The organism is Dactylosporangium sp. NPDC051485 (genome assembly GCF_040682015.1).
GTDB lineage: Bacteria > Actinomycetota > Actinomycetes > Mycobacteriales > Micromonosporaceae > Dactylosporangium.
In genome coordinates, this window is the sequence record NZ_JBFAZW010000056.1 from 1 (window position 1) to 57,671 (window position 57,671).

A 57,671-nucleotide genomic window follows, 5' to 3' on the forward strand; every position below is an offset into this window, starting at 1 on the left:
CCCTGCCTAACGCCATCCCAGCAAACTACCCGAAATAGATCCAAAACGATGGCCGCCACGCCAGTGGCGGCCATCGTTTAACACCAGTCACCTAGCCCGCTGCGCGACCCGAAGTACCTGTGGGACAGCGATGTGAACCACTTCGGCGCCTCGTTCAAGGCCGTGTTCACGCATGGGCTCACCGGCGACCTCACCGCGGTCAACCTGGCCGACTTTGGCACCTGGGGCGGCGACCTGCTCGGCGTGCTCGGCGACCTCGCCCGCGACGGCGTGTCCGACGGGAACTCCTATGCCGCGGCGGCACAGGCGATTGCGAACCGGCAGGACAACGCCACCAAGTTCTCCCTGTCTGACTGGATCGCCGACACGACCGCCATGACCATCGGCCAGGAAGCCCGGTCGGACTCGACCGTCCCCCTGTCGCAGCGGCTCGCGGCGATGTACGCGTCACCGACCACGGCGGTCGCCGGGTACGCGTCGTTCTTCGCGCGGCGCTTCGGCAGCAGCACCGCCACGGCATCGTCGGCAACGTGGTCACTGTTCGACTTCACCCATGGCGACGTGACCACCACGGCCGTCCGCATCGCGTTCTGGGCAAAGAACTACTACGACATCGACATCCTGACGGTATCCGAAAACAAGAAGCACGCCGTCGGACAAGCATTCGCCGACGCCGTCGCCCGGTTCGCGCGCGGCGCCTGACCTCAATCGCTCCGAAAGGAACTCCGATGAATACCCCACTGCTCAGTCGCCGCCAACTGCTCACCGTCACCGGCCTTACCATCGGCGTCGGGACCATCGGTCTGGCGGACGCCTCACCCGCTGCGGCCGACCCGGCCGCCGTACCGTACATACGGCTGCTCGGTGGGCACCCCCTGCAGGTGCTCTCGCCCGGTAGTGCGCAGCCCACCTGGTGCCCGCGGCAACTCGCCGTCGAGGTCGTCCGCACCGTCGCACTGCCCGCCAGCACGGTGGTGACAGTCAGCTTTGACGACCGCCTGTACGCCGCGGCCGATCCACCCACCGTTACCCTCGACGGCCACTCGGTGGCTGCGACCGCCCGGTTCACCGGAGCACTGACGTGCACGGTGACCATCGAGCCGGCCATCCCGGCTGGTGGGCAGCTCCTGGTGCGCATTGCCAACGCGCGAGCCGCGCTCTACCCGCATGATCTCGTACCGCAGCCGGGCGTTGCCGCGGCGACACTGGCGGCCCGCGGCGCGGCCCCGGCCGGCACCGATCTGCGTCCGGCGACGCCGGACCGCCGAGCGCAGGGGACACAGCCGTGGGGTGTGGAGCTGTTCACCGGTTGGGAGCGCCACACCTGGGGCGACGCCGACGAGTTCAGCTACCACCACCCCGTGCGGATCTCGTTGCGCGGCACCGGTCCCGGCCGGGCCGCGTATCCCACAGCGTTCGCGATCGGCGTCGACCCGCGGCTCGTCGACCACGTCGCCGTTGCCGGCGCCACCCTCAACCGACGGCCACTGCCGGGCAGTGTGCGCGCCGCTGGCGAAATCCGCACAGCCGGTGGCTACACCACCCGCTGGCGCACGTCGGTCATGGTCGGCATCGGCGACGTGCTCGACGTCGCGCTGCGCGTACGGCCGCTCAAACCGGCGGGCGCGCTGCCAACCATCACCCATCCTGTGGTCACCATCTGGGACATGGGCAACGACGTGTTGCAGCGCCAGACTGGTCGGACCAGTAGCAGTCGCCTGGACTCGGTCTGGCGCTGAATATCGAAGGGATGACTTGCGCTGAGGGGCAAGGCCGTACGTTCGGATACACGCCCACCAGCCACCGTGGGTGCAGCCGGCGGAATCCGACCGGATCAGGATCGGGGTGCCGTGCCGGTGCGCGTCGGAGATCTGGGCGAGGGCGTCGTCCAGGACGGTGATGTGATCGGCGGTGGTGTTCGACCTGGCCCGCCCCTCTCGCAGCATCCCGGACAGGGCTTCGCGGGTGTTGTCCAGGAAGCACAGCAACGGGTGATATCCAAATGTGAAGATTTCCACGTCGGGGTCGCGGACTCCTTGTCGGAGTGGCAGAGCACGATCGTGGCGTCCAGGTCGAGGACCAGGCCCGGCACAGTCGAACCCGCCGCCATCGACTGGGGCAGGCTGCCGCAGGTCTCGATCCGTTGCGCCCATGCGATGTCCGCGCTTGAGCCCGTGCCTGCGCGAGCCGTTCGAGAAGCTGACTGTCCAGTTTGGACAACAGCCGCCACGCGGTCGGGTCGGACGCGACCGGCCCGAACAACTGGCCCTGGTCCCGCAGCATCGCCAGATCCGCGATCGCCTCGCCACCGTCGGCGAGCATCACCGCCAAGTCCACCGCAATCCGGCCCGGGTCATGTCCGCCTTGGCGCTGCCGCAGCACGGCAAGCACGTCACCGAACCGGGTGGTCAGCCCGGTCGCCTCGGCCATATCGGCCAGGAGCCGGGCGCCGGCGTGACCGACCACGCCCCGCCCATCGGCACTCACGATGATCGTCGGACGTGTTCCGGTAGCCCGCACTCTGCGGGTGCCTTCCGTGGCGGACGATCAAGCCTTCGACAAGCCAGTTCCTCCCAGACAGAGGGCACCCTCCCAATTTCTTGATCATGAATCCAGCCACCTTCATGAAGGGCCCGGGGCTAGTAGTAGGAACCCTCGACGTGGATTCGCCACTCACTGAGATTCACCCACCTGATCACTCAATCCATTAAGGTAGTCTACGAGCTGATCTAGAAGCTCACCTTCCAACTTAGGAAACACCGACTCGACGGCTTCACCCGTGCGCCACTCGGGCACGACCCAGAAGTATTCGCCTTTTTCCCAAGTCAGATGGAGGTTCGGGTCACTGAAGTTCTCAAGAAACTCGGCAGTCATCCTGTCAAGCTCATTGCCTACAGCTTCAGGAATCGCAACCCAGCCCGTCTCCGTGCCATCGTGTCGTACGTTCGGGGCTTCGATGGAGATTTGCTCCATTTTCTGACTGATGCCATCAGGGGTGAGAGTGAAGGCTAGGTCAGAAGGCGTAAATCGCAGTCCACCAACCACCCGCCATTCCCTTTCCCATTCGAATTCATATTTTCCGGGCGCAACACGATCGACGAACGGGGTCAGCGTCCAGATTTCATCGGCCGGGTTGATGCTGCCCCTCATCGCCTGAGTACCCAGTTCACGGAAGGCTAGCTGCGTCGGCATGTCTTGGTCGAGATACCAGACTCTCGCGCCACCGGCGGCACGGATGAAATTGCGGGTGAACGCCAGCCCCCACCTACCATGGCGTTTCATGAGTCGGTCAAGTTGGTCCACGGGAATCTCGCTTAGGCAGATTGCCTTCTGATTGTGCAGATTATCTTCGAGATTCATGGCTGAGCCGAATGGCCTCACGGCACGAATCTCCCCGTCTCGTAGGATCGAGAGGAAGGTTTCTTCTCTGTCTGTGAAGTGAACCAACCAATTCGACATGTCTCGCCACTTTGGATCGCTTCGATACCCGAGCAGATGCTCCGGGATCCCCTCGCCGTCCTGGGCCATCTCATCTCCGTCCTTGCCAAGCGGGACACGCCCGAGTGCGTCGACCAAGCTACACAGTTCGCACGTCCCACACGACGCAAGGGCACTTCCTGTGGCGTACGTGCCACAGGAAGCGCCCTTGCGCTCAGCAATTACCCCTACCGGGGCTGGGGCGAAGCGGCCATTCGAAGGAGGATCGGCGAGTCCTTCGTCAACATGCCAGCTTGCGGATGCCTCCACTGCGTGAACGGCAGGCCGAGCCGGGCCGGCCGGGTCGTCGCCGCGGCGACGACTACCTCGATGTCGGCGTCGGTGATCCGCCGGGGCCGTCCCGGACTCAGCGCGGTGCCAGCACGGCGAGGCCTTGATCGTTGAACGCGTGGATGACATCGCGGACGGTGTCCTCGTCCGCAGCAACCAGCCGTGCGATCGCCGGTACGCGGGTTCCGGAGGCTGACGCCATGATGATCAGCGACCGCCGGTAGCGGACGCTGTCGTGCACGCTCCGGCAGACCAGCCGGAGCAGATATTGGCTCTCATCATCGATCAACCGGCGGGTCCGTACGGGGTGTGGACAGGATGCACCTTGATCCACCCCCGCCAACTCCAGCGTGGACCGAAACACACCAAACCTCACGCACCAACACGGCGTGTCACAAACCGGCAGACCTTCAAGGTCAACGCACTAGTGGGACGCAAGTTCGCCGACGAACGCTCCCGAGCCGCCTCGAAGCCAAAGGATGACGCCCCGGCCCGGCGACAGCTGGCTGAATTGGCTGGAACTGGGCATATCTTCGTGGGATACGGCCTACATCTGGCGAAAGAGTTTCTCGTTAAGTAGCTCATGCCAGTTCGGCAGCTGCGTCTTCCAGGTAAAGCGCGACGCGGGACCAAATCACTCTTTGGTACCTGGAATCGATGGCATCGGCGGCTGCTGTTGCGTATAGGTCGGCGAGACGTTCGACGAGTTCGGTCGTCGCTCGGCGTAGTTCGAGGCTGTCAGGCCCAGCTTCGCGACCCTCATGCGTACGAGCGCCGTTGCTAACGAGGTCGGCATGCAGCGTTTGGGCAGCATGCTGGATGACGAATCCGTACGATTTCCAATCCTCTACAGCTGGACCGTCGGCAGCGGCGGTCGCTGCGCAGGCAGCGAACGCCAACGCCTGCAGAACAGATGGGTCGTCGGGATTAAGCGTTGAGGAAAGGTCGTTCGCCAAACCGTTCAGCAGGTCGCAGAACGTACCGGTTGTGCTGAGCACTATTGGAGACCTTTCAGAAGACGTTTACGTCCACGGGCTTCCGCGATTCGGGGGCGAGCGGCCGTGTCGCGAGGTGTTAGTCCCACCAGTCCGTCGGTGCCGGCGAGACGTCCGGAACGGCGGATGGCTCGTGCTTGCCGGACCGGCTGCCTTCGGGTTGGCGGCAGTTGCGAAACGGGCCGTCTGCGGCGAGCAGGATTTGCAGGTGGTGGTCGAAGTCGAGCCACCAGCCGGCCTTGGCTTCGGGTTGCCAGCGGGCGGCCTCCCAGCCGGTCCACAGGAGGGTGAGCCGGGCGATGGCTTCGGCGTGGTCCCACCACTCGGCGCACCAGCGCAGTCGCGGGTTGCCGGGGATGCGGTGCAGGAACATAGGGGTGAAGTAGCCGATCACCCAGGCTTCGAGGCTGGGGTACAGCGGCGGGTGCTGCTCCTGCTCGCTCGCGTCGACACTGGCCACAGCGGTCATCGGCCCAATCCCGTCGTGCGGCCCGCACTGCTCGCGGGGACAGCGGTCGCCGGCGTGCGGCGGGCGACGTCGCTTGGCATGCCATGGGGATGGTTCAACCCGTCGGGGTACCACTCGCCGGCCAGCTGTGCGGCGCTGCGCTGCGCGGCGGCGCTGTCGCGGTTGGCGGCGCCGATGTGGGCCGCGTTGTCCGGCATCCCGTCGACGGCGTGCTCGTCGACGCCCGGCGTGGCCGGGTCATCAGGTGTTCCTGCGTCGGCGAGTGCCTGCGTAGCCTCTCGGCCAGCGCGCTCGAGGAGCGCGGCCCGGAGGGCTTCGGCGGCGGCGTCGCCGCCTGGCCCGAGCCGGCGCAGCTCGGCGAGGTAGTCGGCCGGATCGATGCCGGTGGCGAGGCGGATCTGCTCGTCGGCGACCGCCGTATCAAACGTGGCCACGCCGACGACGGGTCCGTCCGCGGCGCCGAGGGCTCCAGCTCGTTTTCCCGGACCGTACGGCCGCATGACCGGGGTATGGGCCATCTCCTCGGCGGCGGCGCGCATCGCGTCGGCGCGCGGCGTGCCGTTGCGGACGGCCTCGTCGTACAGGTGCATCGGCCGCGGGTACATGTCCCGGAGCCGGTCCTCGACCGTTTCCGCGGCGGCGCGCGCTTCGGGGAACTGGTTTTCGCGGAGACGGGCGGTCCGCCACACGGTGGCAAGGTCGTACAGGTCTGCGCTAGCGACCCAGTTCGGGTCGAGCGTCTGATTGATGAGGCGCCGGTCGTGCGTCGCGCGTTGCCGTGAGGCGTACTCGGCGAGCCGGTCACTATGCTCGCGGAGCTTCCCAGCCTGTTCCTGCCGACGCTGATGCGCTTGCTCCTGCGCTTCCTCCCGCCCTTGCTTGCGGCGGCGCTGTTCGGCGGCGAGCCGGGCCGTGGCCTCACCGAGTGTTCCGAGAACCGCGAGAGCCTGGCCGGCGCGTTGGGTGACCTCCGCGGCGATGTCTGGGTGCTGCTCCTGTCCGAAGTCCATCAGCCTTTCCCCTATCTGCCGTGGCCGACGCCCGGCCCGGATTGACGCCGAGCGTCGTTGGGGCGCGTTGGCGGCATGGTTGATGGCCGCGTTGACGGCGGCGCTGCGGTCACGTCCGGGATGCGACCGCCGGGCATGCTGTTGCCGGTCGAGGCCGAACGCAGGAGACGCGCGGCGGTACGAGCGGCGCGCGCCTGGTGAAGACGACGTTGGACGTCACGCAGCTCGGCTAGGGAGTCGGCGAGCATCGACATGTTGCGAATCAGCCGGAGCATCGCGGACACCGCGTTGCCGTGACTGAGTTCCCCGGCCAGCCGTATGCGCCGTGACATCGACCGCAGCGCTCCCCGACGGCTGGTCGATGGCAGCGGTCGCCGATACGGCTCCCGGGTGGCCCGGTCGAGGGCCTCGGCCGCGCGGTGCAGCGGGCCGCGCCGGTCGCCCTCCAGCAGACGGGCGGCAGCGGTGAGGGTGTCGGCTGCGGCGTACGCGGCGGCGCTCGCAGCGGCCGGATCCCCGCCTGGCTGTCCGATCAGCTCGGCAGCGGCGCGAACCGCGCCAGCGGCCTCGTCATACAACTCGGCTTGGGCCAGCCGCGGGGGCGGCTGGACTGAGGCGGCGGGTTGACCCCAGCGACCATGTAGCTGCGGCAGCGTGAGGTCGGGTGCGAGCCGGCCGCCGCCGTACCAGACGGGTTCGCCCGCCGCTGTGGTGTGGCTCGCCAACGCAACGGCGTAGCCGGTGACCTGCCCGGGGTTCGTCGTACTTGTTCGCGTCCGAACGCGTAGCCCGCCGTCTCGCAGCAGCGCGAAGAACTGGTCCTGGCTGTCGGCGACGGCGGCGGCGTGGCGAACGTGGCGGCGCAACTGGTCGCGGGGACGTTCGCGCCGCCCGGTGCGGGCGGCCTTGTGCAATTCGCGGGTGGTGGGGCGGGTGTGCGCGGTGCGGTCGGTAGGGCCGACCCGGTGCAGCCCGCAGCGTTCTTCGAGGTCCCTGCATGCTGCCTGGGCAAGCCATCGGTCGTTGCGCGCCCACGCCGTGCGCCGGTCTTGCCGCACGAGGGTCGCGACGATGTGGATGTGGTCCGGGGCATGCCGCACCGCGACCCACCGAACCGCGCGGGGGTCATCGTGCGGTGCGAGGCCGACTTTCGCCATGACCTCGGCGCCGATCCGGGCCCACTGTTCGTCGGTGAGCCACCGGTCTTCCGGGTGGGTGCGGATCGAGCAGTGCCAGACCGGCTGGCGGGGCGGGTTGACCCCGCGTCGCACCGGCTGCTCCAGCAGGTCGGCGAGCTTACGGAGGTCGGGTTTGCCGTCCGCGCCGATCGGCGGCTCCAGACCCGACAAGGGCCCGGCGCCGTCCCACGCGGCGACCAGGTGCGGATCGACGTGCTCCTCGCGTCGCCCCGGCCCGTACAGGTAGCGCAGCAGACCGTACGCCCGACGGCCGCGGCCGATCTTGGGGATCATCGCAGCGCCCGGTCGATCCGGGCGATGACGTCATCGACGCGTCGCATCCGCTGCTCGCACAGCGCCGCAGCCCGGACCAGCCACGCAGGCACATCGCCGGTGGTATGCAACGCCGTAATGCCCTGGTTGAGGTTCGTGCCGATCCGCCCGACCGCGACCCGGGCATCGAACAGCTCGACCTGCAGCTGCGCGAGGGTCTCTCGGCTCAACGTCGTCGGCTGCTCGCCGCGGGCGGCGGCCAGGCCGGCTTCGCCGACGAACCCGGTCGGGGTCAGCCCCGCGGCGGCGGCTGCCGCCGCGATGTCGGCGATCTCCTGCTCGGTGTACCGCGGAGCGATCCGGGCGGGACGCCCGGGGTAGAGGTGGCGGCGGTCGCGGCCACGGCTGGAACGCGGTGACGCCTCGGCATCCTTCGGCGAGTGCTGCTCGATCACCGGGCCACGGTCGCCGACCGCCATTGCCGACACCGTTAGCGCCCACGACGGGCCTCATCCAGCGACGACGCATCGTCGCTGCTCAAAGGCTGACCGCGCCCGGTCGGCCGTCGCTCCGGTTACCGGAGCCTATAACTTGCTCCCGCAACACAGCGGGAGTCCATCCACTCTGGTTCCAGGGCGCTACGGGTCGGCTGCGCCGGCACCAATGGACAACGGCGAAGGCGCGCCTGGCGGTGGCTGCCGGCCGTGAGCCATCCATCCCGATGCGGCGGTTTGTGGATGCGTCGGCCGGCGCTGCGTTCGCTCGGCTACGCCTCCTCGGCGCGCTCCTGGTCGTAGCGGGTCAGCACGTACTGGACGCTGCTCTTCGTCCACTGCCCGCGCCCGGACGGCGTCGCGACCTGTTCGGCGTTGAGGGCGGCGGCGATCTGTGCCAGCGAGTTGCCGGCGGCGCGGAGTTCAGCCGCTCGCGGTGCGCCCTCGGGAAGCGCTGCGGGCGGTCGCCCGAGCCGTACGCCGCGGTCGCGGGCGGCAGCCATCCCTTCAGCGACCTCGGGTCGGGACGCGCGGGGCTCGTTCTGCGGCATCCCCGCAGCGTACAGAAAAAGGTCTGAGAAAAGACAGCCTACCTCTAGCTTTTTCTATACCATTTACTATACGCTTGTGGTGAAGGCGCCCGGCAAGTGCTGGAACACCGGCCGGGCTGCGGAAACAACCTCAGCGAAAGGCGTTTCCAATGACCAACCCTACGTCCTCCGACACCGGTCAGAGCCGTCAGACGACGCCGCCCATCGAAGACCTGATCCGCCTGGTGGCGTGCTACTCCAACCGCGAACAGGCGGAGGCCGCCGGATTCACCTTCGGCACCGACCTCAAGCTCGGCGATGTCGCGGCGATCGACTCGCGGGGACGGTGGCGTGTCGGTGTCATCGTGCGGATCGGTCGACTCAACGCCGCCGTGGAGTACACGACCGAAGGTGCCATCCGCGACGCGGCTGACCCGCGCAGCTCCTGGACGGAGCCGTTCCGGTCGATGAAGACCGCCCGCTTCGCGGACATCGCGGTCCGTCCCGCGGCAGAGCCCGCCCTGTCCGGCGACGGCGCCGCGGAGCCCGCCCGGCTGGACGGCTGACTGCTCGCGCTCCGGCTGGCTGCGTACGCGATGAGGTCCTGCGCGGCCAGCCGGTCACCCGATCCCGCGTTCTGTCTGGAGGAACCCATGTCGAACGAATCAGACCCGGCGGCTGGCGACGCACGTAGCGCTCACCGGGCCAGCAGCCACGACGGTCAGCGCGACACCGCCGACGTCCTCCTCGATGGGGTGATCACCCGCATCCGCCGCCGCTATCCCGACGCCGTCATGGCGTACCTCAACCATCCCGGCGACGGGGACAACGACCGCATCATCCTGTGGGATCTCGCCAGCGCCGAGGGCGTGCTGTGGCCCGACGAGGACGGCGAAGTGTTCCAGGGCGCCGACGAGCCGGGGGAACGCCTGTGGCTCGGCGACCGCGACGGCGACCCGTACGCGGAACTCGCTGAGATCAACCGGCTGCTCACCGCGGTCTATCGCGAGCGCGGAGCGGCCCTGTTCGAGCCCGGCGAGCTGGGTGGCGGCTGGTACCTGCCCTTGGACCGCACCTAGGCACCAGCCTGCGAGAAGTGCTGCTGCGCGGCACTTCCACAACCAGTCAAACGCGGTCCTCAGCGTGAAAGGTGTCCGGCAATGCCCGAAACCAGAACCCATGGACCCGAGCGCTCCAACGGGCGGGCCACCACGCCCCTTGCCGAGTACGACCACAACGGCAACTGCGTCGGCTGCGGCACGCACCGCAACGCCCCGTGCCGCCCGGCGTGCCCGTTCCAGACCGGTGTCTTCGACGAGTCGACCATCCTGCGGGCGACGGTACGACGCCTGGCAGAACACCGAGTCACCGACGGCCAGGCCCGACGTCGCGTCCTGCGCGAGCTGGGCTGCGTCGAGTGGACCGTCCGCCGCGGCCAGCGTCACGGTGGTTACCATCTTCGATCCGCCATGGTCGCCGCCGCGGTCGAGCTCGTCGGCGAAACACACGCCACGTCGCTGGTCGAGCGGGCACGCGAGTTCCTCACCGACTTCCTCGTCGTGGAACGGGGCGCCGCACCACAGCCGATGCGGGCCTTGGTCGTCTACCTACACGGGATGACCACCGACCTACAGGACATCAGCCGCTCGCTATACGCCGCAGCCGCACGCCTCGACGGTCACGACTTCAACGCCGAGGACTTCGGCGAAGTCGACAGCTGAGCTCCGCCGAATCCACCAACTCTGCGTCACCCGAGCCGAACCCGCCAACCCACTGACGCATGGGTCCTCCCATGACGCGTTAGCTGCCGGCATCGCGACGGATTCGTGCGGCTCGGCCAACCCTGCGACCACAGTGAAGGAGCCCAGAATGACCGGCACTGACGTGTATGGGCTGCGGCCCGGGGACCGCATCACGGTATCCCCTGGCGCGGCCAAGAGCGGCCACACGTACCGCACCCTCGCTGTCGGCTTCGCCCTCGACGTCACCGCGGTCCGGCCCGATCACCAGGGTGACTTCGAGGTGAGCGGCATCGAGTTGACGACCCGCGGTGCGTGGCGCAGCGGCGTCCCGAGCCGCTCGGTGATCCTCCCGCGGGGCGCGTACAGCATCCCCGTCCGCGTCGGCGACAGCGTGGCCGCTGCGGGCATCAGCGCCACTGCGACGGTGACCGCGCTCCACGTGCGCGCTGACGGAACCGCGGTCGCGGACCTGCTGCTCCCCGAAGGCGAAACGAGGTGCGGGTACAACCTCGTCGACCTGCAGCACCGCGCTCGGGCCGCGCACGAGCCCGCGCGTCAACCGTGCCTGCGCGCACACGCTCCCGAGGCACGGTGCCAGCGATGCCTGGACGCGAACGAACCAGCCACGATGCCCTGCGACGCGGCGGAGTGCTCGGTCACGGCCGTCAACGTCGTGCTCGCCCGCCGCGGGCACACGCTCGCGGCCTGCGGACCGCACACCGAGCAGGTCCACCGCATCCTGCAAGACAGCGCTGCCACCACGATCGCGCTGCGGACGGGCACGCGCGAGTGCTACGCCGACGGAACCCAGGTGGCCACCTGCCGGCACTGCGGGCACCCGATCTACGCCTACCCGGCCCTGGTCGGCGCCCGGCGCCCGTGGCGTGGCAACCAGTGGGACGAAACCGGACGCTGCGACGCGGCGGAGGACCGGACCCGAATCCGCACCCTGCACGAGCCGGCAGAGACCTGCGCCGAGCTCGACTGGGCGATCGCCGGTGCCGTCTGCGGCCCGACTGCCGAGCGGCACAACGAGCTGGACTGCCCCGCCCGGAGCCTCCGGTAACCATCCCGCTGTCGGCCGGCCCCGCTGCCGGGGCCGGCCCCGAGCTCTGGAGCGCCAACCGTGACCAGCAGCCACCCTGAGCCCGCCCAGCCCGCCGTCCTGGCCGAGGAGCGGCTCGCGCACCCGAACCCGTACGCGTGCGCGGCGTGCTCGAACCGGGCGACGCTGAAGCTCAGCCTGGCCGGCGGTGGGCAGGTCACCGTGTGCCGGCCGCACGCTGCCGCCTACCGCAACGGCGCCGTCAACCGTCACGCCTCCGTCACGCGCGGCTGGCAGCCCAGGACGCCGCTCGCGACGCCGACCGAGACCTGCATGGGGGTTCCGCTGCCGACCAGGCCGGGCACGGTTGCGCCCGGCCAGCGGGTCCGCTGCATGCCCGGCTCGCTCCCGGCGCGGGACGGTGGTCAAGGCGGCGGCATCCTCCGCTCGATCGGGCCCAAGACCTCCCTGGTCGACGTCGATGGCGGCGGATCCCGGCGGATCCGCAACGACCTGCTGCACCCTTCGGCCGGACCGGCGGTCGCGGCCTGGCGACACGGCCGGGGATACCGCACCACCTTCCCCGACGGCCGCACCTGGCTGCCGAGCTGGGCGTGGCTGGGCTGGACCGTCGCCGAACACCAGCAGTACGCCGCCGGCCAGCGCTGCCTCCCGGAACCGGCCCCGGCGCCGCAACGCTTGATCATCGTCGTCTGCGGGGCCCGGAAAGCGGACCGTATCGAAGCGCCGGCCGGTGAGCTGTACGTCGGCAGCTACCACTGGGCGGCCCGCCGCGCCGCCGACGCGATCCGCACGCCGGACACCAGGGTGATGATCCTGTCCGCCTGGTACGGCCTGGTCGAGCTGTCCGACATGCTGCTGCGGTACGACGCGCGGCTCGGCCAGCGGCACACCATGACCGCCGACGGGCTGCGCGAGCAGGCCGAACAGCTCGGCCTGCTGGACGTCACCGTCGTCGTCCTCGCCCCGGCGCCGTACGCACGCCTCGCCCGGTTCGTCTGGCCGCACGCGACCTGCCCGCTGGACGGCACCCGCGGCATCGGCGACCAGCTGCGCCGTCTCGCGACCCTCGCCTCCGCAGCGACCACCATCGCACCCGCTCCCAACGTGCGGCCGGCCCAGCAGCACCACAGCGTGACTGGCGAGCGACACGTCACCGGCGCCCACGACGGCCGCATCCACCTCGACCTCGCCCGGCTCACGCCACCGTGCACGCCGATCCCGGCCTGCCGGGCGCGGCGGTGCCAGACCGACTGGGTGACGACCCAGGAGCCGCTGAGCTGCCCGCGGTGCGCGGTGATCCAGGCTCGTCGCCAGGAACTGCGCCGTTGGTGCGCGATGGTTGAACGGCTCGCCCGCAGCCGCACACCAGGCCCCGCCAGCCGCCCCACCGCCGATCGGCCCCGCCCAACCCGGGGCCCAGCGACCGGACCACGCACACGACGGAGGGCAGGACAGCCGCCCCAACCCGGCCGCCCGGGCCGTCCGGGCCGCTCGCGCAGCCCTGTCGTTCAGGTTCGACGTGCTGATCCGGCCGCGACCAGTCGGTTCGGGCCGGCGCGCCCGCGGCCACCCGTCGGACGAGCTCCACCTGCCAGCACGGCCGAAGACGCCCACCACCGTCGGCGGCAACTGCACCGGGGCAGTACCTGGCCGGATGCGACCACCTGGGTCCCCACCAGGGCAAATGCCCCGGCCCGTAGCGGGTCCGCTAACGGTTCGCCGACACCATCACGGTGCACCACCAGGTCCGTAGCACAGCCAGCGTTGACGGAAGCGCTACGGCCAGCCGAACCAGAGCCACCGCACCAGCGCACCACCCCAGAGCACCGCAACCCGGACACAGCGCCGAACCGGAAGGACCACGCCGTGACCACCCTGACCAGCAACCCGGCCGACGCCGAGTCGAGCGACACGCTCCAGGCCGCGAAGACGGTGCGAGCGGAGGTCACCGACGCGCGGACACTGCGCCAGATCAGCCGGGCCGAACAGGACCGGCTCAACGCCGACGCCGACGTCGAGCGGCGCGCTCGCGCGGCCAAGCTGGACCTGGAACTGCAGGACGCCCGCCGGGCAGCGGCTCGCCGCGAACGCGACGCCGCCGAACGCGAACAGCGCGAGCGCCGCAAACGGCGGCAGGCCCGCCGAGCCGCCCGCTGGGCGCGGCTGACCACCGCGATCCCGCAGGTGGCGGAGTGGGCGTTGTTCACCCTGCCGATCATGTTTCCGATGGCCGTCGCCTGGGTCGGGCAGATCCGCTTCGCGATGGACGTCATGCACTGGCCGCTCCCGGCTGCGATTGTCTTCGCCGCCGGGTTCGAGCTGTCCACCGCCTACGTAGCCCGACTGGACTGGCGCGCCCGCGCGGCCGGCGACTCGTCGCTGCTGTTCCGCGCTGCCACCTGGGGCTTCGCCGCCGGGGCCGCGGTCATGAACTACTGGCACGCAGCCGGCCCGAACTTCGCCCCCACCGGCGAGGCCGTCTCCTACGGACTGATGTCGCTGACCGGCGTCATCCTGTGGGAGCTCCTGTCGACCTACCGGCACCGCACGCGGCTGCGCGCCGAAGGCAAGCTCCCGGCCGCCCGGCCCCGCTTCGGGTTGGCCCGATGGCTGTACATGCGCCCGATCACCCGCATCGCCTGGCTCTTGACAGTCCGCGACGGCTACACCACCACCGACCTTGCCTGGCACGCCGCCGTCGACGCGATCGAGCAGTACGGCTCGGCCAAGCTGGCCCGCCGAGCGATCCGCCGCGGACGTCCGGCGTCGCGCCCAGCTGCGGCCGGCCCCGACAGGCCGGAGCAGGCATCACGCGAGGAAGCCTCCCGAACCGTCGTCCCGCCGCGCGACAGCGCGGACGAGACGGACGAGACGACTGCGAGCCGCGAGAAGAACACGCGAGACGAGACGACCGGCGGCAGCGAGACGGGCCAGGGAGACGAGACGGAGCTGGAAGACGAGACGGCCATCGGCGACGAGACGCAGCCGAGAGACAAGACGACCGGCGGCAGCGAGACGGCTCACGCAGACGAGACAGCGATCGGCGACGAGACAGAGCGGAGAGACGAGGCGCCCGTCGGCCGTGAGACGAAGGTGGGAGACGGAACACCTGCCGGCCGCAAGACGAACGCCCGAGACGGCAGCGGCAAGCCCAGCGCGACCGCCCGCCGCGGGACTCGTAGCCGCAGCACCAGTCAGCGGGGCAGCGCTGCTGCTACCGGCGGCGCCGCTGGTCCAAAGGCTCGGCGGGGTGGGTCAGGTGCGTCCCTGCGGGCGCAGATGCTCGCCTACGCCCAGGACCGGATCGCGCAGGGCGCGCCCGTTACCGGCAAGGAGCTCGACGTCGCGTTCAACACCAACAACTACGGCTCCCGAGTCCTGCGAGAACTCGCCCGTACGCGAGTCGACGGCACCTGAACCCGCCGCCCGTCGCGACGAGACCACGCAGCAGGGCCAAGGGGGTCTCTCCGAGACGTCACCGCACGAGAGCGAGACACCCATGGGCATGATCTTCTATCCGGACGGCTTCGAGCTGTACGTCGACAACCCGGGCCACGGCGAGCTGTTCGTCGTCGCGGCGACCGAACCGTGGAACGGCGATCCCCTGGTCCACCAGGAGTGGCGGCTCGACCTCTATGGGTCGGAACTGGGCGAGTTCCTGGCCCGAGTCACCGACCGGGCCCTGGACACCGACCAAGCCTGGCCAGGCCGGGTTCGGTTGCCGGCGTTCATCACCAGCGCGGTAGCCGCCACGCTGCTGCCCGCCCTGCAACGGGCGACCATGTTGGCGATCGGCGGCTCCGACCGATACGAGCGGACCTTCCCCGAAACCGACGAGGCGCCCGCCGGGCCGCTGTGCGTGCGGTGCAACCTTGGCACCCCCTACCCGCCGGGTGCGCTGCCCTCGACTTGGTGCGAGCAGCACGGCCATCGCGCCTACGGCGTCCGGCCCGGCCGGTGGGACCTTGCCCAGGAGCTCCACGGTCACGACCTCGCGATGTGGCAACGGGAACAGGCCCGCGAGCGTGACCGAGCAGCCTGGCAGTCGCGGGGTTGACGGAGACGCTACCCGTCACCGCCCCAGCGTTACGGGGCACTCGTGCGTCCATGCTCGCCGAGCACGCTCGGAACGACATCGAGCGGTGCCGGCCAACAGCCGGCGGCAGGAGGAGCGACCACCATGACCGTCACGACGCAGAACCCCGGCGAGGTATGGACGATCGACGCCGTTCGCAAGCTGCCCGCCACGGTGGACATCGAGACTGCCGGCGCTGTGCTTGGCATCGGCCGTTCCAAGTCCTACGAACTGGCCAAGGCCGGAGAGTTCCCGGTCAAGGTGCTCCACGTCGGCCGGCGCTACCTCGTGCCCACGAACCTAATCCTCAAGCTGCTCGGCATCGACGACACCGAGAGCGGCCGACAGCCAGCGGCGGCATGACGGCGGCAGCAGAACCCGCGCGAGAGTGAACGGCCCCAATTATCGCTGCGCCCGGATGGCGAACCATCCGGGCGCAGTGCGTTGCGAGGTCGCCGCCGGTGACACCTTGACCGCATCGCCGCGCGTCGACCGCCGCGCACAGTGCCGATCGGTGCGACATCAGATCAGCGACGCACGGACGTGCTCGCCGGTCCCGGCGGCAGTGCCAGCCGCGCACCGGCTTGACGAGCTCCGGTCGGCTGGTGATGCGACACGTTTGCACCCGCCTGGTCCTGACGGGCCAGCCGGGCGGCGGTCATCACATCGCGCTGCCGCGCAGCATCGGGGCGCACGACGATAGCGATGGTCTGCGGGCCGGCGAGCTGACGAAGGTTGGCCAGGGTCACGTCCGGCCGGCGCGGTTCGACGGCGGCGCGGAGGAGCTCGGTGCCGACAGCGGCGGTGCGGCGGCCGGCGAGCACGATGCTCGTGGGCGGCAGATCGAGACGGTTGACACCGATCGCGCCACCACGCACCGACGCGGTCAGCAGCTGCCCGCCAGATGGAGAGCGTTGACCGCGCGGTTGCGACGCTCGTTCCGCAGCAGCGCTCGATACCGGCCGCGGCGCAGTTGAGGCGTTGGGGTGCTGAGCGCTGACGGTGTGGTCGACGGTCACAGCAGCGAACCACCTGCGTATCTGGGCGGCGTCGGTGACCGCCCTGGCGTGTGGCGGGCTGGCAGTGGCATAGGCGCGGGCGTCGCCGGCCCAGGCCACGGTGAACTGCCCGGAGCCCGGCTGCGGCCGGTCGCCGTCGAACGAGCAGAGCACGACGATGCTGGCGTTGCCCTGCCGGGTACCAGGTTCGGCGAAGGCAGCGTTGACGGCGACCCGGGCGATCTCGACGGCCTTGTGGGCGCCGACGAGGATCGCTGCGCGCCCGGCGACTTCCGCGGCAAGACGGGCAGCGTCACGGTCGGCGGGATCTGCGCCAACACCTTCGCTGAGGACCCAGGCGGTGTGACCGGTCTTCGGGTCGTGCTGGACCCAGGTTGCAGCCGGAGCATCGGCAGGGCACGTTCGTGCGTATCCATGCCCGACGATGCTGGGGTCGGGGAACCCGCGAGTGCCCAACGCGACGGCATCCCGCCCCCGAGGGTCCGGCACGCCGACCAGGATGGCGTCGTCCTGCGGCGGGTAGATGGTCTCCAGCACCGTCAACGGTTCGACCCGCAATCGCAGGGCCAGCTCAACCGATAGCCGAGCCGCGAGGTCGGGATTGTTCTGGGCAACCTCGCCAATGAACGGCGCTACTGCCCGCACGGCGTTGAGGCGGATCAGCAGCGACTCCGACGCCGGGTCGCGACCGATCCGCGCGAGCTCGTCCAGCCGGGTGCCGAGCCGGGCCAGGTGCGGCCTCAGACGGTGATCGAGGACGACGTCGACCAGCGGCCGGCGCAGGTGGGCGAAGGTTCCGACGGCGCTGGCCGGGCTGGCGGCGACGAGCGACGCAGGGTCGGCGCGGCCCTCCAGCACGATCGCGTCGACGGGTCCCGGCCAGTCCCGCAACAGCTGGTAGGACTTGTCAATGGCGGCTTGTCCAGCGTCGTCGGCGTCGAACGCAGCCACGATCGGTGTTCCCGGCGGCACGGCCGCGGCCAGGAGCGCGACCTGTTCGGCGGTCAGGGCAGTGCCGCAGGGAGCGACGCCGAAGTACGGGTCCGGATAGAGAGTGTCCGGCAGGCTGCGGCGCAGCCGGTCCACGGCCACGACATCGGCCGGGCCTTCCACGAGCATCACCGCCGCGGGCTGAGCGGTGCCGTCGAGCTGCTCGGCGAGCCCATAGAGCAGCTCGCTCTTGTGGTAGATGGCGGTGGTGGTGGTGTTGCGGTACTTGGGCGTGCCGTCGCGGCCGGACAGGTCCCGGCCGGTGAACGCCACGACGTCCCCGTCAGCATTGCGGATCGGGAACATCACCCGGTCGCGGAATACGTCGATGCGGTTGCCGTTGCGCGCGGTGGTGATCAGCCCGGCCTTGAGCAGTTCGTCGTCGGTGAAGCCGTTGCCGCGGAGGTGGTCGCGGAGGATGGTCCAGCCGTGGGGCGCGTAGCCGATGGTCCACGGCGGGTTTGTTGCGCCTGCCGCGATGATGCCGCGGCTGCGCAGGTACGCCAGGGCGCGCGGCTCGTCGAGGAGATGGCTGCGGTAAAACTCGTTGGCGACCTGGTGCGCGGCGATCAGCCGGCCCGCGTCAGCCGGGTGGCCGGCGGTCACGGCTGCCTCGTCGGAGCGTGGAACTGCGGCACGGACGGCTTCACCGTGCGCTGGGCCGCGCCTGGGCCGCCCTCATCGTCGTCGGACGTCTGCACATCCGGGAACCGTGACGCGGTCCCGTCGGATCGGGACGCGGCCGGCGGTGTGGAGGTCGGTGCCCGCAGCACCGGCGGGGCCGGCGCGGCCGGCAGCTGCACCCCGTCCTCGGCAAGGTCGGCGATCAACCGTTCGCGTTCTGCGGCGTCGCTGATCTGCGTGATCGCCTTCGCGGTTGCCAACTGCAGGGCTGGCGCGCCCGGCTGGCGGAACCACGGGTTGAGGCGCAGCAGCGCGGGCCGGGCCCCGGAGGCGAGCAGGATGGCGGTGCCGCGCTTGATGGCGCGGACGTCCTCAGGTCCCATGATCCGCTGCCGGCGGACGCTGACCTGCCGGGACACGCTGCCGGTGCCGTCGCGGGTGAGCGACATGGTGGCCACGTCGTTTTCGCCGATGAGCGAGGACACGTCGGCAGCGAACCGCGGGTCGTCGCCACCGGCGCCGATGAGTTTCACGGTGGCGGCGCCCCACAGGGTGCCCATGCCCTTGTCGCCCCAGACGGTGCTGCCCTGCTGGTAGGTCTGCAGGATGGTGACGAGCACGATGGAGCGGCTGCCGTAGTGGCTGTAGAGCAGCGGCAGATCCGCCAGGGGGCAGATGTTGGCGGCCTCGTCGAGCATGGCCAGCATCGGTGGGTCGAGCCGGCCGCCGCGGGCCTCGGCCCGGCGTACGCCGTGGCGCATGACCTGGTCGGTCAACGCCGCGACCAGCGGCCCGGACGAACCGGCGCCGTCCTTGGACAGCAGGAACAGCGTGTCGGCGCTGACCGGGAAGGCGTCCGGGTCGAATCGCTCGAGTTCGGTGTCGGTGGGTTCGTTGACCCAGGCCATGATCCGCGGGTCCTGCAGACACCTCGCCGCGGTGCGGGCGGTCTCGTAGATGCCGTCACGGGTTTCGGGCGCCCCGTGCTGCCGGCCACGCAGGGCCCGCGCAACCTCGGGATAACCGTGGGCGAACAAGATCCCGACCGGCTGGTCCTCGTTCGCGTCGGCGAGCCATGCCTGTACGTCGCTCATCGAGCCGTGGCTGACCCCGGCGGCGAGGAAGAACGAGGTGAGCAGATCCTCGGCGGCGAGCAGCCAGAAGTCCTCGCCGCGGTCGCGGCGCAACGGCTGCACGAAGTGGCTGGCCACCCGAGCGGCATCCTCCACGGAGGTCACCGCCGTCAGCGGGTCCCACCACCAGCGCTGCCCGATCCGAGTGATGCCCTGCGGATCGAACACCCACACCCGCCCGACCCGAGCTCGGGCGGCGCTGGTGGTGGCCCACAGGTCCGCCTTGTTCGAGGTGGCGAGGACGGCGCCGGGCGCATCGAGGATGAGCGGGACCGCGAGGGCGGTCGTCTTCTGGGCCCGTGGGCCCATGATGGCCAGGATGCCCTCTTCCCATGACGCACGCAGCTGCGGACCGAACCGGCCGCGCGGTCGCTGCATGGTGCCCAGCGCCAGCCCGGTCTGCGCGGCGGGCAGGTCTTTGGCCGGCGTGCCAGCCAGGCTCGGCCGCAGCTGCAGGGCCCGTGCGGCGACACCGGCAGGGGTGAGGTCGGCGACCTCGTGCGGGCGCGCCAGCGAGGGCAGCGGGTCGTCGGCCTCGGTGCGGTGCCGTTCCCACCACACCCACCCGGCGATCACCGGTACCAGCGCCGTGGCCAGGAACAGCCCGAACACCACGGCGACCGCCAGGTGGTTGACGTCCGGGTACAGGACGCTCCACCGGCCGTACAGCACCCCCGTGACGAACTGCGAGCCGTAGCCAGGTCCGGGGTGTCCGCCAGTCACCGCGGCGGTCAAGGCGCCGGCGGCCCAGGCAAGCCACGTCACCGCGATGGCGCCCCACGCGGCGCCGAGCACCACGAACGGCGTCAACGGCATGGTGCCCGCGCTGGCGCGGGGCTGCACCGGCTGTTGAGACAGACTCATCGCAGACCACCCCGAGCGGACAGTCGGTGTTGGCGACGGTGCCGGCCGCCCGGGCGTAGCGGCCGGCGGTGCGCGACGGCGAGGACTACCAGCAGCGCTACGGCAGCGCCGCCGTCAACCTGTGACGGCGGTGTCGAGACGAGGCCGCATCCGACGGTCACCGCCAGCGTGCTGGCGGCAGCGCGCGCCGGAAGCCGCAGCACCATCTGCCGGGCCGGCCGCGCGGCCCGAGCAACGCGTCCACGAACTGGGAGCCGCGTCATGTGAAACACGCCCCGTTGTCGCAGCCGCCGTCGTTGCCGTCGGGCTCAAAGCCGGGCAGCGGGTCCTGCGCCGCGTCGAGGGTCCGCAGGGGCCGATTCCGGGCGGTCAACCAGACCGGATCTCTCCCGAGCCGGGCGCGCCGCTCATTGAGCAGCTCCTCCAGCTGGCAGGACCGCTCGAACAGGTCGGGGCGATCCCGGCGCAGCTCAGACCAGTACATCCGCCGATGCAGCGGACAGAACCAGCAGGCGCTCTTACCCGGCACCGGCAGTCCGGCTGCGGCGATGATCCGCTCGCAGTCGACGCGCCGCAGCGGCGGCTCATGATCCAGCAGCGGATACACCGGCTGCTCGTAGGGCATAGCGCGGCGGTTGTTGACCCGATGGATCTCATCGAGACTGATCCCGATACCGACCCGAGCGGGTGCCGACGGTGCAGCGCCGTGCGCCTTGAGCCACCGACCCATGATTTTGATCTTGAAGTCGGCGGTGCACGAGCGCGTTCCCGGAGCTCCGCTGGACATCCGGACCGGGATCGGCAGGGACCGTGACTGGGGCCGGGTCAGCCGGCCGTACAGGGTTTCGGTGGACCCGTCCCGCCGGATGCGGTGCAGCTCGTGCAGGGCGATGCCGTGCGCGGCGGCGTAGGGCTTGGCGTAGCGCTCCAGGTACGTCAACGTCGCCGGGTCCTCGGAGTCGGCGCCGACGTTGGCGAACAGGAACACCGGATAGTCGATGCGGCCGGCCGCGGCCAGCACCAACAGGGCGGTGGACTGGACACCCCCGCCGTACGCGACGGCCCTCAGTTGACTTTTCGGCGTGTTCATGCGACCCCACCCCGGACGGCTCGGTCGGTGTCGTACAGCCGCGCCTCGTCACCGACCAGGCGCATCGCGACCGGCAGGCCGGGCCGCTCACCGGTCTTGATCAAATATTTCCCGCGCCCGGGGTGGACGCTGCCTGGGAACAGCGCTTCCGGCGCCGCCCACGAGCTGACCATGTCCCGTTCCGGCCCGGAGAGCCGGGTGATGCGGCTGATGCGGTCCAGTTCGCGGCCCGGCAGCGCGCCGAGGATCTTGATGGCGGCTCGCTCGAAGAAGCCCCTCGCCTTCGCGCGGTCCTCTTCGGTGGGCAGGGCCTCCAGGTCGTCGAGACTGTGGGTGATCATGAGGCTGGCCATGCCGCGCTGCCGGTTGAGTCGGGTCAGCGCGTCGGCGTGGTCGACGAGGCCGGGCGCACCCCGCAGCGCCCGCCACAGCTCGTCCATCACGCCGATGAACTGCCGTGGCGGCGCCAACCCCTGTTCGGCGAGGACGGCGGCGGCGTCGACTGTGCCGAAGGCGTAGCTCCAGGTGCACAGCATCGCCGCGGCCACGAGTTGGTCACCGGCCGCCGACACGTGCGAGATGTCCACCGACACGGCCGGCGCGTCGAGGTCGATCGGGGTGGTGGTCGCCTGGTCGAACACGCCGCGCAGCGACCCTTCGCACAGCAGGGCCAGGGTGGGGACCAGTTCGTCGACGCGGCGGCGGTAGTCGGCGTCGGTGCCGGCGCGCGCAGCGGTGCGAACCTCGTCCGGGCCTTCTTCCAGCAGGGCAAGGACGTCGGGGACGGTGGGTTCGCGGTCGAGCCGGTCGGTGAGGATGTCGACGGCCCGGCCGAGGATGATTTCCTCGGGGTTGGTGACCCGCCCGGCGCGGACGAGTGTGCACAGGGCCAGCAGCAGCGACAGGCGGCGCCCGCGGATTTCGAGGCGGAGCCGCAGCGCGTCCGGGCCGCTCATCCGGGTCAGTGCGGCGCCGAGCGGTCCGGCGTCCAGGGGGTTGATCCGGTCCATGCCGCGGCCGACGGTGATGACCTGCCCGCCGAGCTCGCGGATCAGCGGCGTGTAGTCCGGTTTGGTGTCGCCGAGGACCAGGCCGTGCACGCCGTAGCCGACCAGCCCGGTGAGCAGCCGTTTGGCCAGGCTGGACTTGCCGATGCCGGGCTGACCGAGCTGGAACATGCCCGGGTTGGTGACCAGGCCGCTGGTCAGCCACTGCAGGGGGTCGAGGCAGACGACCTCGCCCCACAGCATGTGCCGGCCGATCGGCACCCCGAGCATCGGGGAGCCGGACCCGGCGACGAACGGGTACAGGCCGCAGAACTGCACGGTCGTGGCCTGGTATTCCATGCCCGGCGCGAGGTGGCTGACCCGGCCTGCACCAGGGTCACGCCATCCCCACGACGGCGCGATCGGCTCGGTGCTCAGGCGTGGATCACGGTCCTGTGTGGACTGTCGTTGCACGATGGACTCCTGTCCGCGCATCGTTAGCGGGGCCATTGAGTGGCCAGTTGGGGAGGGCAGATGCCGCACGGCAGCGTGACGGCGAACCCGGCGGCCTGGCTGGCCCGCAGCCGCCGGAGCCGGATCTTCGCCACCTCGGCACGGCTTTCCGCGTCGGCGACGGCGCGGCCGAGGTAGTCCTCGTCGGTCACGGTCACCGTGACGAACATCGACATCAGCCCGACGCCCGCGCCCGCGGCTTCTTCCCGGGCGGCGCGCAGCGCACGTTCCTTGTCGGCCCGATCCCGGGCGTTCTCGTCGCGTTTCTGCGCCGCCCGCAACGCGTCGCGGAAGCTGGCCGCGTTGACCTCACGCTCCACGATGCGCGACGCGTCGGCGGCCGAGGCCGGGCGGTAGAGCAGCGTGACGCGCTTGGGATGCCCGCCCGGTGCCAGGAGCCGGCTCAGCACGTCGGCGTGGACGTTCGCCCGGGGTGCCTCGTGCCAGGCCCAGGACACCGACCAGCCGGAGTCGTGCTGGTACCGGTCGTAGAACTCGGTCGCGGCGATCGGCCCAGCGGTGTCCCAGTCCAGGAACCGCTGCAACCCACCGCTGTCGCCGAGCGCGTTGGCGACGTCGCCGCGAGCGGCCGGATCGTAAGCGGCCCGGACCACGCCGAGCAGGTCCGAGGCGGTGGCGCGGCCCAGGACGGTCAGCCCGCAGGAACCCAACGCGTCGGTCAGTCCGGGCAGCGCCCGGCTGACCTCGGACAGCGACTCGTCAAGGTTCCGCGGCCGGGTCGGGGACAGCGCCGGGTCGAAGGTGATGCTGACCCGGGTCTCCACGTCCGCGGCGGCGGCCGGGGACACCTCGACGAGCTGCGCGAGGACCCGTCTGGCCGCGGCTGGGGCGTGCGGCGCGACCCGCCCAGCCACGTAGTGGGCGAGCCGCGATCCGGATGCCGGGGCGGTGTCGACGGTGACCGCGATCCACCGCACCGTCGGCAGGTAGCCGAGCCCAGCCAACCAGGAGCCCCAGTTCGCCACCCACCGCTCGGCCTGGCCCGGGTCGACCAGCCAGGTGGAGGTTGCGGCGACGCGCAGGGTGACGGTCATGGTGCCGAGCCGGCGGTGCCACACGACGCCGTAGTCGCCGGCCGGGTCCTCCACCGACAGCAGGGTGGTCGGGGCCAGCACACCTGGCAGCTGCCAGCCGTGCGGGTGCGCTGCGGCTACCCCGGATCGGTAGGCGGTGTAGCCTCGGGCGGAACCCCAGCCCCACCGGATGCGTTGCAGCAGCCCGTGCAGCAACGGCACACCATCCCAGCGCAGCACGGTCCCGCCGATGAGCATCAGCGCCGGCCCGGCGACGATCACGCCGACGGTCCGGTCCACGGAGATCGCGATGATGAGGACGGTGAGCGCGATGACGACCGCGAGCGTCTGCGCCGATCCCAGGCCCATCAACCCGATGCCGCGACTTCGGCGCCAGCCGCCATAGGTTCGTGCCGGGCTTTCCGATGCGGTCATGACGCTCACGTCTCCTTCGTCGGGTCGTCGAGGGCGTTGGCGGCAGCGTTAGCGGCAGCCGTGGCGGTCTCAGTGACCGTGCTGACCACTTCGGTGGCGCCGACGACCGCCAGCCCGGCCGGTCCGGCTGCGGCAGCGGCACCCGTCGCCGCGCCGCTGGCGGCACCCGCCGTTGCAGCACTGCCCGTGGCACCAGACGCTGCTGCCGTCGGAGCGGCAGCCGTGGTGGATGCAGCGGCGCCTGGTGCTTCCCCGGCTGAGGTGATGTTGGCGACCTTCCCGCCGCCGGCTTCACCGACGAACGCCGGCGGTTTGAGTCCCCCGCCGGGACCGGGTGCGCCGCCCGAGCCGGGACCAGGACCGGACGTTGGGCCGGGACCTGGACTGGGCGGGTCGCGATCGTCCGGACCGCCGCCGGGACCGGATGGACCAGGGCCGGGGTCGGCACCACCGGGACCGCTGGCCGGGCCGGGCCGGTCGAACGCGTCGGCGAGGTAGCGGGCGTGCATGCCGGCGTCGAATCCGCCCAGCACCGACGATGCGGCGTGCATACCGGCGGCTCCGGCGGTGGCGAACATGCCGAGCCCGCCGTTACTGCTCTGCAGTGAGCCGATGGTCCAGTTGAAGAACTTCATCAGCGCGGGCAGCGCGACCAGGGCGATGACCATCATGGCCAGGCCCACGAACAGGATCCGCGGATCCGTCGACGTGTTCTCGCCGGTGACGTAGATCGCGGTGGCGTACACCATCGCCGCCATCGGCTTGTAGAAGATCAGCGCGAGTTGCCAGGCCAGCAGCTTGTTCTTCCAGCCGTTGGTGACGTTGGTGAAACTGCCTGCTGCGGCCAGGGGCGTGAGCGCGGCAAGGATGACGACGGAGCCGTCGCGGAACAGCATCAGGAACGCCTGGGTGAGCGAGGCGAGCAACGCGAGCGTGGCGGCCAGAATCACCACGACCTCGGGGAAGCCGCCACCAGAGGCCGGTACGGCGATGGCGCCGAGCCGTTTACCAAGGCTGGGATTCCCGACCGACTGCAGCGCGGCGGCCAGCACGGCGTTGCTGAACTGGTCGCATCCGGTCAGCAACAGTTGGGTGCCGAAGATCCCGACGGCCGCCCACAGTGCCGTGTTCCACAGTCCCCGCAGCACGTTCACCAGCGGGGCCGGCTTGCGGCTCAGCACCATCATGATGGCCTGCCACAGGATGCCGCCGACGGCGACAGCCGCGGTGATCGGCATGATGAGCGCGCGCAGATGCGTGACGGCGTCGATCGGCGTCGACGATGCGGTGATGTTCTGCGGGTCGGCGTAGAGGCCGAGCGACGGCACGGCCACCCACCAGGTTGCGCAGAGGTCGATGCCCCACAACGCTGCGGTGATCATCATCTGTTCGAGGCGACCGAAGAAGGTGTCGGCGACCGCCGTCGCGATGGCGTTGCCCATGCAGTTGGTGTCCCACGGGGCGCACATGGTGATCAGCCCCCCGCCGGGAAGCCGGCGTAGCCGGCGGTGCTCTGCACGAGGACTGCTGCGGTGTTCCAGTCGCCGCGACTCGGCGCCTGCAGCGCCCAGTCGTTGCTGACCCACCGCATCTGGACCGTCAGCGCTATCCGGGTCGGGCCGGACTGGCTCGGTCCTTCGATGAGCAGCCCGACCTCGACGGCGTCGGGGGATGCGGCCCCGATCCGGTAGCTGGTAACGGTCGAATACAGCTGTCCGGCCGGCTCGCCAGGCGCGACGCCGAACTGTGCCCGCAGCTGCTGGTACTCCTCGTCCACGGCCGCGAGCAGCCGGTTGGTGTCAGGGCCGACGACCTGCTCTCGGAAGGTGGGCTCGTACACACCCGGGCCGGCCTGCGGCGACAGCCGCACAGTGATGTGGGCGGCGGCGAAGACCGCTCCCATCGCAGTGTGGGCGAATCCGCGGGCACGGCCGGCGCTCGTGTCACGTGGCCCGTCCGCGCCTGCGGGCAGGTGCGCTCCGGCAACGGTGACCCACTGCAGGGCCGCCGGTGACGTCGGCCCGGCTTGCGGTCCCGCGGGAGCGGCGGTCTCGGCGGTAGCCGTTGGTGGCGCGGGCGCCGGGTTGCCCCAGCGCCCCACCGTCGCGACGAGCACGCCGACGACGGCGACCACGATCAGCACAACGGCCGCCACCGCGGCAACCACGGCGCGGGTGCGCCGTCTGGCTGCCAGGGTGATGTCGTCCGTCATGGCCTACAGCACCGCCCCGACGACCGTGGCGGCGACCGCGCCGAGCGTCAGGCCGCCCAGCACCCAGGGAATGCCGGTGGCGCCGTCGACCGCGGTGGAGCTGCGGTTGCGGCGGCCCATGATCATCATGCCGGCGCAGATGAACATGCCGAGGATGCCGGACACGATCAGCGCCCACTTTGCCCAGCCCAGCAGCTGGGTGACGAGCGCCCCGAGTCCGGGGATCGGCTGCGAGGGAGGGTCCAGGTTCACCGGACCCCCGGTGGGGTCAGGGGCGGCCAGCACGTTGAACGCGACGTCTGCCAGATGTGTGAGCACGCGTGCTCCTTCGTCCAGGTGACCCACCGCGGTGGTGGGTCGTGACCTGGACGATCAGCCGGCGGTGTGGACGAAAGCGTTGATGCACAAGGTGATGCGGGCGCTACGGGCGCTACGGGGTAGCGCCACCACCCACCGTTGACGGGTTCGGTGGAGCAGTCACCGACGCCGAGGAGTTGCCATGCCCGTCACATCGCGATCGCATATCCGAACGCCGCACGGCGTTGCAGCGGACCGGGGCAGAGCTGGCAAGGAACCTTGCCCGGCCACGGTGGACAGTCAGGCCGGCGCCAGGGCCGGCCGGAGCGGCGAGCGCCGTGACCGGGCACTTGGCGGCGTCTGGGGTGCTCGGCAGTGAGCGCGCAGGAGCAATCGGGAGGTGCCGGCACGCGGTGGGTCGTCATCGCCGGCCTGATCGTGCTGCTCGTTCTCGGCGGTTGCTGCTGCGGCGGGTTCGTGCTGGCGGCCTCGGCAGGCTCAACCTTGGCCGCCGCCCAGGCGGGCGGCGGCGGTAACCAGCTGCGGCCCGACGCGCCGGTGCCCGAGCAGTACCTCGGGTACGTGCGGGCGGCCGGAGCGCTGTGCCCGTCGATCGGACCCGCGGACATCGCCGCCCAGCTCGACCTGGAGTCGAGCTGGAACCCCAACGCCTACACCGACATCGGCGAGGTGCCAGCGAGGGGCATCGCACAGTTCACCGACGCCACCTGGCGGACGTGGGGCTTCGACTACAACCACAACGGCACCAGCTCGCCGTACGACCCGGGCGACGCGATCCTCGCCCAGGGGCGCCTCATGTGCGACCTGGTCGCCTGGGCCGAAACCAACGTCGCCAACGGTCGCCTCGTCGGTGACCCACTCGACCTGGCATGGGCCGCGTACTTCGCCGGTCGCGGCGGCATCCTCGCCGCGGGCGGTGTTCCGGCCTCCGGCCTGGCGCACGACTATCCGCAGCAGATCCGCAGCCGACTGCCGAAGTACGCCGTCGACACCGGCGGCGACGGACTTCCCAACGGCGGCGGCGGCATCCCGCCCGGCTACACCCTGCCGTCCGACGCGCAGCAAGCCGCTGCCGTGTCCTTCGCGCTTGCTCAGCTCGGCAAACCCTATGTGTTCGGCGCGGAAGGGCCGGACAGTTACGACTGCTCGGGTCTGATGATGCAGGCGTGGGCGCACGCGGGCGTGCGCATCCCGCGCGTTACCAGCGACCAGGTGCACACCGGGGTCGCCGTGGCCGGGATCGACGTCATGCAGCCGGGCGACCTGATCCTCATCCCCGGATCCAACGGCTCGATGCAGCGACCGGGACACGTGGGCATGTACATCGGCCGCGGTGGCGACGGCCGGCAGTACCTGGTCCAAGCACCGCACACCGGTGACGTCGTCAAGATCACGCCGGTAGCGAACTTCAAGCCGGTTGCGGCCATCCGCCGCCCGGTTACCCGCTGACGCCGCCGCCGCGCCGACAACGCCAGCTGCCCTCGGGGCCGCAGTCTCGTGTCCGTTGTCCAGGAAGGACTCGCAGCCATGGTTTCACCGGATCACCTCCAGCAGCCGTCCGCGGCCGACGTTGACCTGCCTGCGGACCTTGTCCGCGTTGCCCGTGATCGCTGGTTCAGCGCCCGCGCGAGCGAATCCGACATCGCGGTGGCGGAAACGATATGGGACCGCGCCTACTCCTCCTGCTACCGCGCGGCGTACGTCGACACTGCCCAACGGATCGGTGAAGCCGCGAAGCAGTGCAGGGCCGACGGTAGGGGCTGGGTGCTCACCTCCCCGATCGAGAGGGCGGCCAGTGAGGTGATCGGTCGTGCCCACCGGGTGCCCGTCCCCGTGCCTGAGTTCGATGAAGACGCGCTGCACTACGCCGGCGAGGTCTCTCCCGCCTCGCTTGAGCCTTGGCGTGCGCTGGCCGAGACCGTGTGGAACACGGCACGGGTCGAGGCGACCATCGCCGGGGCGTACGCAGCGGGCCTGTACATCACGACGCACCAGTCGGTACGCACAGGTCGCAGCGTCGCGCAGACACACGGCATCCAGCTCGACAGCCAACCAGCCGAACCATGGTTCCACGCGGTGCTGCTGACTGCGAACCGGGCCGTGATCGCGCCCGGCGGCGTCCCGGTCACCGCCGCACAGCTGGCCCGGCAGAGCCAGGCCCCCGGGGCAGTGACCAATGCCCCGGACGCCCCGGTCGATCGCACGAACCGAGCTCAGCATGGCCCAGGCGATCCGGCCGCCGCGAAGCCCGTGACGCGCCGTTGAACCGCGGCCACCGCCACCGCCCGGCGATCCCCGTCGCCCGCGCATTGCCGACCGGCCACCGCATTGCCAAGGCATACCCCACCCCGCGGCCCCCCGATCGGCGCTCATCCGTAGCAGAATAGGAGGACAGCAGATGGCTCGGCGCCGCCGTGAACCAAGCCCTGACCAGCTTGCGTTTGATTTCACCTTTGGTCTGCCTGGCACACACGCGCCGCAGCCGGAGCTGGAACCCGCACGCGAGGCACCAGAACCCGAAGCGACGGCAGATGAGCCATCTGCCGTCGAACCGCGAGCAGACGAGGGAGCAGAGCGTGAACCGGTACGGTCAGCAGGCGCAGCGTCACTGGCAGCAGACGATGCCGGCCCGCGTCCGGGATCTGGACGACCCGGAGCAGTTCTTCATGGCGATGGGCGAGGAACTGGAGGCGGCGATCGAGGAACTGGCCCGGACGCTGGCCGGACCGACGCCGACCGACGAGCCGTACATGACCCGGGTGCAGCGGCTGACCACGGCCCGGTTCGAGGCCGAGAGCCAGGTGCTGCGCGGGATGCTGCTGACCGTCGGGTAGCTCCGCCAGCCCACAGGGCCGCCGACAGTGCAGCCGAAGCAGCGACCGACGGCCCGACGCGCGATCCGCGGTTCGAGGAGCTGCTCCAACCCCCGCTGCAGCGCACCGACGCAGCAGGCCCTGAGCTGGGGACTGTCCCGGCCGCCGACATCGCCCATGGCACGTACGGCATCGTGGCCGGCCTGCTGCCCGACGGCCGTGACGCCCGGCTAGCCGGCTACGTCGTCGCGACCCATGAGGCGGTCGCCGGGTACGAGGGTTGGACGCCGGAGCCTTGCCTGGTCGTGACCGTTGCGATCAGTCCAGAAGCGCTGGACGGCATCGCCGTCGCCGTCTCCTCGGGTGCGAACATCACGGTGGTGGCGCCACCGCCTGATGCGCCGGCTGGAACCGCGGCACCGTGGCGGCAGATGCCGGTCATCGACCAGGTCAGCGCCGCCCTTGCCGAGGCCGGCCATAGCCTGCATGAAGACCTCGATACGCGGGGCCGAACCCGGTGGACGATCCCCGGCGTCAGCCGCGAGTTCTACGAGGTCGAGTCGGTCGCCACCTACCTGTTCGGCGACGGCGTATGGCGTGGCCGGGTCGACCCGCTGCTCCGGCAGCCCCTGGTTGATCAGGCGGTCACGGAAGACCGCTGGAGCGGCGCCACCGCCGACGGGCCGACGCCGTTGCGGGCGGTACGCCGAGGCGCCTACGGCACGATCACCGGCCTGGTCGACGGTGCCGAGGCCACCGTGACCGGCACGTATGACCGGTGGTGGACGCCGAGCCACGGCACGCAGCGCAGCGCCGTCGCGCACGTGGCGGTGAAGGTCAGCGATCCGGACGGCCGGGCCTACCGAGACCGGGTGGTGACGGTGGCCGTACCGGTGGCCGGCGCCCACTTCACGGTCATCGACCGGCCGCCGCAGCCCGGATCGGCACCTGCCGAACCCGCGGCAAAGGCTCCGCTCGCGGCGTCCGACGACATGCTGCCCCTCGAGATGCTGTCCCGGCCATCGGCTGCGCCGACCGGGCTCGCTCCTGCAGCACCGGGTGCCGCTGCCGCACCCGCTGCGGCGATGGCACCAGCCGTCGGCGTTGATGGCGATGCCGACGTCGGCACGGTCATCCCCGAAACGAGCAGCGTGAGCGGCGGTGCCGATGCCGACGTGGTGTTGCCGCCGTCAGGTGAAGCGGCGCGGGTGCGGGCCAATCTCGATGCCCTGCGGGTCCTGGTGCACGGCATCGAGGCCGAACAGCGCCCAGCAACGGACGAGGAGCAGGCAGCGCTGGCCCGGTGGTCCGGGTGGGGCGCCACGCCGGGCCTGTTCGACGAACGACCCCGGGAAGCTGGACGGTTCGCCGCCGAACGCGCGGAGTTGCAGCAGCTGCTCGGTGACGACGCGTACCGGGCTGCTCGGGCCACGACCCTCAACGCCCACTACACCGACCCGCGCCTCGCGGCGGTGGTGTGGGCCGCGCTCGGCACCCTCGGCTTCGACGGCGGCTCGGTACTGGAGCCCGGCTGCGGCAGCGGCAACTTCCTGGCCGGCGCCCCGGCCGGAACCCGGCTGCTGGGCGTGGAGGTCGACCCGCTCACCGCCCGGATCGCCCAGGCCCGGTTCCCGCACGCCGACATCCGCTCCGAGTCGTTCGCCGACACGCAGCTGCCTGACGCCGGGCTCGATCTGGTGATCGGCAATGTGCCGTTCGGCAGCCACAAACTGCACGACCCAGCGCACAATCCACGCCGCCGCCACAGCATCCACAACCACTTCATCCTCAAAGCCCTGGCCGCCACCCGGCCCGGCGGGCTCGTCGCGCTGATCACCTCCCGATACACCATGGACGGCCGCGACGATGCGCATCAGGAGGCCCGCCACCAGATGGCGGCGCTGGCCGACCTGGTCGGTGCGGTCCGGCTGCCCAGCGGCGCGCACCAGGCCGCGGCCGGCACCGACGTCGTCACCGACCTGCTGGTGTTCCGGCGTCGCGAGGCCGGCCAGCCGCCGTCCGGGCCAGGCTGGACGGCCGTGCGGTCCGTCGAGCTGCCCGCCGCGACCGACGGCGTGCAGGCCGAGACGTTCGACATCAACGGCTACTTCCTCGACCGGCCGGAGCTCGTGCTCGGACGGCAGCTCACCGGCACCGGACGTGCCCGGCCGACGGTCGTCGTCGAGCCGGAAACCACCGACGTCGCCGCCGCGCTGGAGGGTGCCTTCCAGCAGATCGCCGCGGCTGAGCCAGTGGCTCCGGCGGTGGTGCTCCGCGGTCCCACCCCCGACCAGGAGGGCCTGTTCGTCGACGCCGGCGACGGGCGGTTCTGGCAAGTCCGCGACGGCCGGCGGGCCCGCCACGAACCGCCGCGGACCCAGGTCGCCGAACTGCGCGCCCTGATCGGCCTGCGGGAAACGATCCTCGGCCTGCTCGACGAGGAAGCCGCCCACCGCGCCGACACCCCGCTCACCCAGCGGCTGCGAGCCGACCTGAACCAGCAGTACAACGCCTACGCTGCCACGTTCGGTGCCATCAACCGGTTCCAGTCCTCCACCAGCACCAAGGTCGACAAGGAGTCCGGCGAGCTCGTCGAGACCGAACGGCGGACGTACCCGCGGATGGGTGGGTTCCGCGACGACCCGTTCTTCCCGTACGTCGCGGCGTTGGAGAAGTTCGACGACGACACCGGCACCGCGGAGAAGGCCGAGGTGTTCCGGCAGCGGGTCATCACGGTGCCGACCCCGGTCGAGCGGGTCCAGTCCGCCGACGACGCCGTCGTGTTGTGCTGGGACCGGCACAACGAAGTCCGGCTCGACGTCGTTGCCTCCCTGCTCGGCCTGGACTCCGAAGCGGCGGCCCGCGCTGCCCTGGATGGGCTGGTGTTCGAGGACCCACAGTCCGGTGCGCTGATCCGCAGAGCCGAGTACCTGTCGGGCAACGTCCGCGCCAAGTTCACCGCGGCGCAGCAGGCGGCCGAGACCGATGCTCGGTTCGCCGGCAATGTCGAGGCACTGCGGCAGGTGCTCCCGCGTGACCTCACGCCGGCCGAGATCAGCGCCCGGCTCGGCTCGCCGTGGATCGCCGCCAGCTACGTCCAGCAGTTCCTGCGCGAGATCCTGGACGACCCCGGGGTGACCGTCGCCAACGTCGGCGCCGCATGGTCGGTCAGCGGCGCCGCCAAGACCGGGGTGCTGGCGACCACCGTGTGGGGTACCCGCAACCGGACCGCGACCGACCTCGCCGCGAACCTGCTCAACAGCCAGAGCATCGAGATCACCAAGACGATCGGCACCGGCACGGACAAGCGCACCGTCCGTGACCTGGAAGCGACCGCGATGGCGCAGGCGAAAGCCGAGCAGCTCGACGGCAGGTTCCGGGCCTGGCTGTGGGAGGACCCCGACCGCTCCGCCGAGCTGGCGCGGACCTACAACGACCGGTTCAACGCGCGGGTCGTTCGGACGTATGACGGCGAGCACATCACCGCTCCGGGCATGTCCGCGGCGTTCACGCTGCGCCCGCACCAGATGGCCGCCGTCGCGCGGATCCGCAACTCGCGGGGTGTCGGGCTGTTCCACGGGACCGGTGCCGGCAAGACCCTGGAGATGATCGTCGGTGGCATGGAGCTGGTCCGGCTCGGGCTCGTCAGCAAGCCGGCGTATGTGGTGCCGAAAGGTGTGCTCGGGCAGTTCCGCCGCGAGTTCCTTCAGGCGTATCCGCGGGCCAAGGTCCTTGCCGCGGACACTGAAGACCTCGAAGGTGACAAGCGCCGCCAGTTCGTCGCGCGCTGCTCCACCGGCGCCTGGGATGCGATCATCATCAGCCACGGCGCGTTCAAGAAGATCCCGGTCTCCCGCGCCAACAAGGTCGCCTACCTGAACAAGCAGCTCGACCGGCTTAAAAGCCACCTGGAGAACGCGGTCGACGCAGACCGGTTCTCCGTCAAGGACGTCGAGAAGCAGATCCAAACGCTGCAGGAACAGATCAAAGAGCAGCTCGCCACACCCAGCGACCCGGGCGTGGAGTTCGAACGCACCGGGATCGGCTACCTGTTCGTCGACGAAGCACACACCTACAAGAACCTGCGGGTGATCTCGGCGATCAACGAGCTGGCACACCGCGGCAACCAGATCACCGCAGACCTGGACATGAAGCTGGAGTACCTGCGCACCATCAGCCCGCGGGTCGTCACCCTGGCGACCGCGACCCCGATCGACAACAGTCCGTCGGAGATCCTGACGATGACCAAGTACGCCGCGCCGGAGCTGCTGGCCGAGATGGGCATCGTCGACGACGACCAGTACCACGCCGCGTTCATCCAACCGCGCCGCCGGGTCGAGATGCGCCCGGACGGCTCCGGGTTCACCTCACGCACCCGGCACACCCGCTTCGTCAACCTGCCGGAGCAGAAGCAGCTGATGTACTCGTGGGCCGACGTCAAACTCAAGGAACACCTCGACCTCGGCGAGCCAGTGATCATCGGCGGCAAGCCGGAGATCCTGTCCGTGCCGGCTTCGCCCGAACTGCACGGGCACCTCGTGTCGCTGGCGGCGCGCGCTCGTGCAGTCACCGGCGGGCACCCTGACCAGCGGCTGACCACCGGAGGAGCGCTCCGCGACGACAACATCCTGTGGATCTCCACCGACGGGCGGACCGCGTCGCTCGACCTGCGGCTCATCGGCGAGCACACCGACGCACCGCAGAAAATCGACGCCGCCGCGGACTGGCTCATCGACACCTGGCAGCGGCACCGCGACGACGTCTACACCCGCCCCGACGGAACCCCCGACCCGATCCGCGGCTCCCTGCAGCTCGTGTTCTGCGACCTCGGCGTTCCCCGCGACGGACGGTGGAACGTCTACGACGGCCTCCGCGACGCGCTGGTCGCCCGCGGCCTGCCCGCCGACGCGATCCGCTTCGCGCAGGATGCCACCAGCCGGCGGCAGAAGGACCAGCTCGACCAGGACGCCCGCGACGGCAAGATCGCGGTCCTGGTCGGCAGCCGAGCCGGGCTCGGCACCGGACGCAACATCCAACGACGCGTCATCACCGTGTTGCAGCTCGACCCGACGTGGAAACTCAGCCCCGTCGTGCAGAGCCTCGGCCGCGGCCAGCGTCAAGGCAACGCCAACCCGGCCATCCACCACGTGTTCGTGGTCACCGAAAACTCCTACGACCCGTTCCTGTGGCAGAAGGTCGACGACAAGGCCCGCTTCACCAAACAGATGCTCGACCCGAACGACACCACCCGCATCATCGACGCCCAGGACGGCGACGGCGACGGCCAGATCGACCCGGCGGTCATGTTCGCCGTCGCGGCCGGCCGGCCCGAGCTGCTGGAGCTGCACCGCATCGAAGAGACCGTCGGCGCGCTCCGCCTCGAACAGCGGATCTGGGCAGACGAGCAGGTCACGCTGAAGGCCACCGTCGAGCAGAACCGGCGCAGCATCACCGAGCTGCACCGGGCCGGCGCCGACCTCGACGAGGTCCTCGCCCGACGGACCGACACCCGCCGCGAGCAGTTCACGATGGTCCTCGACGGTGCCGCGTTCGACAGCCGCTCGACTGCCGGCGCCGCGCTGGTGGAGCGCCTGCACCGCAGCGTGCACACCGCCTACGGACGAAGCCGCCTCGACCTCGGCGTGCTCGGCGGCATCGCGGTGCACGCCGACATCGAGCCTGACCTGCTCGGCCATCGCGCACTGGTCAGCCTTGCCGGGATCGCCGACAGCACCATCGAGCTGAGCCAACACAACCTCGACGCACTCGCCGCCAGCGAAGGGCAGGACCGCGTCGGCCTCATCCGCCAGCTGGAGAACAAACTCGCCGGCGCCGACGACCTCCGGGCGCGCCAACAGGCGACCATCGGCCGGCTCCAGACCAACATCGAACGTGCCACCGACCGCATCGGCAAGCCCTTCCCGCAGCAGGACGACCTTGACCAGCACGCCGCCAAGCTCGCCACCCTGCACCGGAAGCTCCGCATCGTCGACGCAGCCGTCCCCGACAGCCCCGCCGCGCCAGTCGACGACGCCAGCGACACCGCCGACGATCGCAGCAGCCTGCACGGATCCCACACCGCCGACGCCCGCCGCTCACCCGACGCCGACCACCCGGCACCCTCCGGCCGCAGCACAGACGTCAACGTCGGCCCGGACGGCGTACCGGCACCGACAGAGCAGCCGGCGGCAGCCGCGGCAGGCTTGCCGGAACTGCACCGGCAGCGACGCGGACATCCGTTCTACCCACCCGCCGAGATCGCCGCGGCCATACCCCGGCTGTACGGCACAGACGGCATCTCGCCTGGGCAGACGATGCTGCACCTGCACTACTTCGGTGGCGCTACCGACGTCTGGCTCGCCGAATACGACCCCAGCACCGGTGAAGGCTTCGGCTATATCAACCTAGGCGACCCGACCGACGCTGAATGGGGCTACGTCAACCTGCCTGAACTGGAGGCGATCAACCACGGCCTGACCATCATCGAACGAGACCTGCACTGGACGCCGGTCCAGGCCAGCGACGCGAACCTACCTGGCCCCCGCGCACCGCGCCAGGCGTTCCCGCTGCCGGACGAGCCAGCCACCCAGACGCCGCCAACGTCGCCGCAACCCGAAACCCGACCGGTCACACCCGTCCCGCCGCCCGGCAATCCCGAGCTCACCGGCGCTCGGGCACCCGAACCGGGAACAACACCGCGAGCAGCGAACAACGGCCCGGGAGCGGCCGAACCGCTCCCGGCCTCCGCAACCGGCCACCAAGCAGACTCACCAGCGCCAACCGGCACCACGCCGCGCCAGGCTCCACCGCAGCCGCCGAGCGGACCGCCTCCGGACACCGCCCGCACCGTGACCGCGCTACCCGGCATCGGCGGGGAAATCGTCGCGGCCGAGCCTGGCCCCGGCAGTACAGCAACCACGGCTCCGCTGGGCGCAACGGCTACCGCGGTCAAGGACCTTGCCGCAGCTGCCGCCGAGCCAACCACCACAGGGGACATCGTGGTGGCGCGCCCGTCGTGGGCCGAGCGGATCCAGGTCAGCGACGATCCGAAACCTGTCGTGCGAGGCACCACCGGCGGACGACGGGAAGACGGACTTCGAGGTCTGCTCAAACAGCACCGCTTCCGATGGCACTCGGCCACGCGCGAATGGCACTACAACGGCCGGCCCGCCGACCGCACTGCCGCACTCGGCGACATCCGCCGCTGGCTGGCGGCGCAAGACCGCGCCGACGGCCACACCCGGCCGACGGCCACCGCGATGACCCCCACCGCGCAGCAGCAACGCATCATCGAAGCGTTCCAGGCTGGCCATGCCGTCGCGGTGCAGGCCCTCGCCGGCACCGGCAAGACCTCGACGCTGCTCATGCTCGCGAACGCCCGACCAGACGCCCGGATCGCGTACATCGCGTTCAACGCCCCGATCGCGGCCGAAGCCGCGGCAAAGTTCCCACGGCACGTCCGGGCCGCCACCGCGCACTCATTCGCCAGGGAGGCGCTCGGCAGCGGGCCCCTGCGCGAGAAGCGGATCCGCACCGGTGCCCGCTGGCCCGAGGAGTGGGCCGCTCACCTCAACATCGATCCGCACGTGCACGCCGACGGCAGCGGCGTTGTGGACGCCGACCGGGTGGCCCGCCTGGTGATCGCCACCGTCCAAGAGTTCAGACAGAGCGACGCCGACAGCATCGCCGCGCGGCATCTCCCCGGCGACCTTGCGACTGACCAAACCGACCTGGCCCGCGTCGTGCTCGAACACGCCCGCGCCGCCTGGGCCGACCTCGTCCATCCCACCGGCAAGCTGTTCTTCGACCACGACGACTACCTCAAAGCGTGGGCTTTGACCCACCCAGTCATTCCCTACGACGTGATCTTCTTCGATGAGGCCCAGGACATCAACCCGGTGCTGCGCAGACTCATCCAGGACCAGCCCGCGCAGACCATCGTGGTCGGCGACTCCAACCAAGCCATCTACGGCTTCCGGGGCGCTGTCGATGCCCTGCACGACTGGCCGGCCGACACCGAACTGCCACTCACGCAGTCCTGGCGGTTCGGCCCGGCCGTCGCCGAGGTCGGCAACCAGTTCCTGACCTTGCTCGGCTCTCGGTGGCGGCTGAGCGGCAACCCCGCCCTGGACAGCAGCATCGGCGACATCGAGCTCCCCGACGCCGTGCTCGCGCGCACCAACGCGGGCGCAGTGGCCGCAGTCGCCGACGCCTTCGACGCCGGACGGCGCGTCGCCCTGGTCGGCGGCGGCAAAGCCATCGAAGACATCGCCAAGGCCGCCCAGGACCTCCAGGCCGGGCGGCCCACCGCACACCCGGAACTGGCGCGATTCACGTCCTGGAACGAAGTTCGCGCCTACGTCGACGACGCGGAGACCGACGCCGCCTCGCTCCGCGCATTCGTCACCCTGGTCGACCGACGCGGCGCCGAGCCCCTGCTCCAAATGGTCCGCGACCTCATCAACGAAAACGAGACCGGAACGGACGGGCAACCCGCGTACGACGTCATCGTGTCCACCGCGCACAAAGCCAAAGGCCGCGAATGGGACCGCGTACGCATCGGCAGCGACTTCCCCCAGCCCCAAACCAACCAGCAGACCGGCAAGACCTCGGTGCCCAACGCCGAACAGCTCCGCCTCGCCTACGTCACCGTCACCCGAGCCCGCCATCAGCTGGAGCTCGGCTCCCTCACCTGGATTACCGAGCTAGAAGCCCTCCAACCGATACCTGCACCGGTGCGCGCGGCGACGGCAGCGCGTGTCTCGGCGCCTGCCAAAACGGCGGATCCAACAGCAGAGTCACGGCAGCGTGATGTGGACCTACAAGCGCCGCACGTCGAGCCGCGAAACCTGTCGCCGCAGACCGCGCCGGGCACAGCCGAGGATGTACACCTCCCTGACGGCGACCGCGACCACGTCGGCAACCCTGGGGCAACAGATGGCACAGCCGGAGCCCTTCGGCCGGTCGAGTCGGCCGGGCTGCCCTCCCACGAGAGCGCATTGACGCCCACCCAGCGGTACGTGGCAAGCGCAGTCGCCCAAGCCGGTACCGGCTTCAGCACCGCGGCTCACCGGTTCAGCGCCTACGTACAGCTGCCGACGGCCGAGATTGCCGGTCTGCCAGCGACCATCCAGGCTGCCCTGCGCGCCGACCTCGACAACGTGGCCGCGTCCGGCAGCCCTCGGGAACAGTCGACGGCCATCCTGCTCACCCACCGCTGGTTCGGCGGAGGAGGCCAGCACACCAAGGCGCAGCAAGACGCCATCGCAGCGGCGGGTGTCCCGTCGCTGCAGAAGGATCACGTCCGAGTGGCCCTGTACGGAGCGCTGTCCGCAGCGCAGTTCCACGCGCTGGACGACGTGCACCAGGCCGCGATCCGCGCCGACCTTGCCGACATCGCCACCAGCGGTGCAACGAAGACCATCCCGCGCAACCGGACGACGTACGGCACCACCATCCGAGGCGTCACCGCCGACCACGTCGACGCGGCGAACGCGCTGCTGCGCGCGATCGGCCTCGATCAGCGCCCGGCGAGCACCAACGCCGACAAGGTCGGCTCTCGAGTATGGCTGGCTCACCTCAATCCAGGCGACCAGATCCAGCACCGTGGGCACACCGTCACCGTCGACCGGATCAGCCTGGACGGCCGAACCTACCTCACCAACGGCACCGCGATCACCGACCGAACGCAACGAGCGCTCCTGCTCGCAGCGGCGCCTCCGCCGAACCTGACGCCCGCAACCGGCGACGTGGAGCCGCACCGCATCGAGCCACCGACGGTCGAGCAGCCGAGCGACACCGTGACCTCTGCCGCCACAGCCGCGGGCAGTAGCGGTGAGCTAGCTCACTCGGCGCTGAGCGGCTTTACAGCGGTCGAGCAGGCAATCATCCGCAACGCGGTCGACGACCACGCTGGCTTCTATGCCCTCGGACCGCTGCAGACCGGAGCCTCCTCAACGGCCCGCTACGTCAGTGAAGGTCACCTCCGCGACCTCGTGGAGCGGCACAGCCTCGCCGCCGTTTGGACCGCCGTCAGCGCCGTCATCGACGCGACCCCGGACGTTCTCGAACGCTCGGCCCCACATCGAGAGCAAGTCCGGGCGGACCGTCGCCACGAAGCCGGACAGGTCGCGGCCGACGCCCTCACCGCGTTCAAGGCGGGTGACCTCGACGCCGCCGAGCACCTTGCCCAGCGGGGACGACTCATCGACCCGGAGTACCGCCCCGGACGCACTGAGCAACGCCCGTACGGTGTCTCCTGGGACGAGATCGACGCAGCGATCGCCAACGCCCGGCAACCGAAAGACCGACCGGGAGCAGCGGCCGTACGCCGGACAGACGATGGTGCGGAGCAGCCGAAACACACCGCCGCCCAACTGGCCAAACTCGATACGGCCGTACCGCACACCGCAGCGGCTGGCCGGCCTGTCACCACGCAAACACGTCAGCACATCGATGCCACCACTGACTCCCACAGCTCCGCCACGCGCTGACCTGCGCCGCGACATCGATAGCCGACCCTGGCGTACCCTGCGCAGGTATGCGCCAGGGCAGTGTCCAGCCCTTTCGGCCGGCGGGTGCGAACGCAGTTCGCACCGGCGCCGGCGGCGGAGCGAATCCGGCACGTGCCCGAAGAGCGGTGCCGCCGCACCTCCGGCGCAGCCAGGTGGCGAAAAGGCAGGACAGCGCGCCCGTAGGCCGCTCCAATTAGTTATGGCTTTCGGGTGTCCGCGGACCCGGAAGGGGCCGGCCAGCGGATGCTGGGCCCCGCCCTGGTGCCCTGCGGAGGGAGCGATCCGCACCACGACGGACCGAGGCCAAGAAAGCATTTCAGCACTTCCCGACCTCTGTGGCATACGACCCGCAGTGGTTCAGGACGTCTCGTCGAGGACGCCGCTGAACGGGTCGGGGTGCGCGATGTCGTCGGTCCAGAATCCGTAGCGGTGTTCGAGCACTGAGAGGACGATGCCGGGCGTTGGGTCGGCGTGCTGAGGCGTCAGGCCCCAGCGGCGCATGCTGCTGACGGCGATGCGGTTGATGCCACTGGTCATGGCGTCGCCGGTGACAGCCGAGGGGTCGATGTGTGGATCGTCGGGAAGTTCGAGTCGTTGTGCCTCGGCGAGGAACCGGCTCGAGAGGTCTTGTGTCTGCATGGTGAATGGTCCGGACTGCTGACTGAGCCGGTGGCTGACCGTCAGGTCTCTGACGACGTTGAGCAGGTGCCAGTCCTTCCATCCCTCGCGGCGCAGGTGGCGGAACAGCGCGCGGACGCGTTCGTCACCGAGTAACCGCGGCAGCGTGTGCGCGATCGGGATGGGCAGCTGCTCGTAGCGTTCGGCCAGGATGGCGTGGGCCTTCTCGACGGTGTATCCCGGGCCTGGGCCGGAGCGGGACCGCAGGTGCGGGGATGCGGCGCTGGGTTGCACACTGCCGGAGCTGGTGAGCGGCCGGAACCGGGCATCCGCGAGTGGCGGGTGTGGCTGGTCGCGGAACATGGCGAGTTCCCGGTAGGGGCGGCCGATCTCGATGTTGCGGAACAGGCCGTTGCCGGCGCCTTGGTCCATGAGCTTGCTGAAGTTCTCAAGGTCCAGCAGCGAGTTGCCGAGCAGCACGCGGAAGAGGAGGCCGACCGTGCCGCCGTCGGCATCATCCTGTTCGAGGTTGTCGCCATCGGCGGGCAGATACAACAGCCATCGACGCGTCTCGCCGTCCATCCGGGTCAGATACCGCTGCTCGGGTGCCTGACCGCGGCCGTAGGTGCGGACCTCGATGTCGACGGGGCGGGCGATGAGCATCGGTTCGAGGGAGGCGAACTCGACCAGCAGGATCTGCAGCGTTGCAGTGAGTTCCTCGATCGCCAGGACGGTGTCCTGCGTGTTGCGGCCGTGCACGGTCCAGCTCGCGTCGAGCGCGTGGAACCTGATGGTCCGCTCGGGGCCGCCGTCGCTGAACGGCGTGCCGGCGGTGTCGGGCAGCCATTCCAGCCACTGCGCTTCGGCGCGGACCTGCGCGTTGCTGTCGTCGTCGACGCCGGCCCTGATGAGGGAGCTGAGCGGCCCGCGGTCAAAGATGGCCCACAAGGCCGGTTCGAACCGTGGTCGAACCTGCCGGGCGACGAGCACGGTGACTATCTGGTGATCTGCGGCCTCGATGACGTAGGGGTGCCGGTCCAGGTTGGCGGGGTCGGGGGCGTGGGCCAGGTGAGCGAGGCTGGCTATCGTGGCCAGGTCGGCTTACGCAATCCAGGCGCCTGCGCGGTGGTCCTGGTTCGCTGCGGCGAACAGCGCGATCGGGACGAGGGTGCGATCAGCCGGGTCCTGGCTGCGCCCGGCGAGGGCGGCCAGCGCCAGTGCGTACTTCTTCGCGGCCAGGTGCATGCCCAGCGCGCTGTAGAGGTCGGTGATGCTGGCGATCGCGTCGAGGGCGCCGGACAGTGTGTCGCCGTGGAACCAGTTGACCTTCGCCTGGTGGAACTCGCGAAGCGCGTCGAGCGGCCGGCCTGCCTTGTTGAAGGCTTCGGCCCGTTGCCGGCATTTCTCGGCGACGGCCGCGTCGCCGTCCTGCCGGCGGACTGCATCGTCGAGACCGTCGCATACCGGCCGGTAGAGGGGGTGGTCTCGGAGGGCTGGCGACAGCAGGTCGATCAGCGCGCTGAACGACTCGATCGGGTAGGCCGGCGCTGCGGTCAGCAGGTGGCTGAGCTCCAGGAGGTGCTGCATGCCGCTGTCGAGGTCCACGAGCGGGGCGGTGCCCCGCAGCTGTTGCTGCAGTTCGCCTTGGTCGACGGCGTCGCGGACCGTGGCCGCCAGCCGGTCGATGTCCTCGAGGGTGGCGCCGCCGCGACCGGTGACGCCGGTGTAGTCGACGTGCAGGGCCAGATGCGCGGCGGCCTGCAGCAGCCCGGCCCGGGTGTTCGGTCCCCAGTCCTGCTCCAGCAGATGGTCGACGTGTCGTCGTAGCTTCGGAATCCAGCTGAGGATCTCCGGGATGGGGAGGTCGGTGTGGCCGAGCGCGGCGGAGGCGGCACACCACTGCACCAGCAGGCTGGCGTGAAACAGCACGGTGGGGTCCGTGCTGACCTCGATCTGCGTCATGCAGCGGCGGATCAGCGTCTCCGCCGGGCGCAGATCGGCAACGCCGAGGGTGCGCGCGGTGGCAATCTCGTACACGGCGTGGAGGCCGACGTCGACGTCGGTGTTGTGCTCGGCGAGCCGGGTCATCAGGGTCAGCCATCCGGCCAGATCTGCGCGGGCGGGCCCGGGTGGCGTGGCGTGGCGCAGGCCGTGGCGCAGCTCGAACAGGTCGCCGAGGTTGGACGGCTGCCGGTGGGGCTGCTGCCAGTAGTCGAGCAGCTCGACATACCAGTCGGGAAGGTCGGGCTCCTCAGGGACGGCTGCGGGTGCCAGTTCGGCGGGCGCGTGCAGGTAGGTGTGCGCGATCCAGTAGAGGTCCGGTTCCGCGAGCCACTCGGCGAGCGCGTACCCATCGACGATCTCCAGCTTGACCTGGTGTTCGTCCGCTGCCCATGCTTGAAGGTCGTGCCGGAGCCGGACCGGCACCTCCGCGGCCGAGAAGATCCAGACGTCGTCGACCGGGGTGCCTTGTCCGCAGATTGCCTCGATGTCGGACTTGAACTTCGCCCGCAGGTCGTCACGCTGGATGGTGCAGGCGAACGCCACGACGTCCGGCGATGCTAGCGCCAGAAATCCGCGGGCGAACGGGAGTTCCTGCAGCAGGTACGTTCGGAACGTTTCGAAGTCCCGCCCCTGGTCACCTCCTGCGGAGACCGGGCCAGTCGCCGGCAGAACGTTGGTCGTGATCCGCAGTTTGGTGACGTGCCGGCAGATGTGCTCGAACGTGTGATGACCGTTGTCGCCGGCGAGCAGAGTCAACAACACTCTCAAATACTGTGTCGTCTCGACCGGCGTGGCCACCGCACCATCCTCCGCAAGCGTTAGCACATCGAATCGTGCCATCTTGATCGCGGAACTCCACAACACCGCGCCGCAACCGCTGCGGCCGTCGATGCTGAAGCAACGACGCCGAAATCGTACGTCGGCAGGCGGCGCGGGGTTCGCAACTGTGACTGACGGCGATCGTTCGTGAATTCGGGGGCACTGGGGAATTGGTCGTGCGAGACTGCGGACGGCCCGTGTGTACACGGTGCCGGGTAAGGTGTGAGCCAAGTGCCTGGGTGGGCAGCACACGATATCTTCGGAACTCAGCCGGTGCCTCTGGCGTGCGCGTGTCTACACCACCCGGCTCCAGCCGGTTACCCGTCACGACTTCCCCGGGACGCTAGGTTCGGCTCCAACTCCGGCGGTGTGATGGCCAGCACAACGAGGGCCCTCAGGGTTGTTGCCGTTAGTTCTCCATTTCGGCCTGGTCGGCTTTCAGATCGCGGTCGATGATGCGCTGGAGTTCAGCGTGCAGGTCGCGGTAGAGGTTGCGGGCGCCGTCGCTGAGCGTGGCATCGTCGGCGAGCGCTTGCGCACGGTCGCGGTTGTCGATGTTCTGCTGTGCTGGGTGTCCGGGTGTCCAGGAGGCGCGGGGGATGCCGGAGGCGAGCAGCTCGCCGACGACCTGGTCGTGGTTGGCGTCCGGGTGGCGGTCGAGGGCTTCTAGGAGCTCCTCGAAGCGTTCGGGCTCGTCGAGGACGAAGTTCGGGCAGTGGGCGAGGGACTCGGCGAGGAACAGCAGTTCGTCGTCGCTGCCGTCTGCGGCGATCGTGGTGATGGCTGTTGCGGCGCCGGCGGTGGGGCGGACGCCGGCGATCGCCGGCCAGATCTTGCTCCGCTGGAGTCGCTGCATGCCCGCGGCTTGGGTGCCGTGCTGGATCCAGGTGACGAGCGCGGTGGGATGGTTGGCGAAGGGTCGTTCAAGTCCCCATCCGGGTCGAAGCAGCGGCGATCCGCCGCGCTCGGCATGCGCGGCGATGACGTCCAGGATGTCGTCGGGCAGCGGATCGGCGAGTGCGACGAGGGTTCCGCGGTTTGTGGTGTTCAGCTTCGGCAGTTCGCGGAGCAGGTCGAGAAGGGCGCGGCGTTGGGCGTCGCTCAAGCCGGCCACCCACGTCTGCGGATCCGTCCCTTCCGCGATCCAGATGGCCACAACGACGGCGTCCGGGGCGGTGGGCACGAACGTGCGCAGCAGCGGCACGGTGCCGAGCGGGTCAGCACGCAGGATCGCGCCGGTGCTTCGGATCGCGGTGTCGCGAATCGCCGGGTCCGGGTGTTTCGTCGCCTCAATGATCACGGCCGATGCGTCTGCTGCGACCGCGCTCCAGCTGCCCCGGGAGAAGCCGCGTAGCGCACCGGTGACGATCGTGGACCGGCTGGTGACCGCGATCTGCAGCGCCTTCAGGAACTCGCTCCGGTCGTCCAGCAGGGTGTCGAGCACGACCGCGACTGCGGCGTCGAGCGGGCTCGGCGGGTCGGCGACGATCGCGTCGAACAGGGCCCGCCGCTGGTCCGGCCGGGCGTCGAGGACAGCCCGTAGCGTCTGTTCGAGGCCGGGGGCCGGATCGGTTTGGGTTGTGGCGATGACGGTCAGGCGTTCAGCGAACCGTTCGACCAGCGCACCGGCGTCGGCGGCGTCCTGCCAGAGCCGGGTTGCGAGCTGCTGGCGGGCCTGTTCCCGGCGCGCCACGGTCTGCTCGTAGTGGTCGACGGCGTTCCGGCTGTCAGAGGGCGGTTTGCCGTCCGTTCCGGAGTCCGGGGGAAGATCGGCGACGGTGCTGCTGTCGTAGTCGGCGGTCGCGAGGAGGTCGGTGAGCTCGTCCTCGTCGTGGGCCTCGATGGCGGTCAGCAGCGCCCGGCTGTCCTGGCGAAGGGCGGCCGAGATTGCGTGTGCGGCGGTCCAGGTGACAGCGGCGCGGATGCGGCAGCGGACCAGCGGCTCGGTGGCGGCCGCTGCCGAGGCGGAGAGCACGGCGAGGGTCTGCAGGTCGTCGTCCACCCACGCGAGCGTCGTGTCGTCCGGCATGGTCCGGCCGAAGTAGGCGACGGGCTCGCTGAGCGCGATGCCGAGCAGGCGGGCCGCCTCGACGGCCGTGGCGACGTCGGCACCGCCCATGGCGGCGGCTAGCAGCTGGCGCATGCGGTCGCGGATCGCCCGGACGGCGGCGGGGGCGACGGTGTAGGGCCGGAACTCGAGCGCGCCCGGCTGCCAGTGCTGTGTGGTGCCGGATTTGGCCAGCAGCGGTTCGATCATCGACAGCGGGCTGCGGCACCATGCGGTGTCGGCCGGTTCGGCGAGCCAGACGGCGACCCGGTCCAACAGCACGTCGGCGGCGGCGAGGCTGTCCGCGGCGCCGAGCTCGGCGAGCTGTTCGATGACGCGCACCGGGTGGTCGGGGTCCTGGTGGGGCGGGCTTGCGTCGGTCCGCGCGAGCTGCCAGAGCAGGTCGAACACGTCGGCCAGCAGCGCTGGGTCGGCGCTGGCGCAGATGCCGGCCAAGCGGGCGCAGCGCCGGCGAACGTCGTCGTGGGTCAGCCAGCCGCCCGGGATGTCCGGGCCCGGATTCGCGATCGCGTCCCGCAGCAGCGGTAGCACGCTGACGCCCTGCGTCGCGGCCACGGTCGACAGTGCATCGAGCGCTTCGCAGCGCACGGCATGGTCGCCGGTCATGAAGCGGGTGCGGAAGTCGGTCCAGCTGGCGCTGAACAGATCCGGTACCGCGGCGGCGCCGGGTTCACTGTGATCCAGGCGCCAGTCCAGGTTGGCGAGACTTGTCAGCAGCTTGAGCTGCTGTTGCGGGAACGTCTGCCAGAGCTGGCCGGCGAAACCGCTGTCCTGGCCCAGGACGACGGCCTGTTCGGAGAGGAGATGATCCCCGAGCAGATCGGGGACGACGCCGATGAGGCCGTCGCGGTTGAGCAGGACGCCGTGCTTGGTCAACGTCTCGATCACCTGCAGCAGCTCGCCGCGGTCGATGCGAAGGAAGCTGGCGAGCGTGTCGAGCAGCGGCAGGTCGCCGAGGCGGACAGGCGTCAGAGCGGCGATGGTGGCCAGGATCTTGCGGGCCTGCGGGCCCGTGGCACCCTGGACGCCGTCGGTGGCGGCCTCCCCGTAGCGGGTCATGATCTCGTGCCGCAGGTCCGTGTTGAGGGCCAGCGGGGTGGTGAGCTCGTTGCGTCGGATCAGCTCGACCGCGAGGACGGCGAGCGCCGGCGTGACGCGAGCGACCTGGGCGAGGCCCTCGGCGAACGGCGCGGTGAGCTGTACGTCGTCCTGGAGGGCGGTAACGAGCTGCCGGGCGCCAGCCGCGGTCAGCGGGGTGACCTCGTGGACCGCGAGGTCGGGCAGGCTGAACTTGGCCGCCATCAGTGACCGCTCACACTGCACCCGCGCGGTCGGCCGGCCGGTGAGCACGACCCGCACCCCCTCGGTGGTTCGTGCGTACCGGAGCAGCCCCTCGAGCCCGTCGCGGTCGCGGTGGATGTCCTCGACGAAGACGATTGCCGGCGCCACGGGCAGCTCACCGAGTGCACGCTGGTCCAGCGCTGCGCCGTCGGCGCGGGCGAGCACGGGCACCGTGCCGAGTTCGTCGCAGAGCTGGCCGAGGGCCGCCAGAGCCAGGCGGGACTTCCCGCGGCCTGCGGGTCCCTCGATGAACATGACCCGCGGACCGGCAGGATCTCGCAGCGCCGAGACAATCGCATCGACTTCGGTGTCGCGGCCGACGAGCCCCGCCCGGTGGTGGAATCGGGCGTTCGAGTCCAGTAGCGGCGCGAAGTACGCGTCGAGGAACACGAACGCGTCGGTGCCCACGTCGGACATGAACTTCCGGCGCTCCACCTCGCCGAAATGCGTGTCGAGCAGGGCGCGCGCGTCCTGCACCAGCAACGACCGGACGTGATCGCCGAGGTCCGCTTGATCCCAGATCTCCCAACCGGGGTGCTTGCCGATCTTGGTCCGGGCGGCTGGGCTGGCCTTACGCGAGTAGACGATGATCCGCTTGTCGGCCGTCTCGCCCGCCGAGGTCATCTCGCCGATGACCTCGTCGATGAGACCGTTGGTGAGTTTGGCCTCATCCTTGCAGCTCCAGGCACCGCGGGTCGCGTCGGAGTAGGTGCCGCGATGGTCAACGCCGCCCTGCTTCTGCCCCGACGTGCCGTTGCGTGATGAGCTCACCGGTCGCGGATCGGCGCCCGGAATGCGAGCCATGCGCTTGAGCAGGTCACCGAGAAACTCCTCCAGCTCGTATCCACCCATGCCGGGCGTCGGGAGGAGGTCGGTCATCGCTCCACACTATCGGGGCGTTGCCGGTGCGCTGGTGTTCGACACTGCGCCGTGTTCGAGGACAAGCCGACCAGCTCCGGTGGCGCGAGATGCGGGAGTACGGCAGCACGGTGAATGGTATTCACGTTCACGGGTTTGATCTAGCGAGGACAATTTCTGTCGTACCCCTCGTGTACAACTCGATGGTGCTCGGTGCGTGCCGAGGAGTCGGCTGCTGGTTGCACCGTCCCGGTGGTCAGGCGCTGGGGCGCGGCCAGCAGTTGGTGCTCAGCCTGTTGGGGGGTTCATGCCGTCGTTCGATCAATTCTTTGCCCAGGCGTTGGGGAGTCCGCCGTACGGCTACCAGGCTCGAATCGCTCAAGACGGGTTACCGGCTGTCGTCGCGGCGCCAACCTCGGCCGGGAAGACCGGTGTGATCTTGGCCTGGCTGTGGCGACTGTTGTATGGGGCGCCGCCCGGTACGGTGCCACGGCGCTTGATCTATGCGCTGCCGCAACGGTCATTGGTTGAGCAGGTCGCCGGCGAGGTGGAGGGCTGGTTGGCGGCGCTCGGCTTGAGCGACGAGGTCGGGCTGCACGTGGTGATGGGCGGTGCCGGGGAGAGCCAACGGCATTGGCGATTGGACATGCACCGCCCGGCGGTCGTAGTGGGAACCGTCGACTCCCTGGTGAGTAAGGCCCTGAACCGAGGATACGGACTGTCGAGGGCGATGTATCCGATCGACTTCGCGCTGGTCACGAACGGAGCGCATTGGATCATCGATGAGATCCAGCTGTGCCCGGAGTCGACGACCACATTGCGGCAGTTGGCGGCATTTGCAGATCCGACCCGCCCAGAGGCGTGGCCGACGGCGGAGCCGTTCGGGTTGACGTGCATGTCCGCGACGATCTCTGCACGGCTGTTGGACACGATCGACAACCCGGCACCTGGTCACGGTGATGTGGTGCGGGTCGAGGCGGCCGACCGGGTCGGTGAGCTGGCGTTGCGGTTGGACAGCACACGCGTGGTGCGTCGGATGCCGGTGGAGCCAGGTGACTATCGGGCGTTGGCGGCGACCGTACGTCAACGGCACCGCGCCGGGACGTTGACGTTGGTCGTGATGAACACGGTTGCGGCAGCACAAGCGGTGCTGGCGGCCTTGGACCGTGACGGTCAGCCGGAGGCGATGCTCCTGCATTCGCGGTTCCGCGGGCTGGAGCGGGAGGAGCTCTTGAAACAGGTCCTCGATGAGGTCGGTGCCGAGGGCCGGATCGTGGTGGCGACCCAGGTGATCGAGGCCGGCATCGACCTCAACGCTGCCGTGATGGTCGTGGAGGCGGCGACGTGGCCGTCAGTGGTGCAGCGGGCCGGGCGGTGCAACCGCACGGGCCGGGTCGTGGATGCCGAGTTGTGGTGGTTGCCGCCGGCGAAGCCGGTGCCGTACGAGGCTACCGACGTCGAGGCGTCGGTAGCGGAGTTGACGGTGTTGGAAGGTGTGGGGATCACCGGTGAAGGGCTGCTGGCTCGGCAGGTGGCAGTGACCGAACCGGAGGTGTCGGTGCTGCGTCGCCCGGACCTCTTGGCCTTGTTCGATACCGCGTCAGACCTGTCCGGCGGAGACGTAGACGTGGCGCCGTACGTGCGTGACGCCGAGGACTCCGACGCGCAGGTGGCGTGGGCGCAGTGGACGCCGGTGGATTCGTCGGGCCGTCCCTCGTCCGGGGTCAGGATGCCGGAGCAGCGGTGGCGGTGTCGGGTCCCGGTGGGCGACCTGCGGACGCTGGCGAAACGAGCAGCGGTATGGCGGTTCGACCAGCTCACCGGTGGGTGGACGCAGGTCACGCAACGATTCCCGGCCCGACCCGGTGAGCTACTGCTGGTCGCAGCCCGGGACGGTGGCTACGACCCGCGGACCGGTTTGAGCGTGACGAGTAGCCATCCGGTGTCGCCGGCTCCGGTCGCGGATCCGGCGCCGCAGCAGACGAGATCCGACGGTGTCCCGGCGGTTGACGGCAAGGATACGTTCGGTCGGGACGACACCAGCGTCGGGCAGGCGCAGTGGTTGTCGCTGGAGCAGCACAGCATCGACGTGCGCGAACAAGCGGCGGCGCTGGTAGCGGCGTTGCGGCTGACGCTCGCGACGTCAGCAACTAGGGCGGCGGTGGTGGCCGGGTACGCCCACGATGCTGGGAAGTGCTATCCAGGGTGGCAGGACGCGTTGTGCTGTCTGGCCGGTGTTCCGGAGCCGGCGTGGGTGACCGCGGGCCGGCCATGGGCGAAGGCCGGGGTCGAGGGACGGCTGCGTTTCTCCGATGGGGTGATGTTCCGGCACGAGCTAGTGTCACTGCTGCTGCTTGACGGGCCGCTGGTCGGGCTGCTTGACGGTGTCGAGGATCCAGATCTGGTCCGGTACCTTGTCCTTGCCCATCACGGCAAGCTCCGGCTCCAAGTGCGGGGCCCGGCCGACACCGATGACAAGACCCTGCTCGGGCTGGCCGAAGGCGAGCTCGTCACCGTGCCGGCGATGTTGGGCCAGCCGGCCGGAGACCTGACCGTCGAGTTGGGCATGTTTAGCTTCGGAACCGACCGGTCGTGGCTGCGAACGACGCTAGGGCTGCGGGACCGGTACGGGCCGTTCGTGCTGGCCTATCTGGAAACGCTGGTCCGGATCGCCGACTGGCGAGCCAGCGCCGGGCTACCGGAGGCCCGATGACCCGCCATACCCTGCCGGGCGTGCAGCCGGCACCGTTGAGTGCCTACCTCGCAGGGCTGGGGCTGATCCGCCTCCTCGGGGAACAGGCCGACCCTGCCCTGACCGCAGCCTGGACCGCGGACGGTCTGGTCGTCGACACCACGGTGCCGGACCTGCCTGCCTGGCTTGTCGAGCGCTACGTGCCGACCCCGATCGTCACTCCGTGGAACGGCGGTAGCGGATTCGGCCTGAAAGACAAGGCACAACGGCAAGCGCTCGATGCCCTGGTGGCACTGGCATCGCCCCGGCTGGACCCGTATCGAGCTGCGGTCGCCGTAGCGAGACAGGTCGCAGACGGGTTCCACCATCAGGAGTGGAGCAAGGAACGCAGTGTGCGGGAGCTGCGCAACCGATGCCCCGAGCAGCTCCTACCATGGCTCGACGCGGTCGCAGTCCTCACCGATGACCAGGTGTACTTCCCGCCGCTGCTGGGCACCGGCGGCAACGACGGCCGGCTGGAGTTCTCCAGCACCTTCCACCAACGGCTCCTCGACATGCTCGACCCCGCGGTGAAGGCACGGCAGCGGTCCCTGTCCTACGCCCGCGACGCGTTGGACGGCACGCAGATCGAGCCGCTGCAACGGGCGTCGGTGGGCCAGTTCGATCTGCTGGCTGCGGGTGGGCCTGCTTCGTCGCCGTTCGGTGCCGCCGACTCGCTGGTGAACCCGTGGCAGTACATCCTGCTGCTGGAGGGTGCGCTGCTGTTCGCGGCCAGCCCAACCCGCCGGCATCTGCACGCCGCTGGCCGCGCCGCCGTCCCGTTCACCGTGACCGACGCCCCCGACGGGACTGCCACCGGCGCGGCCGGCGAGGTGTCCCGCGGTGAGGTGTGGGTGCCGACCTGGCATCGACCGTTCACCGCCGACGAGGTCAAGCAACTGTTCACCGACGCCCGGGCGGCGTGGCGGGGCCGGCCCGCGCAGCGGGCGGTGGACTTCTACGCCGCCACCCGCACCCTCGGGGTCGCCAGCGGGGTGGACGGCTTCGTCCGCTACGGCATGCACCGCCGCAACGGCCTGGCCCACGCAGCCGTCCCGCTCGAACGGGTCGTCGTCACACACCGCCCGGAGGTCCGATTGGCGGCCCGGCTGGAGGACTGGGTGTCCCGATGCCGGGGCGGGGTCACCGGCGCCGCGATCCGTCAGGCCGTCCGGCGCTTCGACCAGGCTCATGTCGCGTTCGCCCGCGACGGCGGCCCGCTGCACCTGGCCGGCATGCTCGCCGCAGTCACCAACCTCGAACATGCCGCCGGGCACAGCGCCCGCGCACGCCGCGACCTGCCAGTCCGCACCGCACCGAGCGCCCGGGAGTTCCTTGACGTCCTGGCTGCCGCGGAGTGCCCTGAACTGCGGATCGCAGTCGGGTTGGCTTCCTGCGCCACCCGGCCGAGCACCAACACGGTCCGGCAGCCGGTGCGCACCATGCGACACCTGCTGCTGCCGGTCGACCCGGACCGCAGATGGCGCGACACCGCGCTGGTGACCGGCTTTGGACTCCGGCCGCTGCGTTCGGTCCTGGCCGAGGTACTGATCTGGCGTAGCCGGACCGCCGCAGATGAACGCGGCGCCGCCGACCTGCGGGGCATCCCGACGTTCCGTACCGGCATCCGGGTTCCCGACGCCGACCTGCACGCCTTCGTCCAACCCGGCCAGCTCGATGACGACCGGCTCGACCTGTGGCTGCGAGCCTCATTGGCCCTGGACTGGGATCGGGTTGATTACACCTGGACCGACCCGGGCAGCCCACCGATACCCGTGCCGATCCTCGGACTGCTCCAGCCGTTCGCCGAAGGTCTCGCTCAGAGCCGGGAGGATCGTTCGGCCGGACCCCGGCTGGGGCTCCAGCCGGACTGGCCGGCCAGGCTCGTCGCCGGGCAGATCGACACCGTGCACGCCGACGCCGTCCGCCGGCTCAAACAATGCGGCTGGCAGGCCGTACCTGCCCTGCCCGGGCTGCGACAGCACGGCCCTAGCATCGCCGCGGCGCTCCTGCCACGATGCCGGCAACCACGGCGGACCCTGTCCCGTCACCTCGCCCGACCGATCCAGACCGAACCTTCCACCGGCAGCCGCCGATCCCACGAACCCGCCCAGGAGACCCAGTGAGCGTCCACCGCACCCTGCTGCACGTCGACCTGCGCCCGCTGGCCGGACACCGCTTCCAGCCGACGGGATTCCCCGACCTGGGCGCCGCAGAGTTCGACACCACCGAAGGCCGCACCCTGGCGGTGGAGTCCTACCAGTCCATGGCGAACCGGCTGGAAGCCACCACCTGGGACGAGGCCACCACGGAGCAGGTTCCCGCGCTCGACGGCCTGCCTTACGTGCGCATCGTCGACGGCACGGGTGGCTTTCTGTCCTCCAGTCGGCTGGAGGCCCACCGCCTCGCCTCCGCCTACATCATGAACGCCACCATCGACGGCACCAAAGGCGACGAATGGATGCGTGAACACCTCGGCCTGCAGGCCGGTCGGCCCCTCGACAACCGCGCGGTCGCCCGCGCCTCCTTTGCCCTCGACCCGCTCGCATTGGTCCATGGCGTGTTCTTCGCCCGCAAGGGCTGGCCCTGGCAACCGCGGATCACTCGTGCAGTGACCAGCTTCATCGACGCCTACGACGTTCGGCCGGCAGTCACCGGTGGCGTCAAACGCGACGTGGTCATCAACGAGGCCAAAGACGGCGCGACCGCCGAGGGGTACGGCACCGTCCCGCACCACAGAGTCGAATACACCGCCGGACGGATCACCGCCTACTTCACCACCGACCACGCCCAACTGCGAGCCTACGGTTTGCCCGAACCGGCCACTGCGCTCCTGGAAGCTCTGATCGACTACGAGATCGGTTCGCTGCTTGACGGCGGCCTCCGGCTGCGCAGCGCCTGCGACCTCGAAGTCGTCGACGTCCAAGGCGCCCGCCCTGACCCCACCGAGGCCGCCACCCGCATCACGAAACTGCTTGGCGAATGCGCCGACGACCTCGGCCCGGTGACCACCGCCGTCTGGACCGGCCGGAGCAAAGGATGAGCGTCACCCTCGCCGTCCGCTTCCCAGTGGGCCGCTACCACGCCACCCCCTGGGACCGCAGCGCCAACGAAGGCACCGTGGAGTGGCCACCGTCGCCGTGGCGGATCCTCCGCGCGCTCGTCGCCACCTGGTACACCCGCTGGCCGGACCTACCCGCCCCCACCCTCGACGCGGTGCTCAGCGCGCTTGGCAACCCGCCGGTGTACTGGACGCCACCAGCGAACCCCGGCCACACCCGCCACTACCTGCCCGACACCGACCACACCCGCAGCACCACCGGTTCGACAGACCTCACCCTCGATGCCTTCCTGACCGTGGCCCGAGACGCCGACCTCTTCGTGCACTGGAACACCACACTCAACGCCGAACAACGCGACATCCTCGCCAAACTCGCCGAGCTGGTCCCCTACCTCGGCCGGGCCGAATCCGTGTGCCAGATCCGGCTCCTGGACCCCGAGGGCCAACCAGCCCCGGACGACACCTGGTGGCATCCCGCCCCCGGCTCCGACGGCGCAGAGTCCATCCGGCTTCTCGTCGCCAACCAACCGATCCGCCGCGCAGTTCTGGAAACCAGCCCCACCGACGTCCGCCGCGCACGACGCACCACCCCACCCGACACCACTCTGCTCACCTACACCCGCACCACGCCGGCCGCCGCAGCCCGAACCCAGCCCTCAACCAGCCGAGTCAGCACCGCGAGCGTCAACGCCATCCGATTCGCAGTCCTCAGCCAAACCCCCATCAAGAGCACCCACGGCGTCTTGCTCGCCGACGAGCTCCACCGCCACGTCACCCGCCGACTCGACGGCACACCCGCCCCGCTCCTCGGCACCGGCGGCGCCGCCACCAACCACCAACACGCCCACTGGATCCCCATCGCCGACAGCCCCAACAGCGGCGCCACCATCACCGCCATCATCATCTGGGCACCCGCCGGAATCCCCATCGACGCCGTCACCCGAATCATCGGCATCCGATCCCTCACCGGCCAGCGAGGCAGCACCTACCGCATCAAAGGACTGCCCGACACCGAGCTCCTCCTCCAAGCCGTCGGCACCCTCGAACACATCGCACCGGAACTCACCACACCAACCCGCCACTGGCGCAGCCTCACCCCCTACCTGCCCGTCCGCTACCGCAAACGTGAACCGCTCGACGATTACCTCACCAAAGACATCACCGCCGAACTGCGCTACCGCAACCTCCCCCCAGCCACCGTCACCCTCCTCAACCCCGCTAGCGGACTCTCAGACCAATGGGCTCGCGCCTTCCGCCGCTATCGCCTCACCGAACACCTCGGCAAAGCCAGACCTGGTCTCGGTCTCCACCTCGAGTTCCCCGAACCCATCAACGGCCCTCTCCTTCTGGGGCAACTCAGCCACTTCGGATACGGCATCTTCACCCCAGAACTCGAACAGCCATCATCGACTCCACGCTAACGACCTAACCATCGCCACAGACCGCCGCCGACACCTCAGATGGACACAAAACTGCAGAGCACAACCCTGTTACTTGAAAACTCCAAAGCGACCGACACCATCCAGACGATCTAGGAGCCCGAAACTCGACGCCTCCAAGCCGGAGGTTCCGACCGTGAAAGCAGGAGGAAACAGACACTCCGACGGAAGAACACCAGCCAAGCGATCATGAAAGAACATTCGTCCAGCTCCAACAGCCTTCCACCGGCACTACGCGGCCGGTCTCCGTTGTAGCAGATCAAACGGCAACTGACGCTGGAAATAGTCACGGGCTTCCACCGGCACTACGCGGCCGGTCTCCGTTGTAGCACCATAATGAAATTCGGCTCACCGGCCTCAGACGTCTGCTTACACCGGCGCTACGCGGCCGGTCTCCGTTGCAGCGCGCAGACGGCGCAGACCAACCTGACGTGTGACGTCTACTTCCACCGGTACTACGCGGCCGGTCTCCGTTGTAGCGGGTTCAGCGTGATCGTGCCCTTGGAACCGATCTTCTTACAACACTTGCGCCACGCGGCCGTTCTCCGTTGTAGCGCCGAACAGACCTGCGACGACCGCCCGGGCGTCCCATTTCCACCAGCACTACACGCTCGGTCTCCGTTGTAGCGTCCACAGGAAGAATGCACCGAGCGCGCCCATCACAACCTTCACCGGCCCTGCGCAGCCGGTCCCCGTTGTAGCGCGTCGTACTCGCCGCAGCCACGCACGACTAGGCGCAGCTTTCACCCGCATCGGTCTCTGTTGTAGCAAGATCCCTATCTTGGCGATCGTGACGGGGAGCGCACCTTCACCGGCCCCCGTGGCCGGTTTCCGTTCAAGCCGGCTGCGCCGCCAACTCGTCCCGTATACGGTCATCAACTTCACCGGTCCTGTGCGGCTGGTCTCCGTTGCAGCTCGCCGCCCGTGCGGACACGCTCAAGCATCAGGCGCACAACCGGCCCTGCGCGGCTGGTCTCCGTTGCAGTTTGAGGCCGTCCTCGGTGCACCAACCGGCGTCTTTCCTTCATCGGCCCTGCGCGGCCGGTCTCCGTTGTAGCAAGTTGCCCGGCCCCATGAACGTCACGGTCGTGCGCTCTTTCACCGACACTGCGGCCGGTCTCCGTTGCAGCCCTGGCGCGTATGCAAAGCATGAGGCGAACGCCGCCGCCTTCCAACAGCGCCACGCGGCTGGTCTCCGTTGTAGCGCCACCACCGTGCCGTGCGGAATCTGCCCGCCGCAGCCTTCACCGGCCCGATCCGCCGGTCTCCGTTGTAGCAAGACGTGGATTGACGCCTACGTGGATCTCAACGGCCGTCGCCGGCCCTACGACGCCGGTCTCCGTTGTAGTGTCCTGCGGTTGAACCGCAACCTCAGGCTCTAACCCGCCCTTTGCCGGTTGTACGCAGCCGGTCTCCGTTGCAGAATCCCGCATTTCTTCAAAACGGCGAACAATCTGCCACCGTCGTCGGCCCCGCACGGCCGGTTTCCGTTGTAGCGCCTCGACCTGCAGGATCAAGGGATCCGGGAAGTCCCTTCATCGGCCTACGCGGCCGGTCTCCGTTGAAGCGGCAATGCCTATAGGCCGGGCGAACCACTGTGGCACTTGCATCGGCCTGCGTGGCCGATCTCCGTTGCAGCATGCGGCAGATGCCTTTTGCTCTCAACTGTAGTACATTCACCGGTCCGCGTAGCCGGTCTCCGTTGTAGCGCGAACCGTCCGCCTTTGAGGTCCATCGCTCACGATCTTCGCCAGTCTTTGCGGCTGGTCTCCGTCGTGGCCAGCAGACGCCGCCGTGGTGGGAACACGGGACCAGCTTTACCGGCCCTGCCCGGCCGGTCTCCGTTGCAGTGCCATGATGGACGGCAAACCGCGCGACTTCATCATTTCTAATTGACCTACAAAGCCCGTCTAGATTGTCGGCCGCTCACTAAGTCCGCATGCCGTTAAGAATCGTCGGCCTGGGCGCCGCCGGTCTCCGTTGTAGAATGGCTTCGTGCAGTCAGGCGGCTTCCCCGCCCCTCGCCGGCAATGCCGAACCGGGCTCCGTTGCAGAATCCCGCAGTTTTTCAACGCGGCGAATAATTTGCCATGTTCACCGGTCTTGCGAGGACCGGTCTCCGTTGTAGTGGCTCCCAACGCTGACCTGATCCGAAGCTGCCCTTACATGCCCACCACGGTGACCACGACGAGTGCAGCCAGAAACCAGAACGGTCCTTGTGGCAAATGAGTCTTGCGCGTAGCGCGCCGCGCCACGACGAGTCCTATGCCGACCACGGCCGCCGCGCCGGTAGCCAGCAACGCCATCGCGTACAACGCCAACCAGCCGGCCCACGCCGCAGCACCGCCTATCGCCAACGCGAACCGCACGTCACCCCACCTGACCGTTGTGGGAGCCACCATGGAGCAGATAGCCACCACCGCGGCGGAGCCCAGCCCCCCGAACACGAGCCGCAGCCAGGGTTCGAAATCGTTCACAGCTGCAGCGTGGCCCAGGAGCAGTGCCCCGAGGCCGCCCGCAGCCAGATAGCACAGCCTGGCTGGTAGCCGTTGCACAGCCAGGTCCACGAACAGCAGCACCGTCC

Annotated in this window: 37 protein-coding genes and 2 pseudogenes (1 of these 39 running past the window's edge); 18 read left to right on the forward strand and 21 right to left on the reverse strand. The window is 69.8% G+C overall.

Annotation, left to right across the window (positions count from 1 at the left end; all coding sequences use genetic code 11):
• Positions 1-132 precede the first annotated feature (132 nt).
• Positions 133-702: a hypothetical protein gene (locus tag AB0M46_RS28560; RefSeq protein WP_363340808.1), complete on the forward strand. Its 570-nt coding sequence runs from the start codon at positions 133-135 to the stop codon at positions 700-702.
• Positions 703-728: 26 nt separating this feature from the next.
• Positions 729-1,739: a hypothetical protein gene (locus AB0M46_RS28565; protein WP_363340911.1), complete on the forward strand. Its 1,011-nt coding sequence runs from the start codon at positions 729-731 to the stop codon at positions 1,737-1,739.
• A 42-nt stretch (positions 1,740-1,781) separates the two neighbouring features.
• Here the strand turns inward: AB0M46_RS28565 and AB0M46_RS28570 are convergent.
• The 6 genes and pseudogenes from AB0M46_RS28570 to AB0M46_RS28595 all read right to left on the reverse strand — a co-directional run.
• Positions 1,782-2,520, reverse strand: a pseudogene (locus AB0M46_RS28570) (transposase); the annotation flags it as partial.
• Between the two features lie 153 nt (positions 2,521-2,673).
• Positions 2,674-3,528 (reverse strand): hypothetical protein, encoded by an 855-nt coding sequence (locus tag AB0M46_RS28575; RefSeq protein ID WP_363340810.1) that lies wholly within the window; start codon positions 3,526-3,528, stop codon positions 2,674-2,676.
• A 215-nt stretch (positions 3,529-3,743) separates the two neighbouring features.
• Positions 3,744-4,102: pseudogene (locus tag AB0M46_RS28580) on the reverse strand (helix-turn-helix domain-containing protein); the annotation flags it as partial.
• Between the two features lie 247 nt (positions 4,103-4,349).
• Positions 4,350-4,766: a hypothetical protein gene (locus tag AB0M46_RS28585; RefSeq protein WP_363340812.1), complete on the reverse strand. Its 417-nt coding sequence runs from the start codon at positions 4,764-4,766 to the stop codon at positions 4,350-4,352.
• A gap of 76 nt (positions 4,767-4,842) precedes the next feature.
• The gene (locus tag AB0M46_RS28590; protein WP_363340815.1) at positions 4,843-5,232 is read right to left on the reverse strand and encodes a DUF4913 domain-containing protein; all 390 of its coding nucleotides are present in this window, start codon (positions 5,230-5,232) and stop codon (positions 4,843-4,845) included.
• On the reverse strand, positions 5,229-5,921 hold the full coding sequence (locus AB0M46_RS28595) for a hypothetical protein (RefSeq protein ID WP_363340817.1): 693 nt from the start codon (positions 5,919-5,921) through the stop codon (positions 5,229-5,231). Before AB0M46_RS28595 ends, AB0M46_RS28590 begins: the two co-directional genes overlap by 4 nt.
• 117 nt (positions 5,922-6,038) lie before the next feature.
• Between AB0M46_RS28595 and AB0M46_RS28600 the strand changes: the two genes are divergently transcribed.
• The gene (locus AB0M46_RS28600; protein WP_363340819.1) at positions 6,039-6,287 is read left to right on the forward strand and encodes a hypothetical protein; all 249 of its coding nucleotides are present in this window, start codon (positions 6,039-6,041) and stop codon (positions 6,285-6,287) included.
• Here the strand turns inward: AB0M46_RS28600 and AB0M46_RS28605 are convergent.
• The 3 genes from AB0M46_RS28605 to AB0M46_RS28615 form a co-directional block, all read right to left on the reverse strand.
• On the reverse strand, positions 6,254-7,714 hold the full coding sequence (locus AB0M46_RS28605; protein ID WP_363340822.1) for a relaxase: 1,461 nt from the start codon (positions 7,712-7,714) through the stop codon (positions 6,254-6,256). The genes AB0M46_RS28600 and AB0M46_RS28605 overlap by 34 nt on opposite strands.
• On the reverse strand, positions 7,711-8,172 hold the full coding sequence (locus AB0M46_RS28610; RefSeq protein ID WP_363340824.1) for a hypothetical protein: 462 nt from the start codon (positions 8,170-8,172) through the stop codon (positions 7,711-7,713). Before AB0M46_RS28610 ends, AB0M46_RS28605 begins: the two co-directional genes overlap by 4 nt.
• Positions 8,173-8,459: 287 nt before the next feature.
• The gene (locus AB0M46_RS28615) at positions 8,460-8,738 is read right to left on the reverse strand and encodes a recombinase family protein (RefSeq protein ID WP_363340826.1); all 279 of its coding nucleotides are present in this window, start codon (positions 8,736-8,738) and stop codon (positions 8,460-8,462) included.
• 149 nt (positions 8,739-8,887) lie between these two features.
• Here AB0M46_RS28615 and AB0M46_RS28620 point away from each other — a divergent pair, with 149 nt between their 5' ends.
• From AB0M46_RS28620 to AB0M46_RS28650, 7 genes are all read left to right on the forward strand, one after another.
• A complete protein-coding gene (locus AB0M46_RS28620; protein WP_363340828.1) occupies positions 8,888-9,283 on the forward strand; it encodes a hypothetical protein in 396 nt (131 codons plus the stop codon).
• 87 nt (positions 9,284-9,370) lie between these two features.
• Positions 9,371-9,796, forward strand: coding sequence for a hypothetical protein (locus AB0M46_RS28625; RefSeq protein ID WP_363340830.1), 426 nt, complete (start codon positions 9,371-9,373; stop codon positions 9,794-9,796).
• A gap of 81 nt (positions 9,797-9,877) precedes the next feature.
• Positions 9,878-10,438 carry a hypothetical protein gene (locus AB0M46_RS28630; RefSeq protein WP_363340832.1) on the forward strand — a complete coding sequence of 187 codons (561 nt, stop codon included), beginning with the start codon at positions 9,878-9,880 and terminating at the stop codon, positions 10,436-10,438.
• 148 nt (positions 10,439-10,586) lie between these two features.
• Positions 10,587-11,525: a hypothetical protein gene (locus tag AB0M46_RS28635; protein ID WP_363340834.1), complete on the forward strand. Its 939-nt coding sequence runs from the start codon at positions 10,587-10,589 to the stop codon at positions 11,523-11,525.
• A gap of 60 nt (positions 11,526-11,585) precedes the next feature.
• The gene (locus AB0M46_RS28640) at positions 11,586-14,945 is read left to right on the forward strand and encodes a DUF6884 domain-containing protein (RefSeq protein ID WP_363340836.1); all 3,360 of its coding nucleotides are present in this window, start codon (positions 11,586-11,588) and stop codon (positions 14,943-14,945) included.
• 88 nt (positions 14,946-15,033) lie between these two features.
• Positions 15,034-15,585: a hypothetical protein gene (locus AB0M46_RS28645; RefSeq protein WP_363340838.1), complete on the forward strand. Its 552-nt coding sequence runs from the start codon at positions 15,034-15,036 to the stop codon at positions 15,583-15,585.
• Between the two features lie 123 nt (positions 15,586-15,708).
• On the forward strand, positions 15,709-15,966 hold the full coding sequence (locus AB0M46_RS28650; protein ID WP_363340840.1) for a DNA-binding protein: 258 nt from the start codon (positions 15,709-15,711) through the stop codon (positions 15,964-15,966).
• 164 nt (positions 15,967-16,130) lie between these two features.
• On the opposite strand, the gene AB0M46_RS28655 is transcribed toward AB0M46_RS28650, so the two are convergent.
• The 8 genes from AB0M46_RS28655 to AB0M46_RS28690 all read right to left on the reverse strand — a co-directional run bounded on the left by AB0M46_RS28655 (position 16,131) and on the right by AB0M46_RS28690 (position 26,821).
• Positions 16,131-18,218: a toprim domain-containing protein gene (locus AB0M46_RS28655; protein ID WP_363340842.1), complete on the reverse strand. Its 2,088-nt coding sequence runs from the start codon at positions 18,216-18,218 to the stop codon at positions 16,131-16,133.
• A complete protein-coding gene (locus AB0M46_RS28660) occupies positions 18,215-20,233 on the reverse strand; it encodes a TraM recognition domain-containing protein (RefSeq protein WP_363340844.1) in 2,019 nt (672 codons plus the stop codon). The genes AB0M46_RS28655 and AB0M46_RS28660 overlap by 4 nt, the downstream gene beginning before the upstream one ends.
• A 259-nt stretch (positions 20,234-20,492) precedes the next feature.
• The gene (locus AB0M46_RS28665; protein ID WP_363340846.1) at positions 20,493-21,323 is read right to left on the reverse strand and encodes a phosphoadenosine phosphosulfate reductase; all 831 of its coding nucleotides are present in this window, start codon (positions 21,321-21,323) and stop codon (positions 20,493-20,495) included.
• Positions 21,320-22,783: a hypothetical protein gene (locus AB0M46_RS28670; protein ID WP_363340848.1), complete on the reverse strand. Its 1,464-nt coding sequence runs from the start codon at positions 22,781-22,783 to the stop codon at positions 21,320-21,322. Before AB0M46_RS28670 ends, AB0M46_RS28665 begins: the two co-directional genes overlap by 4 nt.
• A gap of 23 nt (positions 22,784-22,806) precedes the next feature.
• Positions 22,807-24,291, reverse strand: coding sequence for an SCO6880 family protein (locus AB0M46_RS28675; RefSeq protein ID WP_363340850.1), 1,485 nt, complete (start codon positions 24,289-24,291; stop codon positions 22,807-22,809).
• Between the two features lie 5 nt (positions 24,292-24,296).
• Positions 24,297-25,733 (reverse strand): hypothetical protein, encoded by a 1,437-nt coding sequence (locus tag AB0M46_RS28680; RefSeq protein ID WP_363340852.1) that lies wholly within the window; start codon positions 25,731-25,733, stop codon positions 24,297-24,299.
• Positions 25,734-25,765: 32 nt separating this feature from the next.
• On the reverse strand, positions 25,766-26,503 hold the full coding sequence (locus AB0M46_RS28685; protein ID WP_363340854.1) for a hypothetical protein: 738 nt from the start codon (positions 26,501-26,503) through the stop codon (positions 25,766-25,768).
• 3 nt (positions 26,504-26,506) lie between these two features.
• Positions 26,507-26,821, reverse strand: coding sequence for a hypothetical protein (locus tag AB0M46_RS28690; protein WP_363340856.1), 315 nt, complete (start codon positions 26,819-26,821; stop codon positions 26,507-26,509).
• A gap of 354 nt (positions 26,822-27,175) precedes the next feature.
• Between AB0M46_RS28690 and AB0M46_RS28695 the strand changes: the two genes are divergently transcribed.
• From AB0M46_RS28695 to AB0M46_RS28710, 4 genes are all read left to right on the forward strand, one after another.
• Positions 27,176-28,270, forward strand: coding sequence for a bifunctional lytic transglycosylase/C40 family peptidase (locus tag AB0M46_RS28695; protein WP_363340859.1), 1,095 nt, complete (start codon positions 27,176-27,178; stop codon positions 28,268-28,270).
• Between the two features lie 78 nt (positions 28,271-28,348).
• Positions 28,349-29,086, forward strand: coding sequence for a hypothetical protein (locus AB0M46_RS28700; RefSeq protein ID WP_363340861.1), 738 nt, complete (start codon positions 28,349-28,351; stop codon positions 29,084-29,086).
• Between the two features lie 311 nt (positions 29,087-29,397).
• Positions 29,398-29,655 carry a hypothetical protein gene (locus AB0M46_RS28705; RefSeq protein WP_363340863.1) on the forward strand — a complete coding sequence of 86 codons (258 nt, stop codon included), beginning with the start codon at positions 29,398-29,400 and terminating at the stop codon, positions 29,653-29,655.
• A 173-nt stretch (positions 29,656-29,828) separates the two neighbouring features.
• Positions 29,829-40,127, forward strand: a complete 10,299-nt coding sequence (locus AB0M46_RS28710; RefSeq protein ID WP_363340865.1) for a UvrD-helicase domain-containing protein — start codon at positions 29,829-29,831, stop codon at positions 40,125-40,127.
• Between the two features lie 378 nt (positions 40,128-40,505).
• Here AB0M46_RS28710 and AB0M46_RS28715 read toward each other — a convergent pair whose 3' ends face one another.
• The 3 genes from AB0M46_RS28715 to AB0M46_RS28725 form a co-directional block, all read right to left on the reverse strand.
• Positions 40,506-41,714 (reverse strand): hypothetical protein, encoded by a 1,209-nt coding sequence (locus AB0M46_RS28715; protein ID WP_363340867.1) that lies wholly within the window; start codon positions 41,712-41,714, stop codon positions 40,506-40,508.
• Between the two features lie 153 nt (positions 41,715-41,867).
• On the reverse strand, positions 41,868-43,532 hold the full coding sequence (locus AB0M46_RS28720; protein ID WP_363340869.1) for a hypothetical protein: 1,665 nt from the start codon (positions 43,530-43,532) through the stop codon (positions 41,868-41,870).
• Positions 43,533-43,998: 466 nt separating this feature from the next.
• The gene (locus tag AB0M46_RS28725; protein WP_363340871.1) at positions 43,999-47,877 is read right to left on the reverse strand and encodes a hypothetical protein; all 3,879 of its coding nucleotides are present in this window, start codon (positions 47,875-47,877) and stop codon (positions 43,999-44,001) included.
• Between the two features lie 286 nt (positions 47,878-48,163).
• On the opposite strand from AB0M46_RS28725, the gene cas3 reads away from it, so the two are divergent.
• Genes cas3 through csb2 form a run of 4 tightly spaced genes read left to right on the forward strand, consistent with a single transcriptional unit; the run spans position 48,164 to position 55,069 of the window.
• Positions 48,164-50,569, forward strand: a complete 2,406-nt coding sequence (cas3, locus tag AB0M46_RS28730; protein ID WP_363340873.1) for a CRISPR-associated helicase Cas3' — start codon at positions 48,164-48,166, stop codon at positions 50,567-50,569.
• Positions 50,566-52,713: a type I-U CRISPR-associated protein Csx17 gene (csx17, locus tag AB0M46_RS28735; protein ID WP_363340875.1), complete on the forward strand. Its 2,148-nt coding sequence runs from the start codon at positions 50,566-50,568 to the stop codon at positions 52,711-52,713. The genes cas3 and csx17 overlap by 4 nt, the downstream gene beginning before the upstream one ends.
• Entirely contained in the window at positions 52,710-53,630 is a 921-nt protein-coding gene (cas7u, locus tag AB0M46_RS28740; protein ID WP_363340877.1) for a type I-U CRISPR-associated RAMP protein Csb1/Cas7u, read from the forward strand. The genes csx17 and cas7u overlap by 4 nt, the downstream gene beginning before the upstream one ends.
• Complete coding sequence (gene csb2 / locus AB0M46_RS28745; RefSeq protein ID WP_363340879.1) at positions 53,627-55,069, forward strand: type I-U CRISPR-associated protein Csb2; 1,443 nt, start codon at positions 53,627-53,629, stop codon at positions 55,067-55,069. The genes cas7u and csb2 overlap by 4 nt, the downstream gene beginning before the upstream one ends.
• A 2,180-nt stretch (positions 55,070-57,249) precedes the next feature.
• Here the strand turns inward: csb2 and AB0M46_RS28750 are convergent.
• A protein-coding gene (locus AB0M46_RS28750) for a hypothetical protein (RefSeq protein WP_363340881.1) crosses the window boundary here: on the reverse strand, positions 57,250-57,671 show its 3' portion. It continues 85 nt past the right edge of the window; only the last 422 of its 507 coding nucleotides appear in the window; its start codon lies beyond the right edge, outside the window; its stop codon occupies positions 57,250-57,252.

What these genes read in the sequence shown, in the direction of transcription:
- AB0M46_RS28565 (WP_363340911.1), top strand. Translation starts at nt 729, where the DNA reads ATGAATACCCCACTGCTCAGTCGCCGCCAACTGCTCACCGTCACCGGC.
- AB0M46_RS28575 (WP_363340810.1), bottom strand. Translation starts at nt 3,528, where the DNA reads ATGGCCCAGGACGGCGAGGGGATCCCGGAGCATCTGCTCGGGTATCGA.
- AB0M46_RS28590 (WP_363340815.1), bottom strand. Translation starts at nt 5,232, where the DNA reads ATGACCGCTGTGGCCAGTGTCGACGCGAGCGAGCAGGAGCAGCACCCG.
- AB0M46_RS28600 (WP_363340819.1), top strand. Translation starts at nt 6,039, where the DNA reads ATGCTCGCGGAGCTTCCCAGCCTGTTCCTGCCGACGCTGATGCGCTTG.
- AB0M46_RS28605 (WP_363340822.1), bottom strand. Translation starts at nt 7,714, where the DNA reads ATGATCCCCAAGATCGGCCGCGGCCGTCGGGCGTACGGTCTGCTGCGC.
- AB0M46_RS28610 (WP_363340824.1), bottom strand. Translation starts at nt 8,172, where the DNA reads ATGGCGGTCGGCGACCGTGGCCCGGTGATCGAGCAGCACTCGCCGAAG.
- AB0M46_RS28615 (WP_363340826.1), bottom strand. Translation starts at nt 8,738, where the DNA reads ATGCCGCAGAACGAGCCCCGCGCGTCCCGACCCGAGGTCGCTGAAGGG.
- AB0M46_RS28620 (WP_363340828.1), top strand. Translation starts at nt 8,888, where the DNA reads ATGACCAACCCTACGTCCTCCGACACCGGTCAGAGCCGTCAGACGACG.
- AB0M46_RS28625 (WP_363340830.1), top strand. Translation starts at nt 9,371, where the DNA reads ATGTCGAACGAATCAGACCCGGCGGCTGGCGACGCACGTAGCGCTCAC.
- AB0M46_RS28630 (WP_363340832.1), top strand. Translation starts at nt 9,878, where the DNA reads ATGCCCGAAACCAGAACCCATGGACCCGAGCGCTCCAACGGGCGGGCC.
- AB0M46_RS28635 (WP_363340834.1), top strand. Translation starts at nt 10,587, where the DNA reads ATGACCGGCACTGACGTGTATGGGCTGCGGCCCGGGGACCGCATCACG.
- AB0M46_RS28645 (WP_363340838.1), top strand. Translation starts at nt 15,034, where the DNA reads ATGATCTTCTATCCGGACGGCTTCGAGCTGTACGTCGACAACCCGGGC.
- AB0M46_RS28650 (WP_363340840.1), top strand. Translation starts at nt 15,709, where the DNA reads ATGACCGTCACGACGCAGAACCCCGGCGAGGTATGGACGATCGACGCC.
- AB0M46_RS28660 (WP_363340844.1), bottom strand. Translation starts at nt 20,233, where the DNA reads ATGAGTCTGTCTCAACAGCCGGTGCAGCCCCGCGCCAGCGCGGGCACC.
- AB0M46_RS28665 (WP_363340846.1), bottom strand. Translation starts at nt 21,323, where the DNA reads ATGAACACGCCGAAAAGTCAACTGAGGGCCGTCGCGTACGGCGGGGGT.
- AB0M46_RS28675 (WP_363340850.1), bottom strand. Translation starts at nt 24,291, where the DNA reads ATGACCGCATCGGAAAGCCCGGCACGAACCTATGGCGGCTGGCGCCGA.
- AB0M46_RS28680 (WP_363340852.1), bottom strand. Translation starts at nt 25,733, where the DNA reads ATGGGCAACGCCATCGCGACGGCGGTCGCCGACACCTTCTTCGGTCGC.
- AB0M46_RS28685 (WP_363340854.1), bottom strand. Translation starts at nt 26,503, where the DNA reads ATGACGGACGACATCACCCTGGCAGCCAGACGGCGCACCCGCGCCGTG.
- AB0M46_RS28700 (WP_363340861.1), top strand. Translation starts at nt 28,349, where the DNA reads ATGGTTTCACCGGATCACCTCCAGCAGCCGTCCGCGGCCGACGTTGAC.
- AB0M46_RS28725 (WP_363340871.1), bottom strand. Translation starts at nt 47,877, where the DNA reads ATGACCGACCTCCTCCCGACGCCCGGCATGGGTGGATACGAGCTGGAG.
- cas3 (WP_363340873.1), top strand. Translation starts at nt 48,164, where the DNA reads ATGCCGTCGTTCGATCAATTCTTTGCCCAGGCGTTGGGGAGTCCGCCG.
- csx17 (WP_363340875.1), top strand. Translation starts at nt 50,566, where the DNA reads ATGACCCGCCATACCCTGCCGGGCGTGCAGCCGGCACCGTTGAGTGCC.
- csb2 (WP_363340879.1), top strand. Translation starts at nt 53,627, where the DNA reads ATGAGCGTCACCCTCGCCGTCCGCTTCCCAGTGGGCCGCTACCACGCC.